The sequence below is a fragment of the Collinsella aerofaciens genome, from assembly GCF_027679495.1.
Taxonomy (GTDB): domain Bacteria; phylum Actinomycetota; class Coriobacteriia; order Coriobacteriales; family Coriobacteriaceae; genus Collinsella; species Collinsella aerofaciens_AK.
Genome location: NZ_JAQEKC010000020.1, coordinates 1 through 41362, shown reverse-complemented (window position 1 = coordinate 41362; position 41362 = coordinate 1). Strand labels below are relative to the sequence as shown.

Here is a 41362-nt window from a genome sequence, read left to right as displayed (position 1 = left end):
AACATTGTCGCAGCCCCGACCCGCGGTCACGAGCGGGGGCTCCTGTCGTTTCCGTGCCCTCGGATTGGGTCATAGTGTCTGACGTTTGCTCGACCAGGAATTCTATTTACTCAATTTGCTGGCAAGGCAGCTATCATGGTGCTTGTGAATTCGTTGTCAGGGGTGCTCGTGGTAAAGATGAAAGATGTGGCCGAGCTGGCCGGCGTTTCGAGCGCCGCCGTCTCGCGCTACCTCAACGGTGGATATATCTCGGCGGACAAGGCCGAGCGCATTAAGAAGGCGATTGAGCTGACAGGATACGTGCGGTCCAGCCAAGCTCGCGCGCTGCGCACCGGTTCCACCAAGCTCATCGGCGTCATCGTGCCCAAGATCAACTCGGAGTCCGTGAGCCGCATTACCGCCGGGATTGGCCAGGTGCTCGGTCGCCGTGGCTACCAGATGCTGCTTGCTAACACTGACAACGCGGCCGATCGTGAGCTCGAATACCTCGATTTATTCCAAAACCACCCAGTCGATGGCATTGTGCTGGTGGCAACTATGATTACCGACGAGCACCGTCGGGCGATTGAATCGTGCCGCGTGCCCATCGTGCTGATCGGTCAGAATGTTGAGGGCGCGGCGTGCGTCTATCACGACGATTACGAGGCCGCCTTTGAGCTGGGCCATGCACTTGCGGGTCGCGTGGACGGCAAGATTGCCTATATTGGAGTTACCGAAGAGGACCGCGCGGCCGGTTATGACCGCCGTCGCGGTTTTGAGGCCGGCTTGCGCGCCGCGGGTAACCCACTCGATGCCGCCTTGATTCGTTTGGGCTCGTTTACGCTCGACTCGGGCTATGGTGCGGCGCGTGAACTGCTTTCCGTCACTCCCGATGTTTCGTTTATCGCCTGCGCGACCGACACCATGGCGGCGGGCGCGCTGCGTGCTATCGATGAGGTCCGCGGCATGGGCGAGGGCATACACCGCGTGAGCGGTTTTGGCGACAACGCGTTTTTGCGCGCGCTGACGGGCGGCATTCCCACCGTGCATTATGGCTACCTGACCAGTGGCGTCGAGGCGACCAATATGTTGCTCAACACGCTCGATGGCGTGGAGGGGGAGAGCGGTCTCAAGACACTCAAGCTCGGCCATCAGCTTATGAATGTCTAGGTCTTGGGCACGTCTGCCTGCCTCTGAGTCGCCTGGTTTTTCCGTAAAACTACCATTCGCCGGCTTTTTCCTACCGTTTACCGCTATATGAAAACGATTGCAGACATATGAAACTGAAATCGATTACAGTGTAAGTGTCAAAGATGGCCGGGTGCAAATGCGCCCGTTGGAGGAAAGGGAAGTCATGGACTACCGCAAATCAGCCCAAGAGGTGCTCGACAACATCGGTGGCGCCGACAACGTTGTTTCGGCCGCGCACTGCGCCACTCGCCTGCGCCTGGTGATTGCCGATAACACTAAGGTTAACAAGGAGGCCATCGAGAATGTCGATGGCGCTAAGGACGTCTTTGAGGCCCAGGGCCAGCTGCAGATTATTTTTGGCACCGGCACCGTCAACAAGGTCTACGAGGAGTTCATCGCGCTCAGTGGCGTCGAGGCTGCCACCAAGGCCGAGGTCAAGGAGGCCGCGGCGCAGCAGCAGAACATCTTTATGCGTGCCATTAAGGTGCTCGGCGACGTCTTTGTCCCTATCATCCCTGCCATCGTGGCTTCGGGCCTGCTGCTGGGCATTATGAGCGCCCTCAACTTTATGGCCTCCAACGGCTTTATCGCGCTCGACACCAATAACTTTATCTATAAGATCGCCGACCTGGTCTCGGGAACGTCCTTTGGCATTCTGCAGATCCTGATCGGCTACTCCGCCGCCAAGGCCTTTGGCGCCAACCCGTACCTGGGTGCTGTCGTCGGCGGTGCGTTCATCAACTCCTCGCTGCAGAGCGCCTACACGGTTGCCTCCGAGGGCGTTCAGACCATGGTCACCGTCATCCCCGGCGTGTACAGCTTTGAGTGGGTCGGCTATCAGGGCCACGTGATCCCCATCGTTATCGCCTGCGCCATTCTGGCCTTCCTCGAGAAGCGCCTGCACAAGATCGTTCCCGAGATGTTCGACCTCTTTGTGACCCCGCTCGTCTCGGTGTTCGTGACCGTGCTCGTGACGCTCGTTGCCGTCGGCCCCATCTTTGTCTGGGCCGAGAACGCCATCCTCGGTCTGATCCAGGCCCTGCTGACCCTGCCCTTCGGCATCGGTTCCTTTATCGTCGGCCTGTTCTATGCCCCCACGGTCGTTACCGGTATCCACCAGATGTACACCGCCATCGACCTGGGTCAGCTCGCCCAGTACGGTGTGACCTACTGGCTGCCCATCGCCAGCGCTGCCAACATCGCTCAGGGTGGCGCCGCGCTTGCCGTTGCCTTTAAGACCCGCGATGCCAAGATCAAGGGTTTGGCACTTCCTTCGGCCCTGTCCGCCTTCATGGGTATTACCGAGCCGGCCATCTTTGGTGTGAACCTGCGCTTCTTTAAGCCCTTCATCGCCGGCTGCATCGGCGGCGGTTGCGGCGCCCTGGTCTGCGCGCTCACCTCGCTTGCCGCTTCCGGTACGGGCGTTACGGGTATCTTCGGTATCCTGCTGTGCCTGGCCCAGCCCGTGCAGTACGCGATCATGTTTGCGGTCGCCGCGCTGGTTTCCTTTGGCGTCTCGTTTGTCCTGTACAAGGACGAGCCCAAGGCTTCCGAGCAGGCCTAAGAGCTTTTGATTGAAGGGTGCCCGCGGGTTGTATGCTCGCGGGCGTTTCCCGTATCTGGTGTCGATCTCTGGCGCCTTGTTACTTTCGATCCGTTAGGACTTTGATATGTCTAATGCACTTGGCCGCGACCTTGCAAAGCTGGTCGCCGCTGTTGACGCTGCCGCCTCTGAGTGCGGCCATGGCGCGTATGGCCAGCGCTTCCATATTATGCCGCCGGCGGGCTGGCTCAACGACCCCAACGGTCTTTGCCAGGCAGGCGGCGTGTTCCATGCCTATTTTCAGTATGCGCCGTTTGATGTCGAGGGCGGCGTTAAGGTCTGGGGCCATGCGACGAGTCGCGATCTTATGACGTGGGATTACGTTGGCGCCCCACTGCTGCCCGACGAGCCGTTCGATTGCCATGGTGTGTATTCGGGCTCCGCGCTTGCCGAAGACGGTTGCATTCGCGTGCTCTATACGGGCAACGTTAAGCTTTCCGATGCTGACGATACGTACGACTACGTCAATACTGGCCGCCGCGCCGATACCGTCTATGTGGAGAGCGTTGATGGCCTTGCCGGTCGGGAGTTCAGCCAAAAGCGCGTGGTGCTGGCGTCCGATGATTATCCCGAGGATTTGACCTGCCACGTGCGCGATCCCAAGGTGTGGCGTGACGCGGACGGGCGTTATCACATGGTGCTGGGCGCGCGTCGTCGCGTGGATGGGCCGCATGTCGATAGTCGATTTTGCGCTATGCACGGCGAGGGCGCCGGTCGCGATGTGGGCGAGATCTTGGTGTATGGCTCGGCCGATATGCTGAGCTGGGAGCTCGAGAGCCGTGTGTCTACGCCCGAGCGTTTTGGCTTTATGTGGGAATGCCCGGGGTATATCGAGTTCGCGTCGGACAGCGGTGCACAGGCTAAGTATCTCTCGTTCTCGCCGCAGGGGCTTGAGGGCGGTCGTTGGGACCGCGGCAATGTGTACGCCGCGGGCTACATGCCTGTAACGGGCGACATTACGGGTGGCAATGACGCTTATGAGCTGGGCGAGTTCCGCCTGTGGGATGCCGGTTTTGACTTCTATGCTCCGCAGGAGTTCACGGCCGAGGACGGTCGCCACATCCTGATCGGCTGGATGGGCATGCCCGATGAGCCGACCTATGGCAACGACCCCACTGTGGTGTGCGGCTGGCAGCACTGCATGACGGTGCCGCGCGAGCTTACGGCCGGTGACGCCGGCGTGGTGCTGCAGCAGCCGGCGCGCGAGATTGAGCACCATTATGCCTCGGTGCGTGTAGGGGAGGGCTCGTTGGAGGTTGCCGGCGATACCTGCTTTGACGTTGTTGCCGACGGTGTCGACGGCGCGTTTACCGCAACCGTTGATGGCGAGCTTAGGCTGGCGTATGTGCCCACAGAGGGCGAACTGCCCTCGCGCTTTGAGATGCGATTTACCGATGAGAGCCGCGCTTCTGCCGGCTGCGGTCGTACCGTGCGTTGGGAGCCCGTCGATGAGGTTCGTAATGTGCGCATTGTTGGCGATGTTTCGTCGGTCGAGGTGTTTGTGAATGATGGTGCGCTTGTGTTTTCAACGCGCATCTATCCCGAGGCCTATGGCGTGACCGTTGACTCTCCGGGTGCGAGCGTGAACTATCACACGCTCATCATCTAGGCGAGTCGTCGCATATCGGCGCTATACTGCTGCCGTTGCCCACGATGCGGGGAACATCCGCATCGTGGGTTTTTGTTTCTGAAGGGATGGTGCCGCGTGGACGTGCAACAGCTAGAAGAGACCTGGGCTTTGAGGGCCGGCGCGCGGGAGGCGCGTCTTGTTGCGGCCCCGCATGTTCCGGCAGCGCTGTCGCTGTTGGGGATTGTGCGTCCCGGTGACCGCTTGGTGGCCTTTGCGGATGACTTTGCCGATGCGTTTGCGCACGGCTTTGTAGGCTGTGATGTTGTGCTTGTGGACCCGCCGTCGGTTGCGGCGTTTACTGCCGCGTCCGAGGATTTTGATGCTTCGTTTGATGCCGAGGGACCGCATCTGTGGTGGTTCGTCAACTCTATCGGCGGGTTTGGTCTTCGTGTGCCCGAACTTCGTGCTCTGGGCCGCGCGGCTCGTGAGGCCCACGCGCTGCTGGTTGTGGACAACACCGTGGCGTCGGCTTTTGGCTGCAATCCGCTGCGGCTGGGTGCCGTGCTGTCACTTGAGGCGCTCGACCGTGTGTGCGCTGGTAAGGCTCCGCGCAAGCTCGTTGCCGCTTCGATGGCGCGCTCGCAGCTCAAGCGCCATCGTATGGATGCCGCGGCTGCGTGCGCGCATGCTCTGCTTGAGGGCCGTGGCTTGGCTAAGCTTGATTTGCCTGCTGGCGAGGCCGGTGTGCTGGAGCGCGGGCTGGACTCGCTCGATACCCGCATGCAGGCGCATTTCGACCACGCCCGTGCGCTGGCCGAGTACTTGGCTGCGAATGAGATGGTGCGCAACGTGCGCTATCCCGGGCTGAGCTCGCATCCCGACCATGCGGTTGCAACGGGAATCCTCGAGCACGGCTTTGGTCCGGCAGTTGAGTTTGACCTTATCGAGCGCAGTGCGGATGACCTGTTCGATACTTTGCCGGGGGAGTTTCGCACATCGCCCGCCGGCGGCGCAACGACGCGTCTTTCAGCCCCACGTGGCAAGCAGGGGAGCGCCATCCATCTCTTCGCCGGCACCGACGACCCCCTGCAGGTGGCTGCCACCCTCGATAACGCCCTTCGCAAGTAACTAATCGGGGTCTGTGTCTCGAAAACGGCCTATTTACTACGTTTAAGCAATAAGGGTCGACCATACCCGCCTATTTTGAAAATTACCAAGCTGTCTACCAGCGGTTTTAATTTCATAATTTCCGGTATGGTCGAGGGTATTCAGCTAAACGTAGTAGATGGACCCTTTTTGTGGCGCGAGCCTTAATCCGAGGGCGCGGAGGACAACAATTCAGCCCCAAAAGGACTACCCTGCGTTGATGCTGGCGATGAGGTCGCTTGCTTTGTTGGCGATGATGTTGTTGATGTCGGCCTGCAGTTCCTCGTAGACCGCGATGGCTCGCTCGCCGGCGGGGGTGAGGGTGGATCCGCGGGCGCCGTCGCGCTCGATGAGCTTGCAGCCCAGCTGACCTTCGGCCTCGTTTACGATGCGCCAGGCCTTGGAATATGCCATGCCCATGCTCTTGGCGGCACGGTTGAGCGAGTGCTCGCGGGCAATCCCCTGCAGCAGCAGGACGCAGCCGTGGCCGAACACGCCCGGCAGATCCTTGTCGCACGCTTGAATGACCAGCTTTGCCGTCGTCTTGTACTCCATGTGCTCCACGTCTCCCCGCTAAAGTGTTTGCTGGGCAAACGCAAAGCCTGCGTCAAACCCTCGTGTGCTCTTCTTAAATCATGCATTGTAGCAGTCAAAGTGCGTTAAGATACTTCCCCAGTATTGGGCGCCCAAGGTTGGGCTGGGTCCTACGAGGCCTGCAGCCGACCGGTCGCATGGAAAAAGGAGAAACATGGCTACGTTCTTTCCCGGTGAGTCCCACACGTTTTCGGAGTATCTGCTGGTCCCTGGTTACTCGTCCTCGCAGTGCATCCCCAACAACGTCTCTCTTAAGACGCCGCTAACCCGCTTTAAGCGCGGTGAGAAGCCGGCAATCACCCTGAACATCCCCATGGTTTCCGCCATCATGCAGTCCGTCTCGGGCGTCGATATGGGTGTCGCGCTCGCTACCGAGGGTGGCCTGTCCTTCATTTACGGTTCCCAGAGCGCCGAGTCCGAGGCCGCTATGGTCAAGGCCGTCAAGGATCACAAGGCCGGTTTCGTTCAGTCCGATTCCACGCTGACCCCCGACATGACCATGGAGCAGGTCATCGAGCTCAAGGAGAAGACCGGTCACTCCACTATGCCGGTCACCGACGACGGCACTCCCAAGGGTAAGCTCCTGGGCATCGTCACCAGCCGTGACTATCGCCCCAGCCGCGATGACCACCAGACGAAGGTCTCCGAGTTCATGACCCCGCGTGAGCAGCTCATCGTGGGTGACAAGAACATCAGCCTCAAGGTTGCCAACGACGTTATCTGGGACAACAAGCTCAACGCCCTGCCCATCGTCGACGATAACGATCACCTCATGGGCATTGTGTTCCGCAAGGACTACGACAGTCACAAGACTAACCCCAACGAGCTGCTCGATAACGACAAGCGCTACATGGTCGGCGCCGGTATCAACACCCGCGACTATGCCGAGCGCGTGCCGCTGCTCATCGAGGCCGGTGCCGATGTCCTGTGCATCGACTCCTCCGAGGGCTTCAGCGAGTGGCAGAAGCGCACCATCGAGTGGATCCGCGCCAACTACGGCGAGGACGTCAAGGTCGGTGCCGGTAACGTTGTCGACGCCGAGGGCTTCCGCTTCCTGGCCGACTGCGGTGCCGACTTCATCAAGGTCGGTATCGGCGGTGGTTCCATCTGCATCACCCGCGAGACCAAGGGCATCGGTCGTGGCCAGGCCACCGCGCTGATCGACGTCTGCCGCGCCCGTGACGAGTACTACGAGGAGACCGGCGTCTACGTGCCCGTGTGCTCCGACGGTGGCATCGTCTACGACTACCACATGACGCTCGCCCTTGCCATGGGTGCCGACTTTATGATGCTAGGCCGCTACTTCGCCCGCTTCGACGAGAGCCCGACCGAGCGCGTCAATGTGAACGGTCAGTACATGAAGGAATACTGGGGCGAGGGTTCTGCGCGTGCCCGCAACTGGCAGCGCTACGACCTGGGTGGTGCCGCGAAGCTCAGCTTCGTCGAGGGCGTCGACTCCTACGTTCCCTATGCCGGCTCCCTCAAGGACGGCGTGGGCGGCACGCTCTACAAGGTCAAGTCCACGATGTGCAACTGTGGTGCCCTCTCGATCCCCGAGCTCCAGGAAAAGGCACGCCTGACCCTGGTGAGCTCGACCTCGATCGTCGAAGGCGGCGCCCACGACGTTGTCGTCAAGGACTCCCAGCAGAGCGTTTCCTATCGATAAGGTAAGAGCTGCATATCAAAGGTTGAGCATCAACCACGTTATTTAGATAAAGCGAGATGCCTGCAAGTCGCAGGCATCTCGCTTGTTGTATTTGCTATTATCAGTCGAGTCAACCTTAGGGTCGGGCGGCTTAGCTTTGTTCGCTACAAGTTCCGCACGCAAAGAAGAGCACTAAATGTGCTCTTCGTCTTGCGCAGGACTGTCCGCAGTAGCGAATAAAGCTAAGCCGACCGACCCCAGCTAAGATTAAAGGAGCTGATATGTGCGATTGCACAGATCATAAGGACGAGATCCCTGCCTACGACGCGCAGGCCATTGAGTCCAAGTGGATGAAGGCCTGGGAGGACTCCAACCTCTTTGCCGTCGACACCGACGACAGCAAGCCCAAAAAGTATGTGCTCGAGATGTTCCCGTATCCGTCGGGCGACCTGCACATGGGCCACGCGCGCAACTATACCATCGGCGATGCCATGGCCCGTCAGGCCCGCATGCGCGGCTTTGACGTGCTGCACCCCATCGGCTTTGACGCCTTTGGCCTGCCTGCCGAGAACGCCGCCATCAAGCACAACACGCAGGCTGCCGCCTGGACGTATAAGAACATGGACCAGGCGCTCGCCACGATGAAGCGCATGGGCTTCTCCTACGATCTGGATCGCATGGTCAAGACCTGCAGCCCCGATTATTACCGCTGGGGCCAGTGGATCTTTGAGAAGATGTGGGAAAAGGGCCTGGTCTACCGCAAGAAGAACCCGGTCAACTGGTGCCCCACCTGCAAGACCGTTCTGGCTAACGAGCAGGTTACCGAGGGCAAGTGCTGGCGCTGCGGCACCGAGCCTGAGAAGCGCGACCTTGAGCAGTGGTACTACAAGATTACCGAGTACTCTCAGGAGCTGCTCGACGACCTGGAGAAGCTCCCCGGCTGGCCCGAGCGCGTTAAGCAGATGCAGGCCAACTGGATCGGTCGCTCCGAGGGCGCCGAGGTCGACTTTACCCTGTGCGACCAGGATGGCGAGCCCATCGAGGGCGATGAGGGCAAGATCACCGTCTTTACCACGCGTGCCGACACCCTTTTTGGCGTCTCCTTCTTTGTCCTGGCTCCCGAGTACGCCGGCCTGCATGAGCTCGTCGAGGGCACGGAGTACGAGGAGGCCGTCACCAAGATCGTCGAGGACTCCAAGCATATCTCTGCCGTCGAGCGTGCCCAGGGCACCCTCGAGAAGCACGGTGCCTTTACGGGCCGCTATGTGGTAAACCCCGTCAACGGCGAGAAGGTCCCCGTGTGGGTTGCCGATTATGTCGTCGCCGACTACGGTACCGGTGCCGTCATGGCCGTTCCCTGTGGCGACCAGCGCGACTTTGAGTTTGCCCGTAAGTACGACCTGCCGATCGTGCCGATCATCCTAGACGATGACGATCGCGCTGCCGTCGAGGCCAGCGGCGAGACCATCGATACCTTCCATGCCGAGACCGTCGACTGGGATTGCGCTCACGCTGCCGAGGGCACCCTCGTCCAGTCCGGCAAGTACACCGGCATGCGCGGTGGTAAGCACTCCGAGGGCGAGGCTGCAATCGTGGCCGACCTCGAGGCCATGGGCTGTGGTCGTCGCAAGGTCGAGTTTCGTCTGCGCGACTGGCTCATCAGCCGCCAGCGCTATTGGGGCAACCCCATCCCGGCCATCCACTGCGAGCACTGCGGCATCGTGCCCGTGCCCGAGGATCAGCTGCCGGTGACGCTGCCCGAGAACCTTGACCTGGGCGCCGGCGAGACCCTTGCCGAGTGCAAGGAGTTCTACGAGACCACCTGCCCGGTGTGCGGCCGCCCGGCCAAGCGTGAGACCGATACCATGGACACCTTCACCTGCTCCAGCTGGTATTACCTGCGCTATACCGATCCGCACAACACCAAGCTGCCCTTCTCCCGAGAGGCCGCCGACCGTTGGATGCCCGTCGATAACTACATTGGCGGCATCGAGCACGCCATTCTGCACCTGCTCTACAGTCGCTTCTTTACCAAGGCGCTGCGCGACCTGGGCCTGCTGAGCGTGGACGAGCCCTTCACCAACCTGCTGTGCCAGGGCATGGTCAAGGACGAGAACGGCGACACCATGTCCAAGTCCAAGGGCAATGTCGTGCCCCCGAGCTCGGTCATCGAGCCCTACGGCGCCGACACCATGCGTTTGGCGATCCTGTTTATCGCTCCGCCCGAGAAGGACTTCGACTGGGATCCCAAGGCCGTTGAGGGCGCCAACCGCTTCATCAAGCGCGCCTGGCGTATCGTTTGGCAGCTCGTCCAGTCCGGTGACGCCAACGTGGCCTTCGACAAGTCCGCGCTCGACGAGGTTGCGATGAAGCTCTATCGCGAGCGTCACCGCACCATCGCCAAGTGCACCGAGGACTTCGATCGCGGCCAGTTCAACACCGCGATCTCGGCCGTCATGGAGCTCGTCAACGCGGCGAGCGCCTACCTCAACGCCACCGAGGGTACCGCCCGCGACAAGGCGCTGTGCTACGGCGTGGCTAAGGATATCGTGAGCGTCCTTGCCCCCATCTGCCCGTTCTGGGCCGACGAGCTGTGGCACGAGGCCCTCGGCTGCGAGGGCAACGCCTACACCGCCGCCTGGCCCGAGTTCGACCTGGCCGAGTCCGTTGAGGACACGGTGCAGATCGTGGTCCAGGTGCTCGGCAAGGTCCGCGGCCGCGTCGACGTTGCCCGCGATGCCTCCAACGAGGAGATGCAGGCTGCCGCCGAGCCCGCCGTCGCCAAGTGGCTCGAGGGCAAGACGGTCGTCAAGGCCATCTGCGTGCCCGGCAAGCTGGTCAACCTGGTGGTCAAGTAAGCGCTGCGCGCAAAGCTGACATGCAATAAACGAGGGACGGTCCGTTTGGGCCGTCCCTCGTTTTGCATGTACCTGCCATGGTGTCTTCGGTCAATTGTCCTATTCTTGTGGAGAAGCTGTGCGCACGCTGACCTGCAGATTCGTACTGTGCTTGCACGTTTCCGCAGCTATTGGTATAGTTTGCTTGCAAATGAAGTTGTAATTGAAAGAAGTGGGGTTTCGGCCCCGCTTCTTTTTTGTATGGATGGAGGTGCCGCAATGGTCAAGACCAAGACCGAGCAGGCGATCATCGACGCGCTCGAGGCCGTCGCTCCCCAGCACGATGTCGACATCGTCGACGTCGAGCTCGTGGGTGCCACCAAGGCCCCCTGCGTGCGCGTGCGTATCGAGGGTGCCGAGGGTCAGAGCCTTTCGCTCAACGACGTCACGGCCAACACCAAGTGGGTCGGCGATGTGATTGAGGAGCTCGACCCCATCTCTTCGAGCTATACGCTCGAGGTGTCGAGCCCGGGTATGGCGCGCCCGCTGCGCCGCCCGTGCGACTTTACCCGCTTTGTGGGCGAGAACTGCGAGCTCACCTCCACCGCCACCGAGGGCCGTCGCAAGTACGCCGGCAAGATTGCCTCCGCCACCGAGACGAACGTGACCCTCGAGCTCGAGGACGGCGAGTCCGTCACCCTCGATTTCTCTGATGTTAAAAAGTGCAAGTTGAAGCCCACCTACGACTTCAAGCCCGCGAAGGAAGGAAAGTAAGATGGCAGCATCCGACATGATGTCCGCCCTGATGGAGCTTTGCCAGGAGAAGCACATCGACCAGCTCTACCTGATCGACCGCCTGGAGCAGTCGCTCGCCAAGAGCTATGCCGAGATCCTGCATCTTGAGTGGGGCGCCAAGGTAACCATCGACCGCACCACCGGCAAGATCTACGTCTACCGCTTGGAGCCGATCGACGATTCCATGGACGAGGAGGGCAACTTCACCGAGTTCGAGGAGATTGACGTCACCCCCAAGAACACGAGCCGCATCGCTGCCCAGCACGCCAAGGCCGAGATCAACGCCATCGTGCGCAACTCCGCCCGCGAGCAGATCTACGAGGAGTTCTCCGGCCGCATCGGTGACCTCATCAGCGGTACCGTGCTGCAGTCCACACCCGACTTCACGATTGTCAAGATCCGCGAGGGCGTCGAGGCCGAGCTGCCGCACTTCGACCAGCGCCGTTACGAGAACGAGCGCAACGAGCGTCCGATGGGCGAGCGCTACCTGCACAACCAGCACATCAAGGCCGTGATCATCGACGTTCGCGACCCCAACTCCAACCTGCAGCCGGTTCGTGGCGAGCACAGCCGTCCGCCGATTGTCATCTCCCGTACCCACCCCGAGCTCATGCGTCGTCTGTTTGAGCAGGAGGTGCCCGAGATCTATGAGGGCACCGTCCAGATCAAGTCGATCGCCCGCGAGCCCGGCCAGCGCTCCAAGGTCGCCGTCCACTCGCTCGACGACCGTCTGGATCCCGTGGGCGCCTGCGTCGGCCCCAAGGGCAGCCGTGTTCGCGCTGTCGTGGGCGAGCTCCGTGGCGAGCGCGTCGACGTCATCCTGTGGGATGCCGATCCTGCCGTCTACGTTGCCAACGCCCTTTCGCCCGCTAAGGTCACCCGCGTCCTCATCGACGAGGAGAAGGCCTACGCCGGCGTTATCGTGCCCGACGACCAGCTTTCGCTCGCCATCGGCAAGGAGGGCCAGAACGCCCGCCTCGCCGCGCGCCTGACCGGCTGGCACATCGACATTAAGTCCGAGACCCTTGCCGCCGACATCCTCAAGAATGTTCCCGTTCACGAGGAGCCCGCCGCCGACCTGATCGGTGACGAGGAGGACGAGGACGTCCGTCGCTGCGAGTTCGTGTCCGAGGACGGCATCCAGTGCCGCAACCAGGCCCGTCCCGGCTCCCGTTTCTGCGGTGTCCACGATACCGACGCCTTCGATGATGCGGAGGACCTGATCTAGCGCGCGGTCGCGCCGGGCGGGTCCCAGCGCATATCCCACGCTCGTTCAGTCTCTAGGCACCCAAGGTGCCAGAAAGGGTAGGTGAAGTCATATGGCAAAAGTCCGTGTGTCCACCCTGGCCAAAGAGTTCGGCATGACCTCCAAGGAACTGATGGGTCATCTCGCCGAAATGAAGATTCCCGCTAAGTCCGCTTCTTCCGCTCTGGAGGACGCTTACGTCGCTATGGTCCGCAAGCAGCTCGCCTCGGTGATCGAGGCCCGCGCCCAGGAAGTCGAGGCCGCTAAACAGGCCGAGGAGCAGGCCGCTGCCGCCGAGGAGGCAGCACGCGCTGCCGAGGCAGAGCGCGAGCGCATCGCCGCCGAGAAGGCACGCGAGGAGGAGCGCCGCCAGTTCGCCGCCGCCCAGGCTGCCGAGGAGGCCGCCCGCGCCGAGGCCGAGGCTAAGAAGAAGGCCGAGCAGGAGCGCCTTGCCCGCGAGAAGGAGGAGGCTGCCCGCGAGGCCCAGCGCCGCGCCGTTCCCGCTTCCGATTCCGGTTCGCGTTTCCGCTCTCTGCTCGACCAGATCGCCGCGCAGGAGACTGTGCTCAAGGAGAAGAAAGACGCCGAGGAGAAGGCCAAGGCCGAGCGCGCTGCCGAGCGCGGCAACCGTCGTGGCGGCAACAACGACCGTCGCGGTGGCCGTCGCAACGATCGCAACGCCTCCGACAACAACTCCGAGCGCAATGCCTCCGAGAACCGTCCCCACAGCCATCGCACTAATGCCAGCAACAACGTCGCTGCCGGCATGGACTTCCCCAACCCCGACAAGCAGGGCAAGGGCAAGAAGCGCAAGGGCGGTCACAACAACGAAGAGGACCACTACAGCCGCATGGCTCGCGAGGCCGAGGAGTACAGCCGCGAGAAGGTGCTCGAGGAGGCTCGTGCCGCCGTCGAGGAGGCCTCTCGTGAGTCCACTGGTCGCCGCAAAAAGCGCAAGGAGAAGCGCCAGCGCGAGGCCGCTAAGGCTCAGGAGGAGCGCAAGATTGAGGAGGCGCTGGCCCAGGGCGTGAACCCCGAGGACCTCGACGCCATCAAGGTCTCCCAGGGCGTTACCGTCCAGGAGCTCGCCGAGGCGCTCGACGTTCCTGCCAACGACATCATCAAGCGCCTGTTCCTGCTGGGCACGCCGCTTACCATGACGCAGTCCATGTCCGACGACCTCGTCGAGCTCGTTGCCGACGACCTGGGCCGCCAGATCAAGATCATTACCCCCGAGGAGGAGAACACCTTCTCGTTCTACGACGATCCCGCCGACCTTAAGCCGCGTGCCCCGGTCGTCACCGTCATGGGCCACGTCGACCACGGCAAGACGAGCCTCCTCGATGCCATCCGTCACACCGGCGTCGCTGCCGGCGAGGCGGGCGGCATTACCCAGGCCATCGGCGCTTCGCAGGTCATGATCAACGACCGCAAGATCACCTTCATCGATACCCCCGGTCACGCCACCTTTACGGCCATGCGTGCCCGCGGCGCCAAGGTGACCGATATCGTCATTTTGATCGTGGCCGCCGATGACGGCGTCATGCCCCAGACCATCGAGTCGATCAACCACGCCAAGGCCGCCGGCGTTCCCATCGTCGTCGCCGTCAACAAGATCGATAAGCCGGGTGCCAACCCCGACCGCGTGCGCCAGGAACTCACCGAGTACGGCATCATCCCCGAGGAGTGGGGCGGACAGAACATGTTCGTCAACATCTCGGCCAAGCAGAAGATCGGTATCGACGACCTGCTCGAGACCGTGCTGCTCCAGGCCGACGTGCTCGAGCTCAAGGCCAACCCCGATACGTTCGCATCGGGCAACGTCCTCGAGGCTAAGCTCGACAAGGGCCGCGGCTCGGTTGCCACCGTGCTCGTGACCCGCGGTACCCTGCGCGTGGGCGACACGCTGGTCGCCGGCCTCACCTATGGCCGCGTCCGTGCCATGCTCGACCCCAAGGGCAACGCCGTCACCGAGGCCGGTCCCTCCGACGCCGTCGAGATCTTGGGCCTGCAGTCCGTCCCCAACGCCGGCGATGAGTTCCGCGTGTTCGAGGACGAGCGCGAGGCGCGTGCGCTGGCCGACGAGCGTTCGCTCAAGGCCCGTATCGAGGAGCAGAGCCGCGTGAAGCACGTGACGCTCGAGAACCTCTTCGAGACCATCGCCGACGCCGAGGTCAAGGAGCTCAACCTGATCATCAAGGCCGACGTCCAGGGCTCCATCGAGGCCCTTCAGGACTCTCTCGACAAGATGGATCAGTCCGAGGTGCGTATCAACACGATCCACTCCGCCGTTGGTGCCATCAACGAGACCGACGTCGTCCTGGCCGACGCCTCCAACGCCATCATCATCGGCTTTGGCGTCCGTCCCGACGGCAAGGCCCGCTCCGCTGCCGAGCGCGAGGGCGTCGAGATCCGTTGCTACGACGTCATCTACAAGTGCCTCGAGGACCTCGACGCTGCTCGCATCGGTATGCTCAAGCCCACCGAGGTCGAGGTCTCCACGGGTACTGCGACCGTTCTGGACACCTTCAAGGTGCCCAAGGTCGGCATCGCCGCCGGTGTCCGCGTCGAAGAGGGCGAGATCGCCGCGACCGATTCTGTGCGCCTGGTGCGCGACGGCATCGTGGTCTTCAACGGTAAAATCGCCTCGATGCGCCACTACAAGGACGAGGCCAAGAGCCTCAAGAGCGGCTCCGAGGGCGGTATTGGCCTGGAGAACTTCCAGGACATCAAGCCTGGCGACACCATTGAGGGCTACCGCATCGACCAGGTTGCCCGTACCGAGTAGGGGGGTAGCGCTATGAAGCAAACGCAGGCAACCCGCCGTCTGGGCGAGCAGCTTCGCGAGAAGCTCGGTTATATCCTGCTCTTTGAGGTTTCCGATCCGCGTCTCGACCTGGTCACCTTGACCGCGGTCGAGGTCGCGGTGGACCGTTCGTTCGCGCGCGTGTACGTGTCGTGCGACGCGAGCCGCTACGAGGAGGTCATGGAGGCGCTCGCCAGCGCCAAGGGCCGCATTCGTAGCCTGTTGGCCCGCTCGCTCGATTGGCGCGTCACGCCCGAGCTCGATTTTCGCATCGATCGCTCGACCGATGAGGCCGAGCGCATCACGCGCGCGCTGGAAAACGTTCCCGCCACGCTTGCGATCGAAAAGGACGAGGACGGCTATCCCATAGCGGATGCCGCCCAGGAGGCAGCTTTAGATGAGTAATTCCGCCGACCTCGCATCGTGCGAGTCTGCAGATATTCAGCGACGCATCCTCGAGCTCATCGAGGGTGCGTCCTCCATTGCGATTTCGGGACATACGTCTCCCGATGGTGACGCCCTGGGCTCCGTGCTGGGTCTGGGCTTATCGCTTATGAAGTTTTTCCCCAACAAGGACATTGCCCTGCTGCTGGCAGACGATGACCCGGTTCCGCGCATCTACCGCTTTATGGAGGGCGCCGACCGTCTGGTGCCCGCATCTGCGTATACCGGCAATCCGGACCTTTTCATCTCGGTGGACGTGCCGGTCGTCGAGCGTCTGAACAACTCCGCTGAGGTGCTCCGCCGCTCGTCTCATGTGGTGTGCTTCGATCACCATCCGGCGCGTGAGGAATTTGCCGAGCTGAGCCTGAGGTGCGTCGGCGCCGCGGCCTGCGCCATGATCATCGACCGCTTTTTAGACAATTGCGGCATTGTGGCTCGCAACGGTGTCGCGACCTGCCTGCTGTGCGGCCTGGTGACCGATACCGGTCGTTTTCAGTACCAAAACGCCGATGCTGCTGCGTTCCATGCCGCCTCGCGCCTGGTCGCGCACGGTGCCGATCCGGCGCGCGTCGCGCTCGAGGTCTACCAGAGCATGCGCGTAGAGTTCTTGCATCTCAAGTCCATCGTTATGGGTCGTATCAAGACCGTGGCGCACGGTCGTGTGGCATATAGTTATGCGTACCAGAGCGACCTCGAGGCCTGCGGCGTCACTTCGGATGAGTGCGACGGTCTGGTCGATGTGGTGCGTTCGGTGATGGGCGTTGAGGTCTGCCTGTTCCTAAAGGGCATCGAGGGCGATACCAAGGTGCGCGGCAACCTGCGCTCCAAGGGTGACCTCGATGTGTCCGAGATCGCTGCCAACTTTGGCGGTGGCGGGCATCATGCCGCCGCCGGCTTTTCCAACAACGGAACGATTCGCGAGACGCTCGCCGTGGCACTTCCCATGCTGGCCGAGCTGGTGGGGGAGGATCCCGCTTCGGTGACCGTCGAGCTCTAACATTTTGGATGGTACATGGCTCGTCGTACGCCTTCTCAATTGAATATGCTGCTCGCCGTCGATAAGCCGGTGGGCTGTACGTCCCACGACGTGGTATCGCAGTGCCGGCGCGCCCTCCATGAGCGACGCGTCGGCCATGCCGGTACGCTCGACCCCATGGCCTCGGGTGTCATGGTGGTGGGCGTCGGCCAGGCGACCCGTCTGCTGGGCATGCTAACCCTCGATACCAAAAGCTATGTCGCCGACATTTCGTTTGGCGTCGAGACCAATACCGATGACGCGGAGGGCGAGGCCGTCCGCACGGTACCCGTTGCCCCCGAGCTGCACGATCTCGCTTACGCTCGTGAGCAGCTGGCCGCTATGCTTGGCCCGCAGTTGCAGGTGCCGCCAGCTTTTTCGGCCATCTCGGTCAATGGCGTTCGTGCCTATAAGAGTGCTCGCGAGGGCAATGCGGTAGACTTGCCTCCGCGCCCCGTCGAGGTCTATGCCGCCGACCTGATCGCCGTGAGCGGCGAGGGCGAAACGTGCGTCTGGACCGTGGCCTTTTCGGTAAGCAAAGGCACCTACATTCGTGCGCTTGCTCGCGATCTGGGTCGCGCCTGCGATAGTGCTGCGCATATTTCCGCGCTGCGCCGTACGGCCTCCGGCGTGGTTTCCATTGGCGCCTGTCATGCGGTTGAGGAACTCTCTGCCGAGTCCGCTGTCGGCTTCGCTCTGGATCCCATCGCCGCCCTTGGTGCCACGCGTGTCGATTTGCCGGGTAATCTTGCAGACGACCTGCTTTGTGGTCGCCGCATTCCCGTTGAACGCGCGCTTGCGGATTTCGATATGGCGAAGGCGCCGTTCGCGCTCGTGCTCGATGGGGGATTGAAGGCGCTTGCTCGTATCGAGGGCGGCCGCTTTGTGATGGAGCACGTCTTTCCGCAGGCGATCGGCGGTGTTCGATGATGCTGGCGCCCCACGAGCTCGCGCGTATCTTTTTCGCGGGTGAGTTGGATGAGGCCCCTATCGTTTCTGCCGATGCATTTGATGGGTGCGAGTTCTTGGGTGCCGCTTCAATCGCCATTGGCGTGTTTGATGGCGTACATCGTGGGCACCAAGAGCTGATCGATGCGGTTATTCGCGATGCGTATGATCACGGCAGCAAAGCGGTCGTGATTACTTTCGATCCTGACCCGGACGTCGTGGTGAGTCCATCGCCCGCTCAAAAATTGATGACGACGGCCGACCGCCTGCATGCCCTGGCTCAAACCGGGGTCGATGCGGTGGTGGCCGTTCCCTTTACGCCTGCCGTGGCGGTACTTGACCATGTCGGGTTTCTGGCGTTGTTGTCGCGCGTTGTCGACATTCGCTCCATTCGTGTCGGCAGCGACTTTAGGCTCGGCCGCGGCGGCGCTTCGGGCGTTGCCGAGATGCGCGCCTGGGGTTCCGAGCACGGCGTTGACGTGTATGGTCACGACCTGCTTTGCGAGGGCGGTGAGGCCATTTGCGCCACCCGCATTCGTCATGAGCTGGGACAGGGCCATGTGGAGCTTGCTGCTGGGTTACTCGGCCGTCCGTATATGGTGCGTGGCGGTGTTATTCGCGGCCGTCACGAGGGTTCTGGCATGGGCTTTCCCACGGCAAACTTGCAGGTTCCCGACGGCATTCAGGTGCCAGCCGATGGCGTGTATGAGGGTCTGGTGCTGGTCGACGATACCGTATGGCCTGCTGCCGTCAACGTAGGGCTGCCGCCGACCTATGCCGATGATGCCGCCTCGGCGCATCTCGAGGCCAACTTGATCGGCTATGCGGGCGACCTGTATGGCGCTTTCGTGTCGCTGGCGTTTACGCGCTGGCTGCGTCCGTCTCGCGTGTTCGATTCCCTGGACGAGTTGATCGCGACCGTCGAGGGTAATATCGACGATATCCGTCATAACTTGGGTGAGCAGGGGGTGAGTATCCGTGATTAGCGATGAGGAAAAAGATCAGGTACGCGCGGCGTCGGACCTGGTTGCCATCGTGCAGGAAACGGTTGAGCTCAAGCCCCGCGGCCATGAGTTTTGGGGCTGCTGCCCCTTTCATGGCGAAAAGACCCCATCGTTTCACATTATCCCTGCTACGCAGGTGTGGCACTGCTTTGGCTGCGGCGAGGGCGGCGACGTCTTCACCTATATCATGAAGCGCGAGAACCTGAGTTTTCCCGAGTCGATCCGCTATTTGGCTGATCGTGCGGGCATTGAACTGCACGATACCGGCGCGCAGCGCGATCGCGGCACCAAGCGTGCCCGCATCTATGACCTGTGCGCCGAGACAGCCCAGTTCTACCACACCATGCTTATGCGCGGTAAGGACAGCCGTCCGCGCGAGTACTTTGCCAGCCGCGGTATGGGTGGCGATGTCTGTCGACGCTACAGCCTGGGTTTTGCGCCGGGTCGCAACGCATTGGTTTCTCATCTGTCTCAAGCGGGCTTTACCCCGCAGGAGATGATTGACGCCAACGTGGCCGTGAGCCGCGGGCGCGGACAGCTCGCGGACCGCTTTTACGACCGCGTGATGTTTCCCATCTTTGATGAGCAGGGTCACAATATCGCCTTTGGCGGGCGCATCATGGGCGATGGCCAGCCTAAGTACCTCAACACTGCCGAGACGAGCGTGTTTCATAAAAAGCGAAACCTCTACGGCTTTAACTGGGCCAAGGAGTTTATCGTCGCGCAGGATACCGCCATCGTGGTGGAGGGCTATACCGACTGCATCGCCTGCTGGGAGGCAGGGATCAAAAACGTCGTCGCCACGCTGGGCACGGCGCTCACGGAGCATCACGTAAAGACGCTCACCCGTTTTGCCAAGCGCATTGTATATATGTTCGATGGCGACGCCGCCGGTCAAAAGGCCGCTCGCCGCGCGATTCAGTTTATCGAGCAGGATTCGATGGACCTGCGCTGCGTGGTGCTGCCCGACGGCAACGACCCCATGGAGTTCATCACGGCGCATGGCGGCCAGGAACTTCAGGCGCGCATTGACGCGGCCGAGCCCCTCATGGATTTTGTGTACCGCTCGCTACAGGAGTCGAGCGACATTACCACGCCGGGCGGTCGCGCCAAAGCGCTCGAGGACGCGCTGACGCTCATCTATCCGCTACGTGACAGCTATATGATCGACACGTACTTTATCCAGATTGCCGACCTGTTGGGTTTGGACCTGGAGACCGTGCGCGCGAGTTCGGGTCGTGTGTTTCGCGATGTCGCCAAGCGCGAGGATGCGGAACGACGTCGTGAGCAGAGCTACGAGCGTCAACGCGCGCAAGCTGAGCGCGCGGGCGGTTCGCAGGGACGAAGCTCGGGCGGCGGTGCGGCTGGTGCGCGCGGTGCCGGTCGCGGTGCCTGGGCCGCGGGCGCGACGCCGCCGGTGTCCGCACCGGTCGAGGAGGACCCGTACGACTACGTTCCGCTTGATGCCTATGGGGCCGCGCCGGTGGAGGTCGACGAGGATCTGCCGCCAATCGATGTGCCAGCGGGGATGGAAAGCGCTGCGCCCGTTGCCGATAGTTCAAGCGCGACGGCAGCTCCGTCGATGCCGATTGTTTTGACCGATCTGGAGCGGAAAACCCTGGCGGGGGAGCGCGAGCTGCTGACGATGCTCACGAGCTACCCCGATCTGTTCCGCACGTATGCCGATCGCATTTGTTCTATCGAGTGGGTCGACCCGCGTCACGAGTCCATTGCGTGGGCCGTGCTGGCAACGCCGCCGGGAACCGATCCCGCGGCCTGCATGGATGCGGCGCGCGCGGTGTGTCCCGAGGCGGCGTCGCTTGTCAGCGCCGGTCGCATCTCGGCAACGAGTAAGCACCCGACCGAGACGAACATCGTCTTTATGCTCGATACGCTCGAGCTCTACACCATCAAACGTCGCATGCGAGCCGCGCAGGCCAAGTTGCGCCAGGACCGTTCACTCGACGATGAGGCCCGTCGCGTGCTGACGATGCAGGCGATGCAAGATTCGCAGCGCCAGCGCGAGCTCCAAAAGTCGATCGGTGGCGTGGCCGACCCGTTCCGTTTGATCGGTTTGGAGACCGCAGGTGCCGATCAGGCCTAGATGTTGTGGTCAACCAGCGTATTCTCGCCTATATCCTGTCTTTATTTTGGGTATAGACGTCCATGTGTGTGCTAAAGTATTGAGTCCTGTGGACTACGAAGGGAGAATCTGTGCCAAAAAAGACTGAGAGCACGGGTACTGGGCTGGAATCATACGTTGCAAAGCTCATGGGCAACGGCTCAAACAGGACTTCGGTAACCGAGGACGAGATTCAGGTCGCCCTGAAGGATATCGATGTCTCCGATGAGCAGCTCAACGCGGTGTATTCCGCGCTGCGCAACAGCGGCATCCAGATTATCTCCGCGAGCGGAAACGACGACGCCCCGATGGGCGTCGACGATGACGATAACGATACCGACGATTTCGATGACGATGACGATGACGAGCACGATTCCGGCTCGCTTGACCATCACGAGCTTAAGATGGCCCGCCAGGCCGACGCCGAGATGGGCTCTTCCAAGAGCAAGAAGAAGCGCACCGTGCGCACGTCTCGTTCGCGTTCGCGCGTGCGCGGCATCGATGCCTCCACGGTGATGCTGACCGGCGACCCGGTTCGTATGTACCTTAAGGAGATCGGTAAGGTCGACCTGCTGACCGCATCTGAAGAGGTCGATTTGGCCATGAAGATCGAGGCCGGTCTCGAGGCTACCGAGAAGCTCGAGGCTGCCGATGCAGGCGAGATTGAACTCACACGCTCCGAGATGCGTCGTCTTACGCGTATTGAGAACGTTGGTCTTGAGGCCAAGCAAGCGCTCATCAGCGCAAACCTGCGTCTGGTCGTCTCCATCGCCAAGCGCTATGTCGGCCGTGGCATGCTGTTCCTGGATCTGATCCAGGAGGGCAACCTCGGTCTGATCCGCGCCGTCGAGAAGTTCGACTACCAGAAGGGCTTCAAGTTCTCCACGTACGCCACGTGGTGGATTCGTCAGGCCATTACGCGCGCTATTGCCGACCAGGCCCGTACCATCCGTATTCCCGTGCACATGGTTGAGACCATCAACAAGCTCGTCCGCGTGCAGCGCCAGCTCCTCCAGGACCTGGGTCGCGACCCGACCCCCGAGGAGATCGGTGCCGAGATGGACATGAGCGCCGATCGCGTCCGCGAGATCCAGAAGATTTCGCAGGAGCCCGTGTCGCTCGAGACCCCGATCGGCGAGGAAGAGGATTCCCAGCTGGGCGACTTCATCGAGGACTCCCAGGCTATCGTTCCGCCCGATGCCGCCAGCTTCTCCATGCTGCAGGAGCAGCTCACCCAGGTGCTTGATTCGCTTGCCGATCGTGAGCGCAAGGTTATCGAGCTGCGCTTTGGTCTCGTCGACGGACATCCCCGTACGCTCGAGGAAGTCGGCCGCGAGTTTGGCGTCACGCGCGAGCGTATCCGCCAGATCGAGTCCAAGACTCTGGCCAAGCTCCGCCACCCGAGCCGCTCGAGCAAGCTCAAGGACTATATCGAGAGCTAGTCAAGCAAGAAGCGCCCTCAAGCACATCTGCCTGGGGGCGCTTTCATGTAGTCGTTGGGGACGTTCTTGAATGACTAGTCGTTTAAGAACACCCAATGACAAGGCCCAATGACTAGGTCGGAAAATTTCTAAAAAAAGTTCTTGCCCTTCGTCCAATCGTCCGTATAATTAACTTCGTTGCTTGAGAGCACGCACCTATTCCTCGGTAGCTCAATGGTAGAGCACGCGGCTGTTAACCGCGCTGTTGTAGGTTCGAGTCCTACCCGGGGAGCCAGAATTTCTCAGCCCATTTCGCTGGGCTTTTAAATTCCTCGGTAGCTCAATGGTAGAGCACGCGGCTGTTAACCGCGCTGTTGTAGGTTCGAGTCCTACCCGGGGAGCCAGGCTTTAAAACCCGTCGCTTATGCGGCGGGTTTTTTCATGCCGCGATCGCCGGTGGCGAACGTTACCGTATCAACATTTCGTGTCGAGGATGTAATCGCGAACCCCATGGCCTTAACATGGCGCGGTCGTTGTAAAATGTTGGAATGATTGCTCCCACGACATGGTGCCGCGAGCACCAAGAAAAGGAGATTCTTGTGTCTGAGACCATTAACGGCAGCCTGAGCGTCTCGAACGACGTTATTGCCGATATTGCCGGTTATGCCGCGATGACGTGCTACGGCGTCGTCGGTATGGCCGAACAGCTGCAGGGCGCCGAGAGCGTGCGCCTGCTTGCCGGCCAGCGCCTCCGCAAGGGCGTGCTTGTTTCCGCCGACGAGAACGGCCTTACGGTCGACCTTCACGTCGTGCTCGAGAACGGCGTCAACATGAAGTCCGTCTGCCACAATCTTTCGAGCTCCGTCGCCTTCACCCTGCAGGAGATCGCCCAAATCGATCCCGCCAGCCTTAAGATCGGCATTCACATCGACGCGCTCAAGAGCCGTCTGAACTAGCATCCGAATACGGAGATTTCACCACTCATGATTGCAAAGACCATTCGCACCTGTTTTCCGATCGCTGCGGCTGCCGTTTCCGAAAAGGCCGAGGAGATCAACAAGCTCAACGTCTTCCCCGTACCCGACGGTGACACCGGCACCAACATGTCGCTCACGCTCGCCTCGGTGACCAAGGAGCTTTCCGCCCTTCCCGCCGATGCCGACATGGAGGCCATTGCTGGCGCCATTACCCACGGCTCCCTGATGGGTGCTCGCGGCAACTCCGGCGTCATCACCTCGCAGATCTTGCGCGGCGTGGCCGAGGGCCTTGTCTCTGCCGATGAGCCCATTACGTCCGCCAATATCGCCTTCGCCTTCCGTCGAGCCGTCAAGGTTGCCTTCCAGGCTGTTCGTAAGCCCATCGAGGGCACAATCCTCACGGTCCTGCGTGATGTTTCGACGAAGGCAGACGAGTGCGAGAAGAAGAAGTTCTCTGCCGAGGATGCTCTCGACGCCATCGTCGTCGAGGCTTACCAGTCCGTCGCCCGCACGCCCGACCTGCTGCCCGTCCTCAAGGAGAACGGCGTGGTCGACTCCGGCGCCTTTGGCTTTGCCATCTTCTTGGAGAACTTTGTTGCCGCTGCCCTTGGCCGCAGCACCGTGGTCGAGGATTTCTCCGCTACGTTCGATTCCGCTGGCTCTGCCCGTGACGCCGCTCTTGACCGCGTGGAGATCGAGGCCAACGACGACTGGGAGGGCTCGGAGTTCCGCTACTGCAACGAGTTCCTCTTTAAGGCCGATGCCCCGTTTGACGAGGACGAGTGTCTGAAGTTCCTGGGCTCTATGGGCGACTGTGAGCTGCTCGTTGGTGCCTATCCCGACTACAAGATCCACGTACACTCCAACACCCCCAACCTGGTGCTCGAGCACATGCTTCAGCTCGGTCAGATCTATGAGGTCTTTATCCACAACATGGAGATGGAGGCCCACGACCGTACCGCTAAGATTCACGAGGACCAGGAGAAGGCCGCCGAGCCCTCGAAGGCCCTGGGCTTTGTCGCCGTTGCCGCCGGCTCCGGCGAGGCCGACATCCTCAAGTCCCTTGGCGTTGACGTGATCGTCTCGGGTGGCCAGACCATGAATCCCTCGACCGCCGACCTGCTGGGCGCCGTCGACCAGGTCAACGCGACCTCGGTCATCATCCTTCCCAATAACGGCAACATCCGCATGGCTGCCGAGGCTGCCGCTTCTGCCTGCACCGACAAGAAGGTCGCCGTCGTTCCCACCAAGACCGTCCCGCAGGCCTTCTCCGCGCTGTTCGCGGTCCTGCCCGATTCCGAGCTCGAGGATGCTGTTGCCGCTATGGTCGACGCTATCAGCGAGGTTCGCGATGGCGAGGTCACTCGCGCCGTGCGCGACTCCAGCGCCTCTGACGGCTCGCCGATTCACTCCGGTGACGTCATGGGCATCATCGCCGGCTCCATCGACGTGGTCGGCTCCGACGTGAAGCAGGTCACGCTCGACTGTATCAACCGCATGCAGGAGGAAGAGGAGGGCGACGCGCTGACGATTCTGGCCGGCGAGGAGCTGTCCGACGAGGCCTTCCAGGAGATCGTCGACGCTATCGAGGAGGCTCAGCCCGATCTGGAGATCGACGCCCATCGTGGCGAGCAGCCGCTCTATCCCGTGATCTTCTCGATCGAGTAGGCTCTGCCCATGTCCGAGCTGTGCTCCGTGCCGCGCGTCTCGGAGCGTTTTGCCCAGAGCAATGCGCTCGACGAGGACATCGCGCGACTCAAATATGTTTCGGGTAAACGTGAGGAGGCCCTTCGCCGTCTGGGAATTCGGACGGTGGGGGACCTCCTTCTCCATATTCCTCATCGCTACCTGGACTTTACTCGCTCGTGGTCCATCGAGATGGCGCCCATCGGTACCGTGTGCACCATCATCGCCACGGTCGATCGTATTGTCCAAAAGCAGCCCCGTCCGCGTATGCAGGTGACTGAGGTCTCGCTCGTGGACGAGACGGGCGTGCTGCAAGTCGCCTTTTTTCGTCAGCCCTGGATTGCCCAGCAGTTCAAGCAGGGCGACCGCCTGGCCGTTATGGGCAAGGTCGAATTTGCCTATGGCTTTAAGCAGATGGCCTCGCCCCACTTTGAAAAGCTTGAGGACGGGCGCGCCGCCGGCACCATCCTGCCGGTCCACTACGTAAGTGACGGCGTGAGCCAGGCATGGATGCGCCGTATCGTGAGCGGTGCGCTCGAAGTGGTCGCCAATCCGTTCGATCCCATTCCCGCGCCGCTGCGCGCAAAGCGGAAGCTCATGAGCAATGCCCGTGCGCTGCGTTCGATCCACTTTCCCTCGAGCATGGCCGAGCGCGACATCGCGCGCCGGCGTCTTGCCTATGAGGAGTGTCTCTGCTTGCAGCTCGCGCTGCGTCTGCGCAACGATGGCGGTATGGTCGACGTAGTGCCTTATGCGCATGACGCGGGCGAGCATTTGGCTGCGCTTAAACAGGCCCTGCCGTTTTCGCTGAGCGATGAGCAGGAGGCTGCATTTCAAGACATCCTGCATGATATGTGCGATGGCGGTCGCGTGATGAACCGTCTGCTGCTGGGCGACGTCGGTACCGGTAAGACCGCCGTTGCCGCCTGCGCGTTGGCGGTCGCGGCCGATAGCGGCACCCAGGCCTGCGTTATGGCGCCCACGGGCGTGCTGGCGCGTCAATATGCCGATAAGACCGGCCCCTTGCTCTCGCAGGCTGGCATGACCTGGGCGCTCCTGACGGGCGCCACGCCGGCGGCCGAGCGTGAACAGATTCATGCGCGGCTCCAGTCTGGCGAGCTCGACGTGCTCTTTGGTACCCATGCGGTGCTTTCGGAGAACGTCACGTTCAAGCATTTGTCGCTTGTGGTGATCGACGAGCAGCACCGCTTTGGCGTGGGCCAGCGAAACGCTCTACGTGCAAAAGGCCCGGGTGCCGACTTGCTGGTCATGACTGCCACGCCGATCCCGCGCACGCTGGCGCTTTCGGTGTACGGCGACCTGGATACGAGCATCATCCGCCATCGTCCCGTTCCGGGTGCCGGCGTTGAGACGCGCGTCCTCACTGAGTCGAGTCGCGACCTGGCCTATGGCGCCATTCGCGAGGCGCACGAAAAGGGGCAGCAGGCCTACGTGATCTGTCCGCTCGTGGAGCCGAGCGATTCGGCCGATGAGCTCGAAGACGTACCCGGCATCGCTCGCGACGACGAGGGCCGCGTGACCGTGCCCGTGCCGTTGCATGACACGGCGACCGAGCTCGATCGCCTTCGTCTGGCATTACCGGGGCTTACCATCGAGCGTCTTCATGGCCGCATGTCGGCGGGGGAGAAGGACCGGGTCCTCGATGCCTTTAAGCGTGGCGAGATCGATGTGCTCGTCTCGACCACGGTGGTCGAGGTGGGCGTTGACGTGCCCAACGCCACCGTCATGGTCATCGAGAACGGCGAGCGCTTTGGTTTGGCGGCCTTGCACCAGCTGCGCGGGCGCGTAGGCCGCGGCAGCGTGTCGGGTACGTGCCTGGTCATGACGCACTCCAAGGGCAACGGCGGCGCGTCGGCGGCACAAGACCGCCTCCAGTCACTCGAGAAGACCTCGGACGGCTTTACGCTCGCCCAGATGGACCTGCGTCTGCGCCACGAGGGCGAAATCCTGGGTTACCGCCAGCATGGCGGCGTGACCTTGCGCTTTGTTGACCTTGATGCCGACGAGGAATTGATCGAGTGGGCCCATTTGGACGCGGTCGAGCTCTTGCGGTATGCTTGCAACCTTGACTCTGTGGCGACGCGCCCTCTACGCGATGCGGTCGCCATGCGGTATCGACACATCTTTAAGGAGGTCAGCGGAGGATGAGAATCATCGGCGGCGAATGGCGCGGTCGCAAGATCGAAGAGCCCCGTGGTCGCGATGTCACCCGCCCCACGACTGATCGCGTGCGCGAGGCGTGCGCATCTATGGTCATGTCGGCATTCGACTTCGATCTGGACGAGGTCCGCGTGCTGGATGCCTTTGGCGGCTCCGGCGCCTTGGGCATTGAGATGCTCTCGCGCGGTGCCCGCTCGCTCACCACGTTCGAGATCGATCGCAACGCTGCTCGTCTGATTACCAAGAATATCGAATCGCTCTGCCGCGACCGTGCGCGTTGGCGCGTGGTGACGGGTGACGTGCTGGCAAGCGCCTCGCGCGGCCGCATGCCGGGCGGTCCCTTTGACCTGGTCCTGCTCGACCCGCCCTATGCTTTTGGCGCCGAGCCGGTCGAGGAGCTGCTACAGAACCTAGCTCAGCAAGGCTTGCTGGCACAGGGCGCCTACGCGCTCTTTGAGCACGCCGCGGCCGATACGGGCGCTCACCCGGCCGGCTTTGAGACCGTGCGCGAGAAGCGCTACGGCATAACCTCGGTTGACTTGCTGCGCTGGTCGGCCACGAATGAGGCCGACAACGCCGACGACAGCGACAATGACGAGGATGCGCCTTTGGAGGACGCCCATGAATGACACCATCAACCGCGTGATTGTCCCGGGCACCTTCGATCCCATCACGTTTGGCCATATCGACGTCATCCGCCGCGCCCGCCGCATCTTTCCCAGCGTGATCGTGGCCGTTGCCGAGTCGCAGGGCAAAAACGGCGTCGGCACCACGTTTATGCTCGACGAGCGCGTGGCGCTGGCCCGTGAGGCGCTCGGTGATATTGACGGCGTCGAGGTGCTGCCCTTCACCGGGCTCTTGGTCGATTTTGCCCGCGAACAGGGAGCAGGAGCCGTGGTCAAGGGCCTGCGTGCCATGACCGACTTTGAGTACGAGCTGCAGCAGGCAGACCTCAACTACCGCCTGGATAGCGAGCTGGAGTCCATCTTTGTCATGAGTGCGCCGCAGTACGGTTATATCTCGAGCTCGGTGGTTCGCCAGATTGCCTCGCTCGGTAGCGACGTCTCTAATTTTGTTCCGTCCAATGTGGTCAAGGCGCTCAAACATCGCTTTTCGTGACGTTTTTTAATGCCTGGTGGCATGTGGTAAACTAACTCGATGATATGTTACCTATGAAAGGAGACCGGATGCCGGGCGAGAATTTTCCTGGCGACAGGATCGTGAGTCTTGTCGACGAGCTCGAGGGGCTCATCGAAGAGGCTAAGACGCCGTTCGGCAAGAACGCCCAGATGAAGGTTATCGACGCCGACGTCTTCTTTAACATCCTCGACGAGATCCGCATGAGCTATCCCGAGGAATGGCAGAAGTCCCGCCGTATCCTCAAGGAGCGCGAGGAGCTTATGGCTTCCGCCGCCGCTCAGGCCGATTCCATCATCGCCGATGCTCAACAGCAGGCCCTCACCATTGCTGGTGAGCAGGAGATCGTCCGCTTAGCGCAGCAGCAGGCCGACGACATCCGCGACCGTGCCCAGCAGTATGAGCGCGAGACTCGCTATGCCGCCGAGGATTACGCCGAGCAGGTCTTTACGCACCTCGAGGAGAATCTCAAGAGCCTGACCGGTACCGTCACCCGTTGTCGCCAGCAGCTTAACGAGGGTGCCGCCCAGCAGAATGGTCAGTGGTAATGGCTGAGTTCCCGAACGTTACCGTCGATCTTTCCGAGCAGCTCGAGTTTCCCGGAGACTCATATCCGCTGACCGGCAAGGTCGATGTCGCCGCCTATACGGTGGGCGAGAAGGAGTACCAGCTGCAGGACGGCATTGACTACGACGTGGTCTTTACCAATGCCGGCACCGGTGTTCTGCTTACGGGCATGGTCCGCGCGCACGCAACCGGTGAGTGCGACCGTTGCCTGGAGCCCGCTTCGTTTGATATCGCCGGTGAGATTGAGGAATTCTATCTCTTTAACGAGCCTGAGGACCCCGAGGCCTACGAAGACGGCTACGAGCTGCTGGGCGATGATCGCATCGTCGATCTGGGCGAGCCCATCAACGACGCGGTCGTCATGGACACGCCGTTCGTTGTCCTGTGCAAGCCCGATTGTCGCGGCCTGTGCCCCACCTGCGGCATCAATCTCAACGTCGAGCAATGCGATTGCGCCGCTCAAGCAGAGGCCGAATGGGCCGCTGCCACGGAAAATCCATTTGCAGCATTGAAGAATCTCAAGCTTGACGAGTAAAACTGTGGTAGTATCGCTACTTGCGCGTAATCGCCACACTGGATAGTTCATAAGGAAGGTCACTATGCCCGTACCTAAACAAAAGCAGGGTCGTATCCGCACTCACACCCGCCGTTCCGCCAACATGAAGATCTCGGCTGCGGCTCAGTCCACGTGCCCCCGTTGCGGCGCTGTCAAGCTCCCGCACCACGTGTGCCCCAGCTGCGGTTTCTACAAGGACCGCGAGGTTATCGTTACCGAGTAACTGTATACTCTGGATGCGATGCCGTTCCAACTGGAACCACAATGGCCGGCTCAATGAGTCGGCCATTTTTGTATAAGGAGCATGTATATGAGTAACGTTCGCGTTTGTGTAGACGTTGTGGGCGGAGACGAGAAGCCTCAGGTTGTCCTCGACGGTATCGAGGCGGCGCTTGCGGCAGATCCCGATATCGAGGTCTTGGCCGTCGGTCCCGCAGAGATCGTGAACCCCTTTGCCGCGGCTCACGCTCGCGTTGAGGCCTTGGAGGCGCCCGATGTCATCGCCATGGATGACGATCCCATTCGAGCCGTGATGACCAAGCGTAAGTCCTCGATCGTACTTGCCTGCCGCGCTATCAAGAAGGGTAACGCGGACGCGTTCTTCTCTGCCGGCTCCACCGGCGCCATGACCGCTGCCGCTACCGCCTACGTGACGCCATTTAGGTATCAGGCCGAGGGCAAGAAGCAGCCGGTGCGTCCGTGCCTCACCAATGCACTGCCCAACCGCGCCGGCGGCCTGACGGTCCTGTGCGACATGGGCGCCAACCCCGATGTCGAGGTCGACGACATGGTACGTTTTGCCCAGATGGGTAGTGCCTATGCGCGCGTCGTCTTGGGCATTGAGCATCCCCGCGTCGGTCTGCTCGGCAACGGTACCGAGGATGAGAAGGGCTCCAACTTTACCAAGGCGTGCTTCCCGGCCATGAAGGCCGCGGTTCCCGGCTTTGTGGGCAACTGCGAGGGTACCGATCTGACCTCGGGTAACTTTGACGTCGTCGTTGCCGATGGCATGTCGGGCAACATCGCGCTCAAGGCGACCGAGGGCGCCGCTAAGTTTTTGCTGCAAGAGCTCAAGGGTGCCTTTATGGCTTCGCTTGGCACCAAGATTGCCGCGCTGCTCATCAAAAAGCAGATGCGCGAGATCAAGGCAAAGCTCTCGGGCGATGCTAAGGGCGGCGCCATTCTGTTGGGCCTGCGTGGCGTGGTCCTTATCGGCCACGGTGCCACCTCGGTCGAGGCCGTCAAAAACGGTACACTCGCCGCGGCGGAGGCCGTGCGCGCCGGGCTGGTCGAGAACGTCGCCAACTCTATGGACGGCATCGTTTTGTAGGAGCGAGTTAGAGCGCTGTTATGTGCCTCGCGGCCTTCGTCGTGGGGTAGAATCAAAACCGTGTCTTGGCGCTGCGCTTGCGGCGCCAGCGCGTTGATGTTCACGCAATACGAGAGGAAGCGCTATGGACCGCTCCGAAATCTTCGACAAGATCGCCGAGGTCGCTGCTGACGTTCTGGGCGTCGATGTTGCCGAAATTAGCGAGGAGACCACCTTTGACGACCTCGATGCCAACTCGCTCGAGCGCCTGCAGCTGGTTACGGCTATCGAGGACGAGTTCAACCTCGAGATCGATGACGAGACTCTGCTCTCGCTCAACTCTGTCGCCGACGCCGTCGACGCTATCGAAGCTGCCAAGGAGGCCTAAGTCTTGGCTTTATCCGAACGACTTACGCGCGCCCAGGAAATCTTGGGCCACGAGTTCAACAATAAGGTGCTGCTGCGCGCGGCGCTTACGCATCCCTCGGCAGTCGAGGGCCAGCCGGTTTCTGCCAGCTATGAGCGCCTTGAGTTCTTGGGCGATTCCATTTTGGGCGCTGTGGTCGCACGCTCCCTGTTTGAGTCCTATCCGGAGTTTGACGAGGGCAAGCTCACGCGCCTGAAGGTGTCGCTTGTCTCGGGCGCTACGCTGTCCGAGGTTTCTCACGAGCTGGGCATTGACGACATCATCATCTTTGGTGCCTCCGAGACCGGTACCGGTGCGCGCGGCCTGCATTCGGCCCTCGAGAACGTCTATGAGTCGCTCGTGGGCGCGCTGTACCTGGATGCCGGCTGGGATACGGCGGCGGAGTTCATTCACCGTACGCTTAAGCCGCACCTGGCCACCGAGCGTGCCGAGCACCCCGCGAACCCCAAGTCGTTTTTGCAGGAGTGTGTGCAAGCCGACGGTCACGAACCTCCGGCGTACAAGCTCGTTGGCTCCGAGGGCCCGGCGCATGCGCCCACCTTTACCGCTGTGGTTTTGATCGATGGTATTCGCCAGGGTCGCGGCTCCGGTTCCTCTAAGAAGGAAGCCGAGGGAGCCGCCGCGCTTGAGGCGCTCGACCGTATGGGTTACACCACCAACGGCGTGATTCTCAATAAGAAGCACGTGTAAGCGAGGAACCGTGTATCTCAAGTCCCTCACGCTCAAAGGGTTCAAGTCGTTTGCCGACCGCGCCCATATGACGTTTGAGCCGGGCCTGACCGTCATCGTCGGTCCCAACGGCTCGGGAAAATCGAACATCTCCGACTCCATCCTGTGGGTCCTGGGCGAGCAGAGCGCCAAGCAGTTGCGCGGCCAGGCCATGGAGGATGTCATCTTCTCGGGCTCGTCAGCGCGCAAGCCGGTGGGTGTCGCCGAGGTCACGCTTGTGCTCGATAACTCGGACCATATGCTGCCCGTCGATTTTGACGAGGTCGCCATCACCCGTCGTATGTATCGCTCGGGCGAAAGCGAGTACCTCATCAACTCGAGCCCGTGCCGCCTGATGGACATTCAGGACATCTTGCACGATTCGGGCCTGGGCAAGGATACGCATTCCATCATCAGCCAGGGCAAGCTCGACGCCATTTTGCAGAGCCGCCCCGAGGAGCGCCGCGCCCTCATCGAGGAGGCCGCCGGCATCTCCAAGCACAAGCGCCGCAAGGAGCGTGCGCTCAAAAAGATTAAGTCGATGGACGAGCACCTGACGCGTGCCCGCGACATCAATAAGGAAATCGCCCGTCAGCTGCGACCGCTGGAGCGTCAGGTCGATCGTGCGCGCAAGTACAAAGAGTTGTCCTCGCGCGCGAACGAGCTTACGCAGATGCTGGCTGTCGACGAGCTGCGTTCGCTGCAGTCGCAGTGGAACGACCTGGAGAGCCGCTCCAAGGAAGGTGCCGCCGAGCTGGAGCTTGCGCAGTACCGCATGGGCGAAAAGGAGCGCGAGCTCGAGAAGCTCCAGGTCATGCTCGAGGAAAAGGGCCTGTTTGTGGGCGATCTGGGCGAGCAGCGCCGCCATATGCAAGATGTGGTCGGCCGCATTAACTCTGACATGCGCCTGCTCGAGGAAAAGGGCCACAACATGGTGTCGCGCCTGTCTGACATGCGCGGGCAGATTTCGAGCTCCGAGCATCAGCGTCGTCGCGTGGTCGAGGAGCTCGAGGACGCGCGTGCGCAGCTTGAGGAAGTGACCGGCGCGCACATGCAGGCCCAGGAGGACGTTGACGCCGCTGGTCCTGCCGCCGCAGAGCTCCACGAGCGGCGCGTGGCGCTCGACAATCAGATTTCGCAGCTTACGCGTGAGCAACGCGATGTGCAGCGCGTGGCCGACAACGCCGCGCTCGAGCTCGCCAAGGTGAAGGACTCGCTGAGCAATGCCGAGGTCGAGGACAACATGTATGCCTCGCGCCTGGAGCAGATTGACGAGCAGCTCGAGGAGGTCACGGCCTCGCTCGAGAGCCGTCGCAACCGCGCAGAGGAGCTTGAGGGTGCTCTTGAGGAAGCGCGCCAGGCCCAGGCCGATGCGCGTGAGGCCACCGAGGTCGCCCGTGCAGCCCTGAAGGACTTGCGTAATCGTGAGAGTGAGGCGCGCAACAAACTGTCCGAGGTGCGCTCGGAGCTTGCCAGCCAAAAGAAACTCGATGCCCGCATGGCCGACAGCTCGCCGCTCGTGAGCCGTCTGGTGGGTGCGCTGGGCGACGATGTCTTGGGTCGTCTGGGCGACGTGCTGGAGGCCCCGCGCGAGCTTGAGGGCCTGGTTGAGCAATTGCTCGCCGGCGATATCGATGCGCTGCTGTTTGATGACGCCGCCACGCTTGAGCGTGCCGGTCGTGCGGCTCTGGACCAAAAGAAGGCCTCGGGCGAAGCACTGCTGGTGACGCGCGGCGTGAGCGGCTCTACCGCCGCTGAGGGCGCTGCCGGTACCCGCCTGGTTGATCGTCTGTCCGTGCGTGCAGGCTACGGACCCGTCGTCGAGGCGCTGCTCGGCGGCTATTACGTGGTCGATGACTTGGCTGCCGCGCTGGCTGCGCCTGTCGTTGACGGTGTGACCTATGTGACTCCCGATGGCGCCCGCGTAAGCTGTGGCGGCCTGGTGCGTGTGGGCCTCGATGCCGGCGAGGCGTCGGGTGCTCTGGAGCGTAAGCGTCGCATTCGCGAGCTGGAGGGGCTTGAGCCCGATCTGGCTGCCGTGTTTGAGCATGTGTCGGATCAGGTCGTCGAGGCCAACGTTGCCGTCGAGGAGGCCCGTGCCGCCGAGGGCGATGCCGCCGGTGAGATCGCCCGTCTTGAGGGCGAGCGCCGCTCGCTGCTCTCCGAGATCGGCCGCTTGGAGCAAAGCGCCAACAATGCCGAGGTCGAGCGCGTGCGCATCTCCAAGCGCCGCGAGCAGGCTGCCGAGGCCGTTCGTGCCGCGCGCCCGCGCGTTGACGAGCTCACCCGTTCGCGTGACGAGGCGCGTGCACAGGCAAGCGACCTGGGTCTCCAGATTGCCGAGGCCAACGATGAGCTCGATCGCGTTCGCCGTGACGATTCCGAGGCCGCCGGTAAGCTCGCCGATGCCAAGGTGCGCCTGGCCCAGACGAGCGAGCGCCTGCGTTCGCTGAAGGGCCGCGTGCCCGACCTTGAGCATCGTCTTGAGGGCATCGACCGTCGTATCCGCGGAACACGCCAGGCTTCGCGCTCGCTCGAGCTGCTGCGCCTGCGCGTCGACCCCATGCACGAACGCTATTCTGCCCTGTTGGAACGCGCGTCGGATTGGGCAGCGCGCCTGCGTGACCAGGCCTCTCTGGAGGAGGCGGACTCCGCTTCGCTCAAGAAGACCATCGAGGATGCCAAGGCAGAGGTTGCCCGCGCTAAGGAGCGAGTCGATACCGCCTCCGCCGCGCAAAACGAGTTCAAGGTCGCGCGTGGCAAGCTCGAGGTGCAGGTAGAGACCGCCATTAAGGCCATTACCGCCGATGGCACCACGGTACTCGAGGAAGCGCTCATGCTTCCGGCGCCCACGGACCGCGATGCCGCCGAGCGCGAACTCAACCAGCTTGTGCGCCAGATCAACAACCTTGGTCCCGTTAACCAAGTTGCCATGGAGGAGTACGAGCAGCTCAAGCGCCGCGCCGATTACATCGAGGAGCAGCTGGCCGATCTGGAGAGCGCGCGCAAGGCGCTCACCAAGATCACCGTGGCTATCGACCGTAAGATGCGCAAGGCGTTCCTGGTGACGTTTGAGAAGGTCGATGCGAACTTCCGCGAGATCTTCGCCATGCTCTTCCCGGGCGGTCAGGCTCATCTGGAGATGACCGATCCCGAGCATCCTGCCGAGACGGGTATCGAGGTCGTGGCGCAGCCGCGCGGCAAGCGCATCACCAAGATGATGCTCATGTCGGGCGGCGAGAAGAGCCTGACGGCGCTCGCCCTGCTCTTTGCTGTGTACCGCACGCGCACGGTGCCGTTCTATGTGCTGGACGAGGTCGAGGCGGCACTCGATGACGCCAACCTGTCCAAGCTCATCGGCGCACTCGACGTGTTGCGTTCCGATACGCAGCTCTTGGTTATCTCGCATCAGCGCCGTACTATGGAGGACGCTGACGTCCTCTACGGCGTCTCGATGCAAGCCGACGGCGTCAGTCGCGTCGTCTCGCAAAAACTCGATCGCGAAACCGGAAAGGTCGTGAATGCATAATGGGATTCTTCGATGCTCTCTCGCGCGGACTTGAGCGCAGCCGCGAGGCCCTCAACGAGGTCTTCTACTTTGGCGGCGAGGTCGACGAGGATTTTTGGGAGGACCTGGAGGACACCCTCGTCATGGGTGACATGGGCGCCGAGGTCGCTATCAAGGTCTCCGATGACCTGCGCGATGCCGCGGCCAAGAAGAACCTCAAGACCGCTCCGCAGCTTCGCCGTGCCCTGGCCGAGCAGCTCGAGCAGCACTTTGTGCCCATCGAGCGCGATCCGTTTTCCGATACGCCGAGCTGCGTGCTGTTTGTGGGCATTAACGGTGCCGGCAAGACCACGACGGTCGGTAAGATCGCGAGCGTCATGGCCGCCCGCGGCAAGAACGTCGTGATCGGTTCGGCCGATACCTTCCGTGCTGCCGCTATCGAGCAGCTCGATGTGTGGGGCCAGCGCGCTGGCGTCCCCGTCATCAAGCGCGACCGCGGCTCCGACCCGGCAAGTGTTTGCTACGACGTGCTCGACGAGGCCGACAAGCGCGGCAGCGACCTGGTGCTTATCGATACCGCCGGCCGTCTACACACGAGCCCTGAGCTCATGCGCGAGCTTGCCAAGGTGGTCAATGTGACCCGTAAGCGCGCCGCCAATATGGCCGCCGGTCCCATGCCGGTTTCGGTCGTGCTTGTGATCGACGCCGCGACGGGCCAAAACGGTCTGAACCAGGCGCTCGAGTTTAACGAGGCGCTGGGCCTGGACGGTATTATCATGACTAAGCTCGACGGCACGGCTAAGGGCGGCATCGCCATGGCCGTGGCCGAGAAGCTCAAGCTCCCGATCCTGCGCATCGGCGTGGGCGAGCAGGTCGATGACCTGCAGGAGTTCAATGCCAAAGATTTCTGCCGCGCCCTGGTGGGCGAGTCCAATTAAGGAGTGACTAGTGTTTGATTCCCTGAGCGATCGCCTCAACGACACATTTGACCGCCTGCGCGGCAAGGGCAAGCTGACCGAGGCCGATATTACTTCGGCCATGCGCGATATTCGCATGGCGCTGCTCGAGGCCGACGTTAACTTTAAGGTCGTCAAGGAGTTCGTCGCCAAGACCAAGGAGCGCTGCATGACCGCCGAGGTCATGGAGTCGCTGTCGCCGGCGCAAAACGTCATCAAGATCGTGCTCGACGAGCTCACCGAGATGCTTGGCTCAACCGAGAGCAAGCTCGTCTTTAGCAATCGCATTCCCAATGTCATCATGCTCGTGGGCCTGCAGGGCTCCGGTAAGACCACGGCGGCCGTAAAGCTGGCCTACCTGCTCAAGAAGCAGGGCCGCTCACCGCTGCTCGCCGCGTGCGACGTCTACCGTCCCGCCGCTGCCGACCAGCTGGCCACGCTTGGCGGAGAGATTGGCGTGCCGGTCTTCCGTGGCGATGGCGAGCACCCGGTTGACATCGCCAAGGGCGCCATTCAGGAGGCCGTTGACCACCTGCGTGACGTGGTCATCGTCGATACCGCCGGTCGTTTGCAGATCGACGAGCAGATGATGCAGGAGGCCGTGGACATCAAGAAGGCCGTCAAGCCCGATCAGGTGCTGATGGTCGTCGATGCCATGACCGGCCAGGACATCGTCAACGTCGTCTCGACCTTCGCCGAGCGCACCGACTTTGACGGCGTGATCATCTCCAAGCTCGACGGCGACGCCCGTGGCGGCGGCGCGCTTTCCGTGCGCCAGGTGACCGGCAAGCCCATCAAGTTTGTTAGCATGGGCGAGAAACCCGATTCGCTGGAGCCGTTCTATCCCGACCGCATGGCCAAGCGCATCTTGGGCATGGGCGATGTTGTCGGCATCATCGAGAAGGCCCAGGAGGCAGCCGACGCCGAGCAGCTCGAGGCTGCCGAGCGCATGCTGCGCGAGGGCTTTACCATGAACGACATGCTCGACCAGATGAAGGCCGTCAAGAAGATGGGCGGCATGAAGGGCATTCTGGGCATGCTCCCCGGTGGCCAGCGTGCGCTTAACCAGATGGGTGGCAACCTGGACGAAGGTATCTTCGATAAGAACGAGGCCATCATCATGTCGATGACCAAGGAGGAGCGCCTTCGCCCCTCCATCATCAACGGCCAGCGCCGTGCCCGCATCGCCAAGGGCGCCGGCGTGACCCCCACCGAGGTCAATAGCCTTATGAAGCAGTGGGGCGAGATGAACAAGATGATGGGCCGCATGCGCACGATGGCCAATCAGGCACAGGCCGGCGGCAAGAAGGGCAAGAAGGGTAAGAAGGGCAAAAAGATGCGCATGCCCAATATTCCCGGTCTGGATGCCATGGGGCTGGGCGGCATGGGCGGCCTGGGAACGGGCGGCCCCAAGTCCGATATGGACCTGCTGCGCCAGATGGAAGCGCAGATGCGCAACAAGAAGTAACGACTAGTTGAGTCGTGTATGGCGAAGGCCGCCTGGATGGTATTCCAGGCGGCCTTCGCCGTTTGTTCGCTGGTTGTCGCACGCGTGGAAGCGCGTTCTCGACGAGGTGCTTGCCGCTAGTGGCAGCCGCAGCCTTCGTGCCCGTCATGGTCGTGGTGACCGTGGCAGCCGCAGGACTCGCCATGCTCGTGGATGTGCTCGTGATCATGTCCATGGCAGTCGCAGGTGGCCTCGCCGTTCTGTGCGAGCGTGCCGGCAATGAGGGCCTCGACGCAGGCATCGCAGCTGCCCTGGGCGCCCGCATAGACCGTGATGCCGGCTTGGGCAAGCGCGTTGATAGCGCCGCCGCCGATACCGCCGCAAATGAGCGTGTCAACGCCACCGTTGGCAAGCAGGCCCGCCAAGGCGCCGTGGCCGGTGCCGCCGGTGCCTACGACCTGCTCGTTGAGCACCTTGCCATCCTGGATGTCGTAGATCTTGAACTGCTCGCTGCGGCCAAAGTGCATAAAGATGTTGCCGTTGTCGTACGTCGTTGCCACCCTCATGGTGTCGACCTCCTTTGCTGGCCATGCGGCCGTTGTCGTGGTGATGGGGGAGTATGCGATATTGCCGCCCTCGATAACGAGCGCCCGTCCGTTGACCAGCGCATCGGCCACCTTGCGATGCGCGCGGCTGCAAATGGCCGCCACCGTTGCGCGGGCGATGCCCATCTGCTGGGCGACCGCCTCTTGGTTGAGACCCTCCAGGTCGCACAGGCGCAGCACCTCAAGCTCGTCGACGGTCATGTCGATGGCATCACCGCTGGCCAGGCCATCGGGGGTAAAGCCGCGGTATTCGGGGATGATCCCGACGCGGCGCAGTTTTTCGCGTCTTCCTGCCATGCACACTCCAAATCTGACATATGTCAACAATAGAATAGCGAACGTGCGGATTTGCGCAAGGAATTTCTGGCATATGTCAGAAAATGAGGGCTTATGTTTGGGCTGTGGGGCCGCGCGCGCCTGGGCTACAATAAATCTCGCTTATAGGCGACTGACAGGAGGGTCAATGAGCAAAGCTGATCAACAGTTTGTAACCATGTGCCGCGATATCTTGGACCATGGCACCACCACCGAGGGCCAAAAGGTCCGCCCGGTGTGGGAGGACGGCACCCCTGCCTATACCATTAAAAACTTTGGTGTCACGGCGCGCTATGATCTGCGCGAGGAGTTCCCCGCGCTCACCCTGCGTCGTACGGCGCTTAAGTCTGCCATGGACGAGATTCTGTGGATCTATCAAAAGAAGTCCAATAACGTGCATGACCTCAACAGCCATATCTGGGATGAGTGGGCCGATGAGACCGGTTCCATCGGTAAAGCCTACGGCTATCAGATTGGTCAGAAGAGCCATTACGCCGAGGGCGACTTCGACCAGATGGACCGTGTACTGTACGACCTTAAGCACACGCCGTATAGTCGCCGCATTATGACCAATACGTACGTGTTTAGCGATCTGTCCGAGATGCACCTTTATCCATGCGCCTATAGCGTGACCTATAACGTGACGCAGCGTCCTCAGGACGACAAGCCGACGCTCAACATGATTCTCAACCAGCGCAGCCAGGACATTTTGGCCGCGAACAACTGGAACGTGTGCCAGTACGCCATTTTGCTGATGATGGTCGCGCAGTCGGTCGATATGATTCCCGGTGAGCTGCTGCACGTGATCGCCGACGCTCATATCTATGATCGTCATGTCGATATCGTCCGCGAGCTTATCGAGCGTCCGCAGTTTGCGGCACCCAAGGTAACGCTCAACCCCGATGTGCATGACTTCTATGCGTTTACGACCGATGACCTGATTGTCGAGGGCTATGAGCACGGCCCTCAGGTCAAGAACATCCCCATTGCGGTGTAGGTGACGCGCATGACGTGTAAGCTTTCTGCCATCGTCGCCGTGTGTGACGACTGGGGTATTGGCTGCGAGGGCGATATGGTGGTGTCCAATCGCGCCGATATGCGCCATTTTGTGGCCTGCACCAAGGGCTGCCCGGTTATCATGGGACGCAAGACGCTGCTGAGTTTTCCCGGCGGGCGTCCGCTCAAGAACCGCCGCAATATCGTGCTTACGCGCGATATAGGCTTTACCCGCGAGGGCGTCGACGTGGTGCATAGCGTTGACGAAGCGCTCGCTGCGGTTGCCGATGAGCCCGTTGCCTGGGTGATCGGTGGCGGCGATGTCTATCGGCAGTTTTTGCCGTACTGCGTGGAGGCCGAGGTCACTCATAACCACTGCGTCCATCCCGTGGACACGTACTTTCCCGACTTGGACGCCGATCCCGCGTGGGAGATTGCGCAGCGTAGCGAGGTCGCGACGATTGCCGCCGGTGAGGGTGACGAGGGCGTCGATTATGAGTTCGTGACGTATCATCGCGTTGAGGCGTAAATCGTCTGGCGTGAACGGTATCATCGGGTTGATTGAATGCATGGGGCGGCGCTTAGCGTCGCCTCGTTTGGTATAGATGTGCTGTAAAGAAGGGTGCGGGCTGGCTGCTATGACTGATGCCGTTGAGGTTCTGCGAATTGATTCGCTCGATGACGAGCGGCTCGATGCCTATGTGCGACTGACCGAGCGTGAGCTTCGCTGCGTGCTGGAGCCGCAGAAGGGCATTTTTATCGCTGAGAGTGCCAAGGTCATCGAGCGTGCGGTTCGCGCCGGATATGAGCCGGTGAGCTTTCTTTTGGGCGAGCGCTGGCTCGACCAGATGATGCCGCTGTTTGACCAGCTTGTCGTGCGCGAGGGAGCGGGTCCGGTTCCCGTGTTCGTGGCCTCCATGGAGCTCATGGAGCAGTTGACGGGCTTTAACGTGACGCGTGGTGCGCTCGCGGCGTTCCGTCGCCCGCGTCAGATTCCGGTTGATGAGTTCTTGGGCGGTGTCGTCGAGGCGGCGGGGGATCGTCCGGTGCGTGTGTGCGTGCTTGAGGGTATTGTCGATCACACCAATGTTGGCGCTATTTTCCGCTCGGCTGCCGCATTGAACGTTGACGGTATTTTGGTCAGCCCGACGTGCTGCGACCCGCTGTACCGTCGCTCGGCCCGCGTGAGCATGGGCACCGTGTTTCAGGTGCCGTGGACGCGCATTGGCAGCGAGGCTCGTGTGTGGCCGCATGATGGTCTGAGCGCGTTGCACGATGCCGGTTTTTCGTGTGCCGCTATGGCGTTGACGGACGATTCCGTATCGCTGGACGATCCCGTGCTGCAGGAGATTGACCGCTTGGCAATCTTTATGGGTACCGAGGGTGCCGGCTTGGGCGCCAAGACCATTGCCGGCTGTGACCACGCGGTGCGCATTCCGATGGCGCACGGGGTCGATTCGCTTAACGTGGCCGCGGCGAGCGCCGTCGCCTTTTGGCAGCTGTGCCCGCACGTGAGCAATGAGTATCACTACCAGCCGGGTTTGTATCACTAGGCAGATATTTCGGTTGATTTCCGATCTCAGCCGAACACATTGAGCGAATAGGCCATTCCCGCAGTTAG

Annotated in this window: 34 protein-coding genes and 2 tRNA genes; 34 read left to right on the top strand and 2 right to left on the bottom strand. The window is 61.7% G+C overall.

Features of this window, described 5'->3' with window-relative positions:
* The first annotated feature begins 177 nt into the window (after positions 1-177).
* The 4 genes from PGW49_RS07925 to PGW49_RS07910 all read left to right on the top strand — a co-directional run bounded on the left by PGW49_RS07925 (position 178) and on the right by PGW49_RS07910 (position 5471).
* On the top strand, positions 178-1149 hold the full coding sequence (locus tag PGW49_RS07925) for a LacI family DNA-binding transcriptional regulator (protein ID WP_270226187.1): 972 nt from the start codon (positions 178-180) through the stop codon (positions 1147-1149).
* 184 nt (positions 1150-1333) lie between these two features.
* Positions 1334-2734: a PTS transporter subunit EIIC gene (locus PGW49_RS07920; RefSeq protein ID WP_270226186.1), complete on the top strand. Its 1401-nt coding sequence runs from the start codon at positions 1334-1336 to the stop codon at positions 2732-2734.
* A gap of 106 nt (positions 2735-2840) precedes the next feature.
* Positions 2841-4382 (top strand): glycoside hydrolase family 32 protein, encoded by a 1542-nt coding sequence (locus tag PGW49_RS07915; protein ID WP_270226185.1) that lies wholly within the window; start codon positions 2841-2843, stop codon positions 4380-4382.
* A 96-nt stretch (positions 4383-4478) separates the two neighbouring features.
* Positions 4479-5471: a PLP-dependent transferase gene (locus PGW49_RS07910; protein WP_270226184.1), complete on the top strand. Its 993-nt coding sequence runs from the start codon at positions 4479-4481 to the stop codon at positions 5469-5471.
* A 225-nt stretch (positions 5472-5696) separates the two neighbouring features.
* Here the strand turns inward: PGW49_RS07910 and PGW49_RS07905 are convergent, their stop codons facing one another.
* Positions 5697-6044: a winged helix-turn-helix domain-containing protein gene (locus PGW49_RS07905; RefSeq protein WP_270226183.1), complete on the bottom strand. Its 348-nt coding sequence runs from the start codon at positions 6042-6044 to the stop codon at positions 5697-5699.
* 193 nt (positions 6045-6237) lie between these two features.
* Between PGW49_RS07905 and PGW49_RS07900 the strand changes: the two genes are divergently transcribed.
* The 27 genes from PGW49_RS07900 to ffh all read left to right on the top strand — a co-directional run bounded on the left by PGW49_RS07900 (position 6238) and on the right by ffh (position 37846).
* A complete protein-coding gene (locus tag PGW49_RS07900) occupies positions 6238-7749 on the top strand; it encodes an IMP dehydrogenase (protein ID WP_006234046.1) in 1512 nt (503 codons plus the stop codon).
* Positions 7750-8009: 260 nt separating this feature from the next.
* Positions 8010-10586 carry a leucine--tRNA ligase gene (gene leuS, locus PGW49_RS07895; protein WP_270226182.1) on the top strand — a complete coding sequence of 859 codons (2577 nt, stop codon included), beginning with the start codon at positions 8010-8012 and terminating at the stop codon, positions 10584-10586.
* A gap of 258 nt (positions 10587-10844) precedes the next feature.
* A complete protein-coding gene (locus tag PGW49_RS07890) occupies positions 10845-11339 on the top strand; it encodes a ribosome maturation factor RimP (protein WP_270226181.1) in 495 nt (164 codons plus the stop codon).
* 1 nt (position 11340) lies between these two features.
* Positions 11341-12588, top strand: a complete 1248-nt coding sequence (gene nusA, locus PGW49_RS07885; RefSeq protein ID WP_022094169.1) for a transcription termination factor NusA — start codon at positions 11341-11343, stop codon at positions 12586-12588.
* A 91-nt stretch (positions 12589-12679) separates the two neighbouring features.
* Complete coding sequence (gene infB / locus PGW49_RS07880; RefSeq protein ID WP_270226180.1) at positions 12680-15394, top strand: translation initiation factor IF-2; 2715 nt, start codon at positions 12680-12682, stop codon at positions 15392-15394.
* Positions 15395-15406: 12 nt separating this feature from the next.
* Complete coding sequence (rbfA, locus tag PGW49_RS07875) at positions 15407-15817, top strand: 30S ribosome-binding factor RbfA (protein ID WP_195245816.1); 411 nt, start codon at positions 15407-15409, stop codon at positions 15815-15817.
* Positions 15810-16853 (top strand): DHH family phosphoesterase, encoded by a 1044-nt coding sequence (locus tag PGW49_RS07870; RefSeq protein WP_161145269.1) that lies wholly within the window; start codon positions 15810-15812, stop codon positions 16851-16853. Before rbfA ends, PGW49_RS07870 begins: the two co-directional genes overlap by 8 nt.
* A 15-nt stretch (positions 16854-16868) precedes the next feature.
* Complete coding sequence (truB, locus tag PGW49_RS07865) at positions 16869-17801, top strand: tRNA pseudouridine(55) synthase TruB (RefSeq protein ID WP_195245815.1); 933 nt, start codon at positions 16869-16871, stop codon at positions 17799-17801.
* A complete protein-coding gene (gene ribF, locus PGW49_RS07860; RefSeq protein ID WP_270226179.1) occupies positions 17798-18805 on the top strand; it encodes a riboflavin biosynthesis protein RibF in 1008 nt (335 codons plus the stop codon). The genes truB and ribF overlap by 4 nt, the downstream gene beginning before the upstream one ends.
* Positions 18798-20927, top strand: a complete 2130-nt coding sequence (dnaG, locus tag PGW49_RS07855; protein WP_270226177.1) for a DNA primase — start codon at positions 18798-18800, stop codon at positions 20925-20927. The genes ribF and dnaG overlap by 8 nt, the downstream gene beginning before the upstream one ends.
* A 110-nt stretch (positions 20928-21037) precedes the next feature.
* Complete coding sequence (gene rpoD, locus PGW49_RS07850) at positions 21038-22387, top strand: RNA polymerase sigma factor RpoD (protein WP_270226175.1); 1350 nt, start codon at positions 21038-21040, stop codon at positions 22385-22387.
* Positions 22388-22586: 199 nt separating this feature from the next.
* Positions 22587-22661 (top strand) — tRNA-Asn (locus PGW49_RS07845).
* A 34-nt stretch (positions 22662-22695) separates the two neighbouring features.
* A tRNA-Asn gene (locus tag PGW49_RS07840) sits at positions 22696-22770 on the top strand.
* A 195-nt stretch (positions 22771-22965) separates the two neighbouring features.
* Complete coding sequence (locus PGW49_RS07835) at positions 22966-23322, top strand: Asp23/Gls24 family envelope stress response protein (RefSeq protein ID WP_022093773.1); 357 nt, start codon at positions 22966-22968, stop codon at positions 23320-23322.
* A gap of 27 nt (positions 23323-23349) precedes the next feature.
* Entirely contained in the window at positions 23350-25011 is a 1662-nt protein-coding gene (locus PGW49_RS07830; RefSeq protein ID WP_270226173.1) for a DAK2 domain-containing protein, read from the top strand.
* Positions 25012-25020: 9 nt separating this feature from the next.
* Positions 25021-27198, top strand: a complete 2178-nt coding sequence (recG, locus tag PGW49_RS07825) for an ATP-dependent DNA helicase RecG (protein WP_270226171.1) — start codon at positions 25021-25023, stop codon at positions 27196-27198.
* Positions 27195-27839, top strand: coding sequence for a 16S rRNA (guanine(966)-N(2))-methyltransferase RsmD (gene rsmD / locus PGW49_RS07820; RefSeq protein ID WP_270226169.1), 645 nt, complete (start codon positions 27195-27197; stop codon positions 27837-27839). Before recG ends, rsmD begins: the two co-directional genes overlap by 4 nt.
* A complete protein-coding gene (gene coaD, locus PGW49_RS07815; protein WP_270226167.1) occupies positions 27832-28329 on the top strand; it encodes a pantetheine-phosphate adenylyltransferase in 498 nt (165 codons plus the stop codon). The genes rsmD and coaD overlap by 8 nt, the downstream gene beginning before the upstream one ends.
* 68 nt (positions 28330-28397) lie before the next feature.
* Positions 28398-28895, top strand: coding sequence for an ATP synthase subunit B family protein (locus PGW49_RS07810; RefSeq protein ID WP_022094019.1), 498 nt, complete (start codon positions 28398-28400; stop codon positions 28893-28895).
* A complete protein-coding gene (locus PGW49_RS07805; RefSeq protein ID WP_270226165.1) occupies positions 28895-29449 on the top strand; it encodes a YceD family protein in 555 nt (184 codons plus the stop codon). Before PGW49_RS07810 ends, PGW49_RS07805 begins: the two co-directional genes overlap by 1 nt.
* Positions 29450-29513: 64 nt before the next feature.
* Positions 29514-29693 (top strand): 50S ribosomal protein L32, encoded by a 180-nt coding sequence (rpmF, locus tag PGW49_RS07800; protein WP_022094017.1) that lies wholly within the window; start codon positions 29514-29516, stop codon positions 29691-29693.
* An 87-nt stretch (positions 29694-29780) separates the two neighbouring features.
* Positions 29781-30800, top strand: a complete 1020-nt coding sequence (gene plsX / locus PGW49_RS07795) for a phosphate acyltransferase PlsX (RefSeq protein ID WP_035138131.1) — start codon at positions 29781-29783, stop codon at positions 30798-30800.
* Positions 30801-30924: 124 nt separating this feature from the next.
* Complete coding sequence (locus PGW49_RS07790; protein ID WP_055286398.1) at positions 30925-31167, top strand: acyl carrier protein; 243 nt, start codon at positions 30925-30927, stop codon at positions 31165-31167.
* Positions 31168-31170: 3 nt separating this feature from the next.
* Complete coding sequence (gene rnc / locus PGW49_RS07785; protein ID WP_117746013.1) at positions 31171-31896, top strand: ribonuclease III; 726 nt, start codon at positions 31171-31173, stop codon at positions 31894-31896.
* A 10-nt stretch (positions 31897-31906) separates the two neighbouring features.
* On the top strand, positions 31907-35443 hold the full coding sequence (smc, locus tag PGW49_RS07780; protein WP_270226161.1) for a chromosome segregation protein SMC: 3537 nt from the start codon (positions 31907-31909) through the stop codon (positions 35441-35443).
* Complete coding sequence (gene ftsY / locus PGW49_RS07775; protein WP_270226159.1) at positions 35443-36360, top strand: signal recognition particle-docking protein FtsY; 918 nt, start codon at positions 35443-35445, stop codon at positions 36358-36360. Before smc ends, ftsY begins: the two co-directional genes overlap by 1 nt.
* Positions 36361-36370: 10 nt before the next feature.
* Positions 36371-37846 carry a signal recognition particle protein gene (ffh, locus tag PGW49_RS07770; RefSeq protein WP_270226157.1) on the top strand — a complete coding sequence of 492 codons (1476 nt, stop codon included), beginning with the start codon at positions 36371-36373 and terminating at the stop codon, positions 37844-37846.
* Between the two features lie 116 nt (positions 37847-37962).
* Here the strand turns inward: ffh and PGW49_RS07765 are convergent, their stop codons facing one another.
* Complete coding sequence (locus tag PGW49_RS07765) at positions 37963-38727, bottom strand: DUF134 domain-containing protein (protein ID WP_270226156.1); 765 nt, start codon at positions 38725-38727, stop codon at positions 37963-37965.
* Positions 38728-38893: 166 nt separating this feature from the next.
* Here PGW49_RS07765 and thyA point away from each other — a divergent pair, with 166 nt between their 5' ends.
* The 3 genes from thyA (at position 38894) to PGW49_RS07750 (ending at position 41294) form a co-directional block, all read left to right on the top strand.
* A complete protein-coding gene (gene thyA, locus PGW49_RS07760; protein ID WP_055309513.1) occupies positions 38894-39742 on the top strand; it encodes a thymidylate synthase in 849 nt (282 codons plus the stop codon).
* A gap of 9 nt (positions 39743-39751) precedes the next feature.
* Positions 39752-40270 carry a dihydrofolate reductase gene (locus PGW49_RS07755; protein WP_195445883.1) on the top strand — a complete coding sequence of 173 codons (519 nt, stop codon included), beginning with the start codon at positions 39752-39754 and terminating at the stop codon, positions 40268-40270.
* 109 nt (positions 40271-40379) lie between these two features.
* Entirely contained in the window at positions 40380-41294 is a 915-nt protein-coding gene (locus PGW49_RS07750) for a TrmH family RNA methyltransferase (RefSeq protein WP_270226153.1), read from the top strand.
* Positions 41295-41362: the final 68 nt, after the last annotated feature.

Coding starts and splice junctions, on each gene's coding strand:
- rpmF (WP_022094017.1), top strand. CDS start 29,514: ATGCCCGTACCTAAACAAAAGCAGGGTCGTATCCGCACTCACACCCGC.
- PGW49_RS07790 (WP_055286398.1), top strand. CDS start 30,925: ATGGACCGCTCCGAAATCTTCGACAAGATCGCCGAGGTCGCTGCTGAC.
- PGW49_RS07755 (WP_195445883.1), top strand. CDS start 39,752: ATGACGTGTAAGCTTTCTGCCATCGTCGCCGTGTGTGACGACTGGGGT.
- ftsY (WP_270226159.1), top strand. CDS start 35,443: ATGGGATTCTTCGATGCTCTCTCGCGCGGACTTGAGCGCAGCCGCGAG.
- recG (WP_270226171.1), top strand. CDS start 25,021: ATGTCCGAGCTGTGCTCCGTGCCGCGCGTCTCGGAGCGTTTTGCCCAG.
- PGW49_RS07890 (WP_270226181.1), top strand. CDS start 10,845: ATGGTCAAGACCAAGACCGAGCAGGCGATCATCGACGCGCTCGAGGCC.
- PGW49_RS07765 (WP_270226156.1), bottom strand. CDS start 38,727: ATGGCAGGAAGACGCGAAAAACTGCGCCGCGTCGGGATCATCCCCGAA.
- PGW49_RS07915 (WP_270226185.1), top strand. CDS start 2,841: ATGTCTAATGCACTTGGCCGCGACCTTGCAAAGCTGGTCGCCGCTGTT.
- truB (WP_195245815.1), top strand. CDS start 16,869: ATGGCTCGTCGTACGCCTTCTCAATTGAATATGCTGCTCGCCGTCGAT.
- PGW49_RS07920 (WP_270226186.1), top strand. CDS start 1,334: ATGGACTACCGCAAATCAGCCCAAGAGGTGCTCGACAACATCGGTGGC.
- PGW49_RS07810 (WP_022094019.1), top strand. CDS start 28,398: ATGCCGGGCGAGAATTTTCCTGGCGACAGGATCGTGAGTCTTGTCGAC.
- rsmD (WP_270226169.1), top strand. CDS start 27,195: ATGAGAATCATCGGCGGCGAATGGCGCGGTCGCAAGATCGAAGAGCCC.
- PGW49_RS07905 (WP_270226183.1), bottom strand. CDS start 6,044: ATGGAGTACAAGACGACGGCAAAGCTGGTCATTCAAGCGTGCGACAAG.
- ribF (WP_270226179.1), top strand. CDS start 17,798: ATGATGCTGGCGCCCCACGAGCTCGCGCGTATCTTTTTCGCGGGTGAG.
- plsX (WP_035138131.1), top strand. CDS start 29,781: ATGAGTAACGTTCGCGTTTGTGTAGACGTTGTGGGCGGAGACGAGAAG.
- PGW49_RS07870 (WP_161145269.1), top strand. CDS start 15,810: ATGAGTAATTCCGCCGACCTCGCATCGTGCGAGTCTGCAGATATTCAG.
- nusA (WP_022094169.1), top strand. CDS start 11,341: ATGGCAGCATCCGACATGATGTCCGCCCTGATGGAGCTTTGCCAGGAG.
- PGW49_RS07830 (WP_270226173.1), top strand. CDS start 23,350: ATGATTGCAAAGACCATTCGCACCTGTTTTCCGATCGCTGCGGCTGCC.
- PGW49_RS07900 (WP_006234046.1), top strand. CDS start 6,238: ATGGCTACGTTCTTTCCCGGTGAGTCCCACACGTTTTCGGAGTATCTG.
- rbfA (WP_195245816.1), top strand. CDS start 15,407: ATGAAGCAAACGCAGGCAACCCGCCGTCTGGGCGAGCAGCTTCGCGAG.
- thyA (WP_055309513.1), top strand. CDS start 38,894: ATGAGCAAAGCTGATCAACAGTTTGTAACCATGTGCCGCGATATCTTG.
- PGW49_RS07925 (WP_270226187.1), top strand. CDS start 178: ATGAAAGATGTGGCCGAGCTGGCCGGCGTTTCGAGCGCCGCCGTCTCG.
- PGW49_RS07805 (WP_270226165.1), top strand. CDS start 28,895: ATGGCTGAGTTCCCGAACGTTACCGTCGATCTTTCCGAGCAGCTCGAG.
- PGW49_RS07750 (WP_270226153.1), top strand. CDS start 40,380: ATGACTGATGCCGTTGAGGTTCTGCGAATTGATTCGCTCGATGACGAG.
- coaD (WP_270226167.1), top strand. CDS start 27,832: ATGAATGACACCATCAACCGCGTGATTGTCCCGGGCACCTTCGATCCC.
- infB (WP_270226180.1), top strand. CDS start 12,680: ATGGCAAAAGTCCGTGTGTCCACCCTGGCCAAAGAGTTCGGCATGACC.
- leuS (WP_270226182.1), top strand. CDS start 8,010: ATGTGCGATTGCACAGATCATAAGGACGAGATCCCTGCCTACGACGCG.